Annotated in this window: 68 protein-coding genes and 1 tRNA gene (1 of these 69 running past the window's edge); 56 read left to right on the top strand and 13 right to left on the bottom strand. The window is 49.9% G+C overall.

Annotated features, from left to right (window positions below; all coding sequences use genetic code 11):
- Nucleotides 1-243: 243 nt before the first annotated feature.
- A tRNA-Asp gene (locus GJJ30_RS10450) sits at nt 244-320 on the bottom strand.
- A gap of 98 nt (nt 321-418) precedes the next feature.
- Between GJJ30_RS10450 and GJJ30_RS10455 the strand changes: the two genes are divergently transcribed.
- The 4 genes from GJJ30_RS10455 to GJJ30_RS10470 all read left to right on the top strand — a co-directional run bounded on the left by GJJ30_RS10455 (nt 419) and on the right by GJJ30_RS10470 (nt 4,397).
- Nucleotides 419-940, top strand: a complete 522-nt coding sequence (locus tag GJJ30_RS10455) for a DinB family protein (RefSeq protein WP_154175099.1) — start codon at nt 419-421, stop codon at nt 938-940.
- Complete coding sequence (locus GJJ30_RS10460; protein WP_154175100.1) at nt 937-2,034, top strand: Nif3-like dinuclear metal center hexameric protein; 1,098 nt, start codon at nt 937-939, stop codon at nt 2,032-2,034. Before GJJ30_RS10455 ends, GJJ30_RS10460 begins: the two co-directional genes overlap by 4 nt.
- Before the next feature lie 18 nt (nt 2,035-2,052).
- Nucleotides 2,053-2,802, top strand: a complete 750-nt coding sequence (locus tag GJJ30_RS10465) for a zinc ribbon domain-containing protein (RefSeq protein ID WP_154175101.1) — start codon at nt 2,053-2,055, stop codon at nt 2,800-2,802.
- A gap of 110 nt (nt 2,803-2,912) precedes the next feature.
- Nucleotides 2,913-4,397, top strand: a complete 1,485-nt coding sequence (locus GJJ30_RS10470; RefSeq protein ID WP_154175102.1) for a tetratricopeptide repeat protein — start codon at nt 2,913-2,915, stop codon at nt 4,395-4,397.
- On the opposite strand, the gene GJJ30_RS10475 is transcribed toward GJJ30_RS10470, so the two are convergent.
- The 3 genes from GJJ30_RS10475 to GJJ30_RS10485 form a co-directional block, all read right to left on the bottom strand.
- Nucleotides 4,375-5,106 carry a LytR/AlgR family response regulator transcription factor gene (locus GJJ30_RS10475; protein ID WP_154175103.1) on the bottom strand — a complete coding sequence of 244 codons (732 nt, stop codon included), beginning with the start codon at nt 5,104-5,106 and terminating at the stop codon, nt 4,375-4,377. The two genes, GJJ30_RS10470 and GJJ30_RS10475, sit on opposite strands and share 23 nt — an antisense overlap.
- Nucleotides 5,107-5,200: 94 nt before the next feature.
- Complete coding sequence (locus GJJ30_RS10480; protein WP_154175104.1) at nt 5,201-6,268, bottom strand: sensor histidine kinase; 1,068 nt, start codon at nt 6,266-6,268, stop codon at nt 5,201-5,203.
- A 171-nt stretch (nt 6,269-6,439) separates the two neighbouring features.
- Nucleotides 6,440-7,078 carry a histidine phosphatase family protein gene (locus tag GJJ30_RS10485; protein ID WP_154175105.1) on the bottom strand — a complete coding sequence of 213 codons (639 nt, stop codon included), beginning with the start codon at nt 7,076-7,078 and terminating at the stop codon, nt 6,440-6,442.
- Nucleotides 7,079-7,232: 154 nt separating this feature from the next.
- On the opposite strand from GJJ30_RS10485, the gene GJJ30_RS10490 reads away from it, so the two are divergent.
- Together GJJ30_RS10490 and GJJ30_RS10495 are read left to right on the top strand one after the other, a co-directional pair.
- Nucleotides 7,233-7,652 (top strand): hotdog fold thioesterase, encoded by a 420-nt coding sequence (locus GJJ30_RS10490; RefSeq protein WP_154175106.1) that lies wholly within the window; start codon nt 7,233-7,235, stop codon nt 7,650-7,652.
- 115 nt (nt 7,653-7,767) lie between these two features.
- Complete coding sequence (locus GJJ30_RS10495; protein ID WP_170299164.1) at nt 7,768-8,217, top strand: response regulator; 450 nt, start codon at nt 7,768-7,770, stop codon at nt 8,215-8,217.
- Between the two features lie 11 nt (nt 8,218-8,228).
- On the opposite strand, the gene GJJ30_RS10500 is transcribed toward GJJ30_RS10495, so the two are convergent.
- Nucleotides 8,229-9,272: a sensor histidine kinase gene (locus GJJ30_RS10500; protein ID WP_154175108.1), complete on the bottom strand. Its 1,044-nt coding sequence runs from the start codon at nt 9,270-9,272 to the stop codon at nt 8,229-8,231.
- A 1-nt stretch (nt 9,273) separates the two neighbouring features.
- Nucleotides 9,274-10,041, bottom strand: a complete 768-nt coding sequence (locus GJJ30_RS10505) for a LytR/AlgR family response regulator transcription factor (RefSeq protein ID WP_154175109.1) — start codon at nt 10,039-10,041, stop codon at nt 9,274-9,276.
- 252 nt (nt 10,042-10,293) lie between these two features.
- Here GJJ30_RS10505 and GJJ30_RS10510 point away from each other — a divergent pair, with 252 nt between their 5' ends.
- Nucleotides 10,294-11,511 carry a chorismate-binding protein gene (locus GJJ30_RS10510; protein ID WP_229313078.1) on the top strand — a complete coding sequence of 406 codons (1,218 nt, stop codon included), beginning with the start codon at nt 10,294-10,296 and terminating at the stop codon, nt 11,509-11,511.
- 81 nt (nt 11,512-11,592) lie between these two features.
- On the opposite strand, the gene GJJ30_RS32035 is transcribed toward GJJ30_RS10510, so the two are convergent.
- A complete protein-coding gene (locus tag GJJ30_RS32035) occupies nt 11,593-11,739 on the bottom strand; it encodes a hypothetical protein (protein WP_170299165.1) in 147 nt (48 codons plus the stop codon).
- A 56-nt stretch (nt 11,740-11,795) separates the two neighbouring features.
- Complete coding sequence (locus tag GJJ30_RS10515; protein ID WP_154175111.1) at nt 11,796-12,014, bottom strand: hypothetical protein; 219 nt, start codon at nt 12,012-12,014, stop codon at nt 11,796-11,798.
- A gap of 152 nt (nt 12,015-12,166) precedes the next feature.
- Between GJJ30_RS10515 and GJJ30_RS10520 the strand changes: the two genes are divergently transcribed.
- From GJJ30_RS10520 to GJJ30_RS10555, 8 genes are all read left to right on the top strand, one after another.
- Complete coding sequence (locus GJJ30_RS10520; RefSeq protein WP_154175112.1) at nt 12,167-14,413, top strand: ATP-binding protein; 2,247 nt, start codon at nt 12,167-12,169, stop codon at nt 14,411-14,413.
- 10 nt (nt 14,414-14,423) lie between these two features.
- Complete coding sequence (locus tag GJJ30_RS10525) at nt 14,424-15,053, top strand: response regulator transcription factor (protein WP_154175113.1); 630 nt, start codon at nt 14,424-14,426, stop codon at nt 15,051-15,053.
- A gap of 40 nt (nt 15,054-15,093) precedes the next feature.
- Nucleotides 15,094-16,053 carry an amidohydrolase family protein gene (locus GJJ30_RS10530; RefSeq protein ID WP_154175114.1) on the top strand — a complete coding sequence of 320 codons (960 nt, stop codon included), beginning with the start codon at nt 15,094-15,096 and terminating at the stop codon, nt 16,051-16,053.
- A 51-nt stretch (nt 16,054-16,104) separates the two neighbouring features.
- Nucleotides 16,105-18,258, top strand: coding sequence for a PVC-type heme-binding CxxCH protein (locus tag GJJ30_RS10535; protein ID WP_154175115.1), 2,154 nt, complete (start codon nt 16,105-16,107; stop codon nt 18,256-18,258).
- A gap of 301 nt (nt 18,259-18,559) precedes the next feature.
- Nucleotides 18,560-18,928: a high-potential iron-sulfur protein gene (locus GJJ30_RS10540; RefSeq protein ID WP_154175116.1), complete on the top strand. Its 369-nt coding sequence runs from the start codon at nt 18,560-18,562 to the stop codon at nt 18,926-18,928.
- A 348-nt stretch (nt 18,929-19,276) separates the two neighbouring features.
- Nucleotides 19,277-19,825 (top strand): Riean_0653 family protein, encoded by a 549-nt coding sequence (locus GJJ30_RS10545; RefSeq protein ID WP_154175117.1) that lies wholly within the window; start codon nt 19,277-19,279, stop codon nt 19,823-19,825.
- 60 nt (nt 19,826-19,885) lie between these two features.
- Entirely contained in the window at nt 19,886-20,410 is a 525-nt protein-coding gene (locus tag GJJ30_RS10550) for a hypothetical protein (protein WP_170299166.1), read from the top strand.
- A gap of 78 nt (nt 20,411-20,488) precedes the next feature.
- The gene (locus GJJ30_RS10555) at nt 20,489-21,361 is read left to right on the top strand and encodes a DUF2279 domain-containing protein (protein ID WP_170299167.1); all 873 of its coding nucleotides are present in this window, start codon (nt 20,489-20,491) and stop codon (nt 21,359-21,361) included.
- A 10-nt stretch (nt 21,362-21,371) separates the two neighbouring features.
- Here GJJ30_RS10555 and GJJ30_RS10560 read toward each other — a convergent pair whose 3' ends face one another.
- Nucleotides 21,372-22,757, bottom strand: coding sequence for an efflux transporter outer membrane subunit (locus tag GJJ30_RS10560; RefSeq protein ID WP_154175120.1), 1,386 nt, complete (start codon nt 22,755-22,757; stop codon nt 21,372-21,374).
- A 389-nt stretch (nt 22,758-23,146) separates the two neighbouring features.
- Nucleotides 23,147-27,796, bottom strand: coding sequence for a translocation/assembly module TamB domain-containing protein (locus tag GJJ30_RS10565; RefSeq protein WP_154175121.1), 4,650 nt, complete (start codon nt 27,794-27,796; stop codon nt 23,147-23,149).
- A 148-nt stretch (nt 27,797-27,944) separates the two neighbouring features.
- Between GJJ30_RS10565 and tsaD the strand changes: the two genes are divergently transcribed.
- Genes tsaD through GJJ30_RS10580 form a run of 3 tightly spaced genes read left to right on the top strand, consistent with a single transcriptional unit; the run spans nt 27,945 to nt 30,718 of the window.
- Nucleotides 27,945-28,949, top strand: a complete 1,005-nt coding sequence (gene tsaD, locus GJJ30_RS10570; RefSeq protein ID WP_154175122.1) for a tRNA (adenosine(37)-N6)-threonylcarbamoyltransferase complex transferase subunit TsaD — start codon at nt 27,945-27,947, stop codon at nt 28,947-28,949.
- Between the two features lie 34 nt (nt 28,950-28,983).
- Entirely contained in the window at nt 28,984-29,820 is an 837-nt protein-coding gene (locus GJJ30_RS10575) for an MOSC domain-containing protein (protein ID WP_154175123.1), read from the top strand.
- A 43-nt stretch (nt 29,821-29,863) separates the two neighbouring features.
- Nucleotides 29,864-30,718, top strand: a complete 855-nt coding sequence (locus GJJ30_RS10580; protein WP_229313080.1) for a hypothetical protein — start codon at nt 29,864-29,866, stop codon at nt 30,716-30,718.
- Between the two features lie 109 nt (nt 30,719-30,827).
- Here the strand turns inward: GJJ30_RS10580 and GJJ30_RS10585 are convergent, their stop codons facing one another.
- Complete coding sequence (locus GJJ30_RS10585) at nt 30,828-31,391, bottom strand: hypothetical protein (RefSeq protein WP_154175124.1); 564 nt, start codon at nt 31,389-31,391, stop codon at nt 30,828-30,830.
- A 135-nt stretch (nt 31,392-31,526) separates the two neighbouring features.
- Here GJJ30_RS10585 and GJJ30_RS10590 point away from each other — a divergent pair, with 135 nt between their 5' ends.
- The 6 genes from GJJ30_RS10590 to GJJ30_RS10615 all read left to right on the top strand — a co-directional run bounded on the left by GJJ30_RS10590 (nt 31,527) and on the right by GJJ30_RS10615 (nt 35,439).
- On the top strand, nt 31,527-31,862 hold the full coding sequence (locus GJJ30_RS10590; protein ID WP_154175125.1) for a hypothetical protein: 336 nt from the start codon (nt 31,527-31,529) through the stop codon (nt 31,860-31,862).
- A 40-nt stretch (nt 31,863-31,902) separates the two neighbouring features.
- Nucleotides 31,903-32,514, top strand: a complete 612-nt coding sequence (locus GJJ30_RS10595; protein ID WP_154175126.1) for a PDDEXK family nuclease — start codon at nt 31,903-31,905, stop codon at nt 32,512-32,514.
- Between the two features lie 434 nt (nt 32,515-32,948).
- A complete protein-coding gene (locus GJJ30_RS10600) occupies nt 32,949-33,854 on the top strand; it encodes a phage replication initiator YdaU family protein (RefSeq protein WP_154175127.1) in 906 nt (301 codons plus the stop codon).
- Nucleotides 33,766-34,626 carry a P-loop NTPase family protein gene (locus tag GJJ30_RS10605; RefSeq protein ID WP_154175128.1) on the top strand — a complete coding sequence of 287 codons (861 nt, stop codon included), beginning with the start codon at nt 33,766-33,768 and terminating at the stop codon, nt 34,624-34,626. The genes GJJ30_RS10600 and GJJ30_RS10605 overlap by 89 nt, the downstream gene beginning before the upstream one ends.
- The gene (locus tag GJJ30_RS10610) at nt 34,623-35,159 is read left to right on the top strand and encodes a hypothetical protein (RefSeq protein ID WP_154175129.1); all 537 of its coding nucleotides are present in this window, start codon (nt 34,623-34,625) and stop codon (nt 35,157-35,159) included. Before GJJ30_RS10605 ends, GJJ30_RS10610 begins: the two co-directional genes overlap by 4 nt.
- Nucleotides 35,143-35,439 carry a hypothetical protein gene (locus tag GJJ30_RS10615; RefSeq protein WP_154175130.1) on the top strand — a complete coding sequence of 99 codons (297 nt, stop codon included), beginning with the start codon at nt 35,143-35,145 and terminating at the stop codon, nt 35,437-35,439. Before GJJ30_RS10610 ends, GJJ30_RS10615 begins: the two co-directional genes overlap by 17 nt.
- Nucleotides 35,440-36,114: 675 nt before the next feature.
- Here GJJ30_RS10615 and GJJ30_RS10620 read toward each other — a convergent pair.
- Entirely contained in the window at nt 36,115-36,774 is a 660-nt protein-coding gene (locus GJJ30_RS10620) for a PIN domain-containing protein (RefSeq protein ID WP_154175131.1), read from the bottom strand.
- Nucleotides 36,767-37,519, bottom strand: a complete 753-nt coding sequence (locus GJJ30_RS10625; RefSeq protein ID WP_154175132.1) for a hypothetical protein — start codon at nt 37,517-37,519, stop codon at nt 36,767-36,769. Before GJJ30_RS10625 ends, GJJ30_RS10620 begins: the two co-directional genes overlap by 8 nt.
- A 655-nt stretch (nt 37,520-38,174) precedes the next feature.
- On the opposite strand from GJJ30_RS10625, the gene GJJ30_RS10630 reads away from it, so the two are divergent.
- The 32 genes from GJJ30_RS10630 to GJJ30_RS10785 all read left to right on the top strand — a co-directional run.
- Entirely contained in the window at nt 38,175-38,408 is a 234-nt protein-coding gene (locus GJJ30_RS10630) for a hypothetical protein (RefSeq protein WP_154175133.1), read from the top strand.
- 87 nt (nt 38,409-38,495) lie between these two features.
- Nucleotides 38,496-38,654, top strand: a complete 159-nt coding sequence (locus GJJ30_RS10635; RefSeq protein ID WP_154175134.1) for a hypothetical protein — start codon at nt 38,496-38,498, stop codon at nt 38,652-38,654.
- A 19-nt stretch (nt 38,655-38,673) separates the two neighbouring features.
- A complete protein-coding gene (locus GJJ30_RS10640; RefSeq protein ID WP_154175135.1) occupies nt 38,674-38,823 on the top strand; it encodes a hypothetical protein in 150 nt (49 codons plus the stop codon).
- A 595-nt stretch (nt 38,824-39,418) separates the two neighbouring features.
- A complete protein-coding gene (locus GJJ30_RS10645) occupies nt 39,419-39,724 on the top strand; it encodes a hypothetical protein (RefSeq protein WP_154175136.1) in 306 nt (101 codons plus the stop codon).
- The gene (locus tag GJJ30_RS10650) at nt 39,721-40,062 is read left to right on the top strand and encodes a hypothetical protein (RefSeq protein WP_154175137.1); all 342 of its coding nucleotides are present in this window, start codon (nt 39,721-39,723) and stop codon (nt 40,060-40,062) included. Before GJJ30_RS10645 ends, GJJ30_RS10650 begins: the two co-directional genes overlap by 4 nt.
- Nucleotides 40,059-40,580 (top strand): Rad52/Rad22 family DNA repair protein, encoded by a 522-nt coding sequence (locus GJJ30_RS10655; RefSeq protein WP_154175138.1) that lies wholly within the window; start codon nt 40,059-40,061, stop codon nt 40,578-40,580. The genes GJJ30_RS10650 and GJJ30_RS10655 overlap by 4 nt, the downstream gene beginning before the upstream one ends.
- 54 nt (nt 40,581-40,634) lie before the next feature.
- Nucleotides 40,635-41,063 carry a hypothetical protein gene (locus GJJ30_RS10660; RefSeq protein WP_154175139.1) on the top strand — a complete coding sequence of 143 codons (429 nt, stop codon included), beginning with the start codon at nt 40,635-40,637 and terminating at the stop codon, nt 41,061-41,063.
- A gap of 184 nt (nt 41,064-41,247) precedes the next feature.
- Complete coding sequence (locus GJJ30_RS10665; RefSeq protein WP_154175140.1) at nt 41,248-41,388, top strand: hypothetical protein; 141 nt, start codon at nt 41,248-41,250, stop codon at nt 41,386-41,388.
- Nucleotides 41,385-41,753, top strand: a complete 369-nt coding sequence (locus GJJ30_RS10670; protein WP_154175141.1) for a hypothetical protein — start codon at nt 41,385-41,387, stop codon at nt 41,751-41,753. Before GJJ30_RS10665 ends, GJJ30_RS10670 begins: the two co-directional genes overlap by 4 nt.
- Nucleotides 41,750-41,896 (top strand): hypothetical protein, encoded by a 147-nt coding sequence (locus GJJ30_RS10675; RefSeq protein ID WP_154175142.1) that lies wholly within the window; start codon nt 41,750-41,752, stop codon nt 41,894-41,896. Before GJJ30_RS10670 ends, GJJ30_RS10675 begins: the two co-directional genes overlap by 4 nt.
- Entirely contained in the window at nt 41,893-42,471 is a 579-nt protein-coding gene (locus GJJ30_RS10680; RefSeq protein ID WP_154175143.1) for an HNH endonuclease, read from the top strand. The genes GJJ30_RS10675 and GJJ30_RS10680 overlap by 4 nt, the downstream gene beginning before the upstream one ends.
- Nucleotides 42,455-42,895, top strand: a complete 441-nt coding sequence (locus GJJ30_RS10685) for a hypothetical protein (protein ID WP_154175144.1) — start codon at nt 42,455-42,457, stop codon at nt 42,893-42,895. The genes GJJ30_RS10680 and GJJ30_RS10685 overlap by 17 nt, the downstream gene beginning before the upstream one ends.
- Nucleotides 42,892-43,188: a hypothetical protein gene (locus tag GJJ30_RS10690; RefSeq protein ID WP_154175145.1), complete on the top strand. Its 297-nt coding sequence runs from the start codon at nt 42,892-42,894 to the stop codon at nt 43,186-43,188. The genes GJJ30_RS10685 and GJJ30_RS10690 overlap by 4 nt, the downstream gene beginning before the upstream one ends.
- 55 nt (nt 43,189-43,243) lie before the next feature.
- Nucleotides 43,244-44,299, top strand: a complete 1,056-nt coding sequence (locus GJJ30_RS10695; RefSeq protein WP_154175146.1) for a hypothetical protein — start codon at nt 43,244-43,246, stop codon at nt 44,297-44,299.
- Nucleotides 44,300-44,550: 251 nt separating this feature from the next.
- Nucleotides 44,551-44,904 (top strand): RusA family crossover junction endodeoxyribonuclease, encoded by a 354-nt coding sequence (locus GJJ30_RS10700; RefSeq protein WP_154175147.1) that lies wholly within the window; start codon nt 44,551-44,553, stop codon nt 44,902-44,904.
- A 2-nt stretch (nt 44,905-44,906) separates the two neighbouring features.
- Nucleotides 44,907-45,293, top strand: coding sequence for an HNH endonuclease (locus tag GJJ30_RS10705; RefSeq protein ID WP_154175148.1), 387 nt, complete (start codon nt 44,907-44,909; stop codon nt 45,291-45,293).
- Between the two features lie 33 nt (nt 45,294-45,326).
- Nucleotides 45,327-45,593 (top strand): hypothetical protein, encoded by a 267-nt coding sequence (locus GJJ30_RS10710; RefSeq protein WP_154175149.1) that lies wholly within the window; start codon nt 45,327-45,329, stop codon nt 45,591-45,593.
- Between the two features lie 2 nt (nt 45,594-45,595).
- A complete protein-coding gene (locus tag GJJ30_RS10715) occupies nt 45,596-46,036 on the top strand; it encodes a hypothetical protein (RefSeq protein ID WP_154175150.1) in 441 nt (146 codons plus the stop codon).
- Nucleotides 46,037-46,040: 4 nt separating this feature from the next.
- Nucleotides 46,041-46,334 (top strand): hypothetical protein, encoded by a 294-nt coding sequence (locus GJJ30_RS10720; protein WP_154175151.1) that lies wholly within the window; start codon nt 46,041-46,043, stop codon nt 46,332-46,334.
- Between the two features lie 2 nt (nt 46,335-46,336).
- The gene (locus GJJ30_RS10725) at nt 46,337-46,681 is read left to right on the top strand and encodes a hypothetical protein (protein WP_154175152.1); all 345 of its coding nucleotides are present in this window, start codon (nt 46,337-46,339) and stop codon (nt 46,679-46,681) included.
- Nucleotides 46,682-46,773: 92 nt separating this feature from the next.
- The gene (locus GJJ30_RS10730; RefSeq protein ID WP_154175153.1) at nt 46,774-47,019 is read left to right on the top strand and encodes a hypothetical protein; all 246 of its coding nucleotides are present in this window, start codon (nt 46,774-46,776) and stop codon (nt 47,017-47,019) included.
- Nucleotides 47,016-47,357, top strand: coding sequence for a hypothetical protein (locus GJJ30_RS10735; RefSeq protein ID WP_154175154.1), 342 nt, complete (start codon nt 47,016-47,018; stop codon nt 47,355-47,357). Before GJJ30_RS10730 ends, GJJ30_RS10735 begins: the two co-directional genes overlap by 4 nt.
- Before the next feature lies 1 nt (nt 47,358).
- Nucleotides 47,359-47,781, top strand: coding sequence for a hypothetical protein (locus GJJ30_RS10740; RefSeq protein WP_154175155.1), 423 nt, complete (start codon nt 47,359-47,361; stop codon nt 47,779-47,781).
- Between the two features lie 50 nt (nt 47,782-47,831).
- A complete protein-coding gene (locus tag GJJ30_RS10745; protein WP_154175156.1) occupies nt 47,832-48,044 on the top strand; it encodes a hypothetical protein in 213 nt (70 codons plus the stop codon).
- Between the two features lie 25 nt (nt 48,045-48,069).
- Nucleotides 48,070-48,273 carry a hypothetical protein gene (locus tag GJJ30_RS10750; RefSeq protein WP_154175157.1) on the top strand — a complete coding sequence of 68 codons (204 nt, stop codon included), beginning with the start codon at nt 48,070-48,072 and terminating at the stop codon, nt 48,271-48,273.
- Between the two features lie 135 nt (nt 48,274-48,408).
- Nucleotides 48,409-48,969 (top strand): terminase small subunit, encoded by a 561-nt coding sequence (locus GJJ30_RS10755; protein ID WP_154175158.1) that lies wholly within the window; start codon nt 48,409-48,411, stop codon nt 48,967-48,969.
- Nucleotides 48,959-50,476 carry a terminase large subunit domain-containing protein gene (locus GJJ30_RS10760; RefSeq protein ID WP_205880554.1) on the top strand — a complete coding sequence of 506 codons (1,518 nt, stop codon included), beginning with the start codon at nt 48,959-48,961 and terminating at the stop codon, nt 50,474-50,476. The genes GJJ30_RS10755 and GJJ30_RS10760 overlap by 11 nt, the downstream gene beginning before the upstream one ends.
- The gene (locus GJJ30_RS10765; RefSeq protein WP_154175159.1) at nt 50,473-51,879 is read left to right on the top strand and encodes a phage portal protein; all 1,407 of its coding nucleotides are present in this window, start codon (nt 50,473-50,475) and stop codon (nt 51,877-51,879) included. The genes GJJ30_RS10760 and GJJ30_RS10765 overlap by 4 nt, the downstream gene beginning before the upstream one ends.
- Nucleotides 51,880-51,932: 53 nt before the next feature.
- Entirely contained in the window at nt 51,933-52,367 is a 435-nt protein-coding gene (locus tag GJJ30_RS10770) for a hypothetical protein (RefSeq protein ID WP_154175160.1), read from the top strand.
- Nucleotides 52,360-52,545 carry a hypothetical protein gene (locus GJJ30_RS10775; protein WP_154175161.1) on the top strand — a complete coding sequence of 62 codons (186 nt, stop codon included), beginning with the start codon at nt 52,360-52,362 and terminating at the stop codon, nt 52,543-52,545. Before GJJ30_RS10770 ends, GJJ30_RS10775 begins: the two co-directional genes overlap by 8 nt.
- A 1-nt stretch (nt 52,546) precedes the next feature.
- Nucleotides 52,547-52,981 carry a hypothetical protein gene (locus tag GJJ30_RS10780; protein WP_154175162.1) on the top strand — a complete coding sequence of 145 codons (435 nt, stop codon included), beginning with the start codon at nt 52,547-52,549 and terminating at the stop codon, nt 52,979-52,981.
- On the top strand, nt 52,968-53,456 hold the 5' portion of the coding sequence (locus GJJ30_RS10785) for a phage minor head protein (RefSeq protein WP_154175163.1). 390 nt of this gene lie beyond the right edge of the window; 489 of the gene's 879 nt are visible here — the first part of the coding sequence; its start codon is at nt 52,968-52,970; its stop codon lies off the right edge, out of view. The genes GJJ30_RS10780 and GJJ30_RS10785 overlap by 14 nt, the downstream gene beginning before the upstream one ends.

Genomic DNA, 53,456 nt, shown 5'->3' on the forward strand with positions numbered 1-53,456 from the left:
TTTCCAGAATGAACTCAGGCAGCAGGAACTGAATGATAGGTAAGAAACTCTCCAAAACAAATCGGTTTGATGAAAGCACAAACCTAGAAAAATCCTACGCACTCCACAACTTTTGGATTTGATCCCTTTTGGATTTGATCCAACTTTTGCAGGTGACCCTTTTCAGGTTCGCGCCACGAATCCGTTTTAGTCTATAAATAAAAAACGCTAACCTGTTGAGAGTTAGCGTTTTGTCTTTTTAGTTGGCGGACCGGACGGGACTCGAACCCGCGACCTCCGCCGTGACAGGGCGGCATTCTAACCAACTGAACTACCGATCCATTTACTTGCCTTCGGTTATTTCCCGAAAACGTGGTGCAAAGGTAGCCGCTTTTCGACACAACGCAATACCTTTGCTGGAAAAAACCGCAAAAAAAGTATGAAAAAACCTTCTTCAACGGAATATCCCATCGAAAGCTTCTTCGCCAGATACATCGATCTGGTTGATTCCGAGAACGTTATTGATGCTTTGCACCAGCAGTTCGCAATGGTAGAAAGTTTGTATAAAAATTTGACGGCCGCCCAGCAGGACTACCGATACGCCGAAGGAAAGTGGTCGCCGAAGGAAATGCTGCGGCATATGATCGACACCGAGCGGATTTTTACGTACCGGGCGCTGTGTATTGCGCGGGGAGAGCAACAATCGCTGCCCGGTTTTGATGAGAATTCGTACGCCAACAGCGCCAATTCCACGCTGCAATCGCGGCAGCAGTTGCTCAATGAGTACGGTTTTGTGCGGCAATCGACCCTTGCGCTGGCCGAAAGCCTGCCCGAAGAGGCTCAGCAGCGCATCGGAACGGCCAATGGTACGCTGGTTTCGTCCCGCGCTTTTTTCTCGATTCTGGCGGGTCACGAACGCCATCACTTGAACATTCTGGCGGAACGGTACGGCATAAAATGAAAATACACGCGATTACATCTTGCCTGGAAGCCTGGGCTCCGCTGGCTTATCAGGAAAGTTACGATAATGCCGGACTGATCGTGGGCGATGCCGCAGCCGAGGTAACGGGCGTTCTGGTGACGCTGGACGTGACAGAAGCCGTCGTCGATGAAGCAATCCGGAAAAATTGCAACCTGATTGTGGCCCACCACCCGATCGTGTTTCGGGGATTGAAGAAGCTAAATGGCCGGAATTACGTGGAACGGGTGGTGATTAAGGCAATCAAAAACGACGTTGCGATCTATGCCGCCCACACCAATCTTGACAATATTGCCGGTGGGGTGAGCTTTAAGATTGCCGAAAAGCTGGGCCTGACCAACGTTCGCGTGCTGACTCCGAAAGCGCAGCTGCTAAGCAAATTAGCGATATTTGTGCCTGATAATGAGACTCAAAAGGTATTAGACGCTTTGTACGAAGCTGGTGCCGGACAGATTGGTGCGTACGAACATTGTTCCTTTCGGGTGGGCGGAACCGGCACGTTCAAACCGCTGGAAGGCGCAAGCCCAACCGTCGGTGAGGTTGGTCGGGATGAGGAAGTGAAGGAGCAGCGAATTGAAGTCGTTTTTCCTACGTATCTGGAAAAACCGATGGTTTCGGCTTTGAAAAAAGCACATTCCTACGAGGTTCCGGCGTATGATTTATACGCGCTGACGAATGAAAACCAGGAAGTTGGTTCCGGAGCTGTTGGCGAGCTGCCGGATGCGTTGAGTGAAGCCGATTTTTTAGCCTATTTGAAAAACCGCATGAATCTTTCCGTGATTCGGCATACGGTTTTGCGAGGGCAGCCGGTTCGGCGGGTGGCAGTATGCGGAGGGGCGGGCGGTTTTCTGCTGAATGACTCCATTCGGGCCGGTGCCGATGTGTTTATAACGGCGGATTATAAGTACCACGAATTTTTTGACGCCGATAATCGAGTCATAATAACTGACATTGGACATTACGAAAGCGAAGTATTTACTAAAGAGCTGATTCAACAGTATTTGTTGAAAAAATTTGATACCTTTGCGGTGATTTTGTCCGAAATAGACACCAACCCGGTGCTATACTACTTATAGGCAGATAAAACCGCACGAATGGAACTGACGATTGCGCAAAAACTCGAAGCACTTCTTAAACTTCAATCAATTGATTCTCAGCTTGATGAACTAAAAAAGATCCGCGGTGACCTGCCGGAAGAGGTACGCGATCTGGAAGATGATATTGCCGGATTTGAAACCCGTATTGGAAAGTTTAACACCGATATTCAGGGACTCGAAGAAGAAATTGACCGGAATAAAGCCATTAAAAAGGATTCCGAGAAGCTGATTACCCGCTACAAGGACCAGCAGATGAACGTCCGCAACAACCGCGAATTTGACGCCATCTCCAAAGAAGTTGAGCTGCAAACGCTGGAAATTGAACTGGCTGACAAAAAAATCAATGAAGCCTCGTTCAAAATCCGCAACAAGCAGGAAGAAATTAAAGCAACGCAGTCGGCGCTGGACGAGCGGAAAGAAGATCTGAAAGCCAAAATGCAGGAGCTGAACCAGATCACATCCGAAAGCCGGGATGAAGAAAAAGCGCTGTTGAAAGACCGCGACGATCAGGCGACTCATATCGAAGAGCGGTTGTTGAAGTCATACAATAAAATCCGGGAAAACGCTTTGAATGGCTTGGCGGTTGTTGTCGTCAAGCGCGGTGCGTGTGGTGGTTGCTTCAACGTGGTGCCGCCCCAGCGTCAGGCCGACATTCGGGATAAAAAGAAAATCATCGTTTGCGAACACTGCGGACGTATTTTTGCCGACGTAGAAGGAATGCCGGAACCGGTTTCATCACGTCGCTGATATCAAGGAATTCTTTTCCAGGGAGAGGTCGCCGGAAGGTGGCCTTTTTTTGTATCTATGGATTGGTAACGGGTTTAAAACCGCTCCCGGCAAATTTCAATTTTCGCACCATGCGGATTCTGCTATTCTTATTGGTTTGTTTTCAGGTTTCCAAAGCCGCCGACTTCGAGTTCACTCCCAATCTGCAACGCGGCTATGCCGACATACTGAAATTAAAAGTACAGGGTGGGAGACAGGCGATCGCGGGTGATCTGGCGCAAGGCAATGGCGTGGCGGTTTACGTCGATGACTTTGCCGATATGGTTACGCTGCTGGTGTCCGACAATCCTAAACTTTACGGGCAATGGTCGGACCGGGAGGACCAGCGCCTGGATCGGCTCCGGGACCTGGATGAGAACTCCCCCTGGCAGCGGTTTGCGCAAGCCGAGGTGCGCTTGCACTGGGCGTTTGTCAAACTCAAATTCGGGAAAGAAGTCAGCGCCTGCTGGGACGTCATTCGGGCTTATAAGCTACTGGAGGAAAACCGCAAAAAATTCCCCGGTTTTCTGCCCACCTATAAATCACTCGGGCTGCTGCACGTCATGATTGGGGCGGTGCCGGACAATTATACCTGGGTAACCAACCTGCTGGGAATGCGCGGAAACGTGAAGCAGGGCCTGCAGGAAATCCGGACGGTTGCGCAGAAAGACGCCATTTTTCAGACGGAAGCGGAGCTGATCGATCTGTTGATTCGGGCGTATGTGCTGAAATTTACCGCTGCGGATTTCGCTAACCTCAAAAAAATGGTTCAGGAAAACCGGGATAATCTGCTGCTGCATTTTTTCGCCACCTCGGTTTTGATGAAAGATGCGCAAAGCGAAGAGGCATTTGGGTTTCTGAACAACCGACCCGCCGGGCCGGACTACCTGCCGTTCCCGATTCTGGAAGACTTAAAGGCCGATATTTTACTCCAGAAAGCCGATTATCCGCAGGCCGCAGCGGTTTATCGCCAGTTTCTGACGCAATACAAGGGCGTTAACTTTCTGAAAGACACCTATTACAAACTTTTTCTCTGCTACTGGCTGGCTGGAGAAGATGCCAAAGCGGAGCCGTTTCTCAGGCAGGTTTCGCAGGTAGGAGCCGCCGTGGTGGAGTCGGACAAGGTGGCTCAGAAATTTGCGGATCAGTATGCCAAGAAAGGAATTTCGCTAAAGGTCAAAATCCTGATGAAAGCGCGGCTGGCCACCGACGGCGGTTTTTACGAAACCGCCTTGCAAACGCTGCGGCCGTATTCGGAGGCTTCGTTTTCACTACTGGCCGAAAAAGCCGAGTTCAACTACCGCAAAGGCCGGATTGCCCAGCGTCAGGGCGATGTGGATGAGGCTCTTCCGTATTTCGAAAGAGCCATTGTATTGAGCGAAACCGATCAGCTTTCGTTCGGTGCTACCTCGGCCTTGCAACTCGGGTACATTTACCAGCAAAAACGCAATCCGGCCAAAGCCCGGCAGTATTTTCAGAAGGCGCTGAGTTACAAAAAACACGAATACAAAAACAGCATCGACAACAAAGCCCGGGCAGCCTTGAACGAGCTTTCTACAAACTCATCAACTCCTTGAAGCGAATGGCCTGCCGACGGCTGATTTCGATTTTGTCGCCCCCTTTCAGCGTCACCAGCAAACCCCCGCTGAACCACGGTTCGATTTTCTCGATCCAGGGCAGGTTGATAATGTGTTTGCGGTTGGCGCGGAAAAACGTATTGGGGTCCAGCCTGTCTTCCAGACTGTTGAGCGACTTCAACACGAGCGGTTTTTGATCGTCAAAATGCAGCCGGACGTAATTGCCCATCGACTCGAACAGGCGGACTTTGCCCAGCTTTACAAACCAGCACTTCTCGCCGTCTTTGACAAACACCTGATCATTTTCGCCCAGAACCTTGTTCGTATCCCGGCGGGGCGCTTCGGTTTCGGGGTGATGGTTGTTTTCCTCGATGCGGTTGATCGCTTCTGAAAGCCGGTTGAGTTCGATCGGTTTCAATAGGTAATCCAGCGCATTGTATTCAAAAGCCGTGATGGCGTATTCGTCGTAAGCCGTCGTAAAAATGACTTCCGGCGATTTGCCGTCGATGGCTGATAACAACTCAAAACCGTTCTTGCCCGGCATCTGAATATCCAGAAACAGCAGTTCGGGCTGGAGGTCATCGATCAATTTGAGGGCTTCGTCGGCATTGGCCGCTTCGCCGATTACTTCAATCTTCGGGAAATTATCCAACAACCGGCGGAGTTCGTTCCGGGCCAGCCGCTCGTCGTCAACAATCAGTGTTTTCATTCGATCAAGTTTATGGTTTGTAGTTCAGGGTTTATATTTTTTAGTTTAAAGTGACCGAATGCATCCGCCAACCATAAACCGTAGACGATAAACCTTAAACTTTCTTCAATTCTTCCGCCCGCTTGAACACGCCCGCCGATTGCAGCGGAATCACGACGTCGGCGCAAACAACATCGGCCGATTCCTGCAGAATCCGGAAGCTGGCTTCCGGGCCATAGAGCAATTCGAGCCGTTGGGAAGTGTTTTTCAGACCGAAACCGGACGAGGCTTCCGTGTTGCCCAGCACGCCGGTATTGCGAATGCGGATGTACAGCAACCGATCCTCCAGCCAGGTGGTCAGTTCGACAAAACCGCCCGAAATGGCTTTCTGAACGCCGTGTTTGATGGCATTTTCGACCAGCGTTTGCAGCATCATGGGCGGAACCTGCAGATATTGCGTTTTGGGATCAATTTCCAGGCGGCAATTCAGGCGGTCCTCATAGCGAACCTTTTCGAGGGCCAGGTAATCCTCAACAGTTTTGATTTCTTCCCGGAGTTCGACGGTTTTGCGACGGTCGGCCAGCAGCGAGTTGCGGAGAATATTGGAAAGCTGGGTGATGCTTTGCTGGGCTTTCGTGGGGTTTTCGAGCACCAGCGCCCGAATGCTGTTCAGGGCGTTGAACACAAAATGGGGATTCAGCTGGGACCGCAGAACCTTGGCTTCAGATTCGCGAATGGAGGTTTTGAGGAGAATTTTTTCAATTTCGGCATCCCCGGAGCGCTCCACATAATGATAAGCCGTATAGCTCAGAACCCAGGCCAGCATGCTTTTCCCCCAGTTCAGCAGATAGCCCAAAACAATGGATGGTTCATCGGACAGGTATTGCGGCAGCACCTGTTTGTCGATCGGCAGGTTGATGATGGTCATGATCACAGCCAGTACGAAAACCGAAAAAATAACCCGCGGAACTAGCTGAAAGAAAGGTAGTTGAACCCATCGCCATCGCTTAATCATCAACCGGTACAGGTGCGTTAGCAGAATGCAGAGGATGATGGTGGCAATGGCTTCGTAAAAATAATCCGCCCGGTAGCCTTCTTCAAAGGTAAAAATGGCGAACTCCGCCATGATGAGCATCGTCCACCCGACAATCTGACAAAACCAATATATTCTATTCTTAGACATGCGCTCACTTCAGGAATTTACGCCAAAGACATGGTACGTATAGCGAATATACTCTTTTAGTGGACGAAGTGAGGTTTTTATTACAGGAGTGGCAATATAGAAATGTCAGTTGTCGGTTTTCATTATGTGACCGAATTTGCTAAATCAATAACATTATGTAGTTGTCCGAAATTATTGGTGCATCACCAAAGCCAGCAGGTGGGTACTGTCGTTGGAAACTTCGATCGTAAATTCCTGGGTTTCGTAGGAATAATTCAGCTTATACAGGCAGAGGTTGCTGTGCTCGTACATGTCCATGTTTGCCAGCGATTCTTTCATCAGCCAGGGCAGCAAAATCCGGATGGCCCGGCCGTGCATGCAAATCAGGATAGGATTTTCGTCCGTTCGGGAGAGAATCAGATCGATAACCGGTTTTTGGCGAATCACCACCTGATCGGGACTTTCACCGTTTTCGGTGGGGAAATCGGTGTGTCCGGATGCCCAGTTTTCGATCAGGGTGCGGTAATATTCGTTGTCGAAACTATTGGGCATTTTGCCTTCCCGCGCGCCCCAGCTAATCTCGTTGAGACCTTCGAAGCTTTCGTGGGGAATACCGGCATCGATGAAATGCTGCACCGACTGCATGGTCCGGCGGAGTTTCGAGGTATACACTTTGGCGAAGGGGATGTGTTGATACGCCTGGTAGAACGCCAGCGCCTGTGCCTGACCCATCGCATTCAGATTTGAATCAACCCCACTGCCCTGAACAATGCCCTGCCGGTTGAAATCCGTTTCGCCGTGGCGAATGAGATAAATTGTCTTATGTTTCAAACTTAAAATAGGAAATAAAAAATACTAAATAGTCTATAACGAAGACGCCTACAGATAATTAAATACCGTTCAAAATTACGTTACTAACTATTCACTATTTTGATCTTAACTTACCCGCAAAAATGTCAGCAAAATTACGAAAAATCTTCATACTATGAAGCCAGATTGGACGATAGAATCATTACAACAATTTCATTCGAACTCGATTGTTAGTCATTTGGGTATTGAGGTTACGGAACTGGGTGACGGTTTTATGACGGCCCGAATGCCGGTCGATCACCGCACGCACCAGCCATTCGGAATTCTGCACGGGGGCGCATCGGTTGTGCTGGCCGAAACCCTGGGAAGCATCGCGTCATTTACGCAGCTCGACGATCCCAGCCGCCAGCGCGCCGTCGGATTGGAGATTAACGCCAACCACATTCGCTCGGTCAAGGAAGGCTGGGTGTACGGAAAAGTAACGCCGATTCACATCGGTCGGACAACGCACATCTGGGATATTCGGATTACCGACGAAGCGGGAAAACTGGTATGTGTCAGCCGCCTAACAGTGGCAGTACTGGATAATAAGTAAGTAATAAAGTAAAATTACCACAAAATAATTAAGTATTTATTCCGAAAAGATTTGCACAATTATTGTTGTCTGATAATTCATCTAGAAACGTGTTTAAATGAATTACGGAAACGCTATGAAAAACCCCGAAACGGATGAATTGGCATTTGATTTCCCCGGCCAGATTCCGGTAAAAGAACGTCCAACACTTTGCTTTATTGAAGATAACGATGACAATCTCACTCTCTATGAGTGGATCAACTCCCGCCACATGCCGGAGTATGCGTTTCAGCTCTACACCGATGAGCGTTTCCTCAAACAGCGTTTCGATGATTCCCTGCCCCGCCCCGATCTTATTTTTCTGGATTTAAAAATGCCTCAAATATCGGGAGTTCAGCTATTGACTAAAATGAAAGAGCACCCCAGCTGGAAACACGTTCCGGTAGTGATTTTTACGCATTCAACTTCGCCAAAGGACATGGAACAGTGCATGGATGCCGGTGCCGACGGTTTTTTTAATAAGGATATTTCAGTGCACGGCATTCGGTCACAGTTGACCGAAATTTGCGATATCTGGCTGAAATAAGCGGTTTTTCCTCATCCAATTACAACTTCCGTCGTCGGCGTCAGCAGGGGCACGCCGACGAGGAATTTTTCTTCGTCAAAGTAAATTGTAACCGGCGAGTCGGCGAGGAGTTTGTACTTGATCATGATGTTCTGCAATCCAATCTGGTTGGAGGGAACGGCCATTTTCTTTTTCTGCAAATTGTTTTCGACGTACAAATTCCCTTCCAGCGTATAAAGCCGGATCGTGAGCGGGCGACTGACCGCGATCACGTTGTGCTTGATGGCATTTTCCAGCAGAATCTGAAGCGTTAAGGGCGGAATCAGGTACGATAAATATTTGGAATCCAGGTCAAGGTCCATGAAAATACCGTCGCCGTACCGGGTTTTGAGCAGGTGGAAATAGGCTTTGATGAACTGGATTTCGTCGGTCAGCGGGCATAAATCGCGGTTATTTTGCTGGAGTAAATACCGGTAAACCGACGACAATTCGTCCACAAATAGCTCGGCCTGTTCCGCATCACTGGTGATGAGCGACGACAGCGAATTGAGGTTATTGAACAGGAAATGCGGATTGATCTGCGTTTTAAGCGAGTCAAGTTGGCTTTGCAGGTTTACTTTTTTCAGTTCCTGCGCTTCCGTGTAAGCCACTTTCCAGCGCTGGTACAGGTAAACGCCTTCGTAATAGGCGGCAATCTGGACGGTTCCGGCGAACGAAACGAGGGTATTGAAGAAGTACGGTTTGAAGAGGAAGTAATCTTCGGATTGCCAAAGGCCAATGAAATCGTAAAAAAACGTTTGGGTGATTCGGATGATGCTGGCAAAAAAGGCAAACCAGACGAGTTGGTAGAGCACCCGCTGGCGGGTTTGCGACAGGTCGGGCAATTTCCGGCGGGATAAAATGATGCCCCAGCGGTTGGTTTCCCAGACGATGACACTACCCAGGATAAAGAAGAACGGAATTCGCCAGTCGTCCGGATACGGAACGTTCGTGTAGCCGTACATGGCCCACTGACCCGTAAACGCCAGCAAAGGGACGCCCAGAATGCGCATCCACTTGTCATTCAGTTTCTGCATCTTACCTTCCGATCCAATCCTTAAAATCCCGCGTTCGGTCGCTGCTGACAACGATGTTCTGGGCAATACCGCCGGAATCCAGATCCACTTTAAGTTGCCCGTTAAGGTAGGAATGAATTTGCAAAACTGCTCTTACTTCAACAATAAACTGGTCGTTAATGCGGAAAAAACGGCGGGGTTCCAGAAATTCCTCCAGGGCGTCGAGGGGATAGTCCACCACGTACCGGTTTCGATTCCGGCCGTATAGATAGGTGATGCCGTCTTTCGCGTAAAAATAACTCACATCACCCGCGTCGATCGACAGCAATTGCTGCTGGTATTTGGCCAGAAACTGGCTCCGGAATTCCGGCTGACGGGTTTGTTTGCGGAGGTCGTCAACTAAAAAACCGATGTCGGTCGACGTCACTTTAGGCGATTTGATTCGGGAATATTTTGCCAGCATATGCCCGAGATCGTCTCTCTTGATCGGTTTTAACAAATAATCGAAGCGGTTTGCCTGAAAGGACTTTACCGCAAACTCGTCGTAAGATGTCGTGAAAACAACCGGACATTCGATGGAAACCAGGTTGAAGATTTCAAAACTCTGGCCGTCGGAAAGCTCTATATCCATCAGAATCAGGTCGGGCAGCGGGTGAGCCCTCAGCCAGCTGACCGTTGACTCAATACCGTCCGTTACGCCCCTGATCTCGATCGTCGGATCGGCCTGGTTCAGGAGTTTCACGAGTTTCTGAACGGCGAGCGGTTCGTCTTCAACGATTAGAATGTCCATAAATCTGCCAAAGGAAAAGAAGTAGAAGTACGAACTATTATTATCCAATAAAAACTAAATAATGGATAAACCGGAAAGATTTCAACCCGAATTGTTGTTTTTCTTGTTTGAATTGGGGAAGATTACAGTCAATCAACCGGAAAAATTTACGGGCAATAGCGATTTTTGCGCACAAAAAATAAGAACAAACTGTTATTCAAATAGAGCTTGATTTGCGTCACCGCTATTTAGATAATGCAATTTTCAACACACTTGTCATCAACTGTACAAACGCAGCAAACCAGTCATTCCGTCTGGCAGGCTGCCGTTCAGGCGGGTTATCCTGCTGCTATCTGGCGTTTGCCAAACCGCACGGATCGGGAAGTAATTATTGATGCATCCGGGCACGTTTCAACCGTCGTGATGGATTTGGAAGAGTTGCCGATGGGGTTTGCCGTTAGCCCATTTATTAATCCGGAAGCGGAAAATACCTTCTTTTTAAAGGCCGATTTCTACTGGCGTTTCGACGAAAACGGGACGGTTCTGGCCGCCCAGAATAAATTATCGGATGGACATCCGGCTTTTGAAGCCCTGTTCAGAAGCGAACCGTCAGGTAGTAAAAATGAGACCGTTTCAACGGTTAAAGTTATCGAACCTTCTGACAATCAGCAAAATAATTTTGAAAAGAACGTAGCTCGCGCCATTCGTCAGATCGAGCGGGGCACGTTCCGGAAGGTGGTGCTGGCCCGGACCAAAACCGTCCGGTTTGAGGAGCAGCCCGACATTCCGACGCTGTTCAACCGGCTTTGCAGTGCTTACCCAAATGCTTTTGTATCAGCGGTTTATCTGCCCGATCTCAACCAGATTTGGATTGGAGCTACCCCCGAACGACTGGTGAGCGTCGATGCCCGGGGAATTTTCAAAACCGTTGCGCTGGCCGGAACGCAACCTGCCTATGATACGGAAGGACGGCCCAAACGGACAATGGACGCGCCCTGGACGCAGAAAGAAATTGAAGAACAGGCGCTGGTCGGCCGGTATATTATCGGTTGTTTCAAGAAAATCCGGGTGCGAGAATACCTCGAAGAAGGCCCCAGAACCGTAGTCGCGGGCAATTTAATGCACCTTCGTTCCGATTATTCGGTTGATACACAGGTGCTTAATTTCCCACAACTCGGCACCGTCATGCTGCGGTTGTTACACCCGACCTCGGCGGTTTGCGGCATGCCCCGCGAAGCCGCTCAGGAGTTTATTCTGGACAACGAACTGCATCCGCGCGAATTCTACAGCGGTTTTCTCGGACCGGTTAATGTCTACCAGGCCGAAGGGCCGGAAACCCATCTGTTCGTCAATTTGCGCTGCATGAAATTGGAAGGGCAGGAGGGAACGCTCTACGCCGGAGCCGGCTTAACGGAAGACTCCGTTCCCGCCAAAGAATGGCGGGAAACCGAGCTGAAATGCGATACACTTTTGTCGTTGTTAACGAAATAAACGAATGAACAATTAACAATTAATAATGAACAGGCTGACGCCCACGATTCATTGTGCATTGTTAATTGTTCATTAATTAATTTACCGCTCTCCTTCCGCCGGTTCGTTTGGGGCGTGATGTTCTTCGGTTGTGCGGTTTCCCTGGGCACTGCTGGCCGATGACTGCGTATCGCTGTCGGGAGCGGTTTCTTCCGATTCCAGTTCGGGGTGTTCTTCTTCGGATTCCATTCAATTATGTGTTTATCGTGAAGGCTGAGTCAGGATAAGCGGCTCAACGTCACTGGTTAAACATCGTCTTCGTCGTCATCCTCTTCGAGATCATTGTCGTCATCATCGTCCGTGATGGTGAGCTCTTCTTCGTCATATTCCTCGTCGTCATCTTCATCGGGGCCGGAAGACAAGGCTGCGGAGCCGCCGTAGCCGCTGTTTGTCAGGTTTTCTGGATATTGAGCATCCGCAGAACGGTCGGCGCCGGGCGCAATTGGGCTGTTTGGAAGTGCCATTTCAATATAGGTTTAAGTGGAAATATCACTAAAACCCGACGCACGAAAGAAGGTTTGAAAGATTTTTAACCATTGACATAATGGTAACGATACTTTTAAAATAGTAACTATTCTTTTCTTTATATTTACCTGGATGCGAATTGATTACCGGCATGCTTCGACTAGTCTTATTGGTTCTTTCAGTTTTCTTCTTTGCCTTCAAAACCGCCTTAAGCCAAACCAATGCGGACCCGGAAAACCGTGCGGAATGGGAGCGGCTGAAAAAACAACCGATTACGGAAACCTCGTTTCGGACTGCCTGTGATCTGATGCAGGCCACCGGCCGAACCAACATCAACCGCAGTTACGAAATGCTGGCCGAGTACGTGCCGATGGTTCGGAAAACCAGCAACCGGGCGTGGGTGCACATTTTGTTGATGGGATGGGCAAGGGCCAAGTCTTCGATGATCTTTTCGGAAGAAGCCGAATCGCTCTACAGGCAGGCGCGCGAAAATGCCGGAAAGCACACCCGGTTTTACCGCGAAGCCCTTGTCGGCACGGTTTTGATGTACGGCGAGTGGGGCAAAATAGACCTGATGGACAACTACCTGAACCTGGGCGAAAAGGAATGTCAACAGGCGAATGACAGGGAAAATCTGTCGTTTCTCTACACGTTCAAGGCGATGGCTCATGCGTCCGATACCGCCATCTTGCATAGTTATCTCGAAAAAGCCATTGAGCTGGCGAAGAATCTACCGAACAAGAATGCCTTGTTTACAGCGCGTTACAACCTGGCCAATCAGTATTACCAATTCAACCCCCAAAAACAGGTCACTGAATTTGAAGCCTTGCTGGAACTGGCGAAAGATTCCAGCCTGAACAAGTATCCCCGAAAACTCTACGAACGAACCGCCTTTACGTTTCGAAATGCCGGACCGAGTGTTTATTACCAGCTGATGCAGATTAACCTGCTGCTAACCGACTACGAAAACGCCTGGAAATTTGCGGAGTTGTTCTATAATTCGACGGTCAAACCCAATCCGATGGGCGTGCAGGCAGCTTATTTCAATTCGGAAATTGCCATTGTTAAAACGTATCAAAACGATCTGGCGGCTGCCCGCAAGTACCTGACGATGAGTAAAGAGTTGTTTAAAGTGCCGGAAGCTCAAATTCCGTATTACGGTTATTTTCTGGCCGCCGGTTTTCTGGCGGAGAAGTCCGGGAACTACGGAAAAGCCTTGCAGTATTACGAAACTGTTCGAAAAATGGGCGGAGTGGGAGTAGGTTTAAACTTATTTCCTTCGGATATTTATTACGCTCATGCCCTGGTTTTGAATCAACAACTGGCAAAAGCCGGTCAGGTTTTTGATGAATTCCGGCCGCAGTTAAAAAATAGAGAATACACGGCGACCGGTTTTTATTTCTATAAATATTACGCCGATTATCTAAAGAAAAAAGGTGATTTTCAGGGATATAGTAAAGCGCAGGAGCAATTTGATACCGTCAAGGATTCGCTTATTAATCTGAATAAATACCGTGCTATTCAGGAGATTTTAGCGAAGGTTCGAATCCGCGATAAAGAACAGCAGATTGCGCGGTTAAATGAGGAAAGTCTCGCCCGCGATCGCGAAATCCGGCGCGAACGAATCTTTTATTCGGTTGCCATTGGACTGGCGGTTTTGACCATTGTACTCCTGATTTTATACCTGCGAAACCGCCAGATTCGCAGTCGGCAGAAGGAAGAATTGCAGCAACGAATGTTGGAGCAAATTGAAAAACAGCGCCACATAGAACTGATGGAGGGAATCATGCAGGCCGAAGAAAACGAGCGTCATAAGATCGCGGATCAGCTTCACGATGAGGTGAATACGATGCTGGCGCTGGCGTCGCTCAATATTTCATCGACGCTCGAAAACGGCATTCGCGATAACCGCTCGGAACAGAAACTTTATAAAACGCAGGAAGTGTTGACGTCGGTTTCGTCAACCATCCGCGGAATAAGTCACCGGTTGACACCTTTAACCATCGAGCGATCCGGTTTTCGGAAAGCGATTGAAGAACTGGCCGAAACGGTTAATCTGGCCGGAAAAATCGAGCTGGAAACCATCGTTGTCGGTTTCGAGGACAACTCAAAATATGCGGTTTCTTTTCTGAATGATCTGTTTCGAATTGTGCAGGAACTGGTGCATAACATTCTGAAACACGCGCAGGCCACCGACGCCCTGGTGGAAGTCATTGAACACGAAAAAACGCTTTCAATTGTGGTGGAAGACAACGGCGTCGGAATTCCGGACGATGCGATGAACAACGGGAAAGGATTGAGTGGAATGAAAGCGAAGGTTGCGTATCTTAACGGGCAAATCGAAATAAAACGAAAATCGGACAACGGAACGCTGGTTGTGATCGAAATTCCTACTTAATCATACGATTATGGCTTTACGCCTGTTGATTGCGGACGACCATCCGTTGCTGGTCGACGGTTTGGTTTCGGTACTGGAAGAAATAGAAGACGTACTGGTACTTGAACCGGTCAGCAACGGTCGGCAGTTGATCGACCGCCTGCGAAAGCTGGTCGTCGATGTGATTCTGCTGGACCTGAATATGCCGCATCTGGACGGGATTGCCTCCCTGAAAATTATCAAAACCGAGTTTTTGCATGCCAAAGTTATCGTTTTTACCAGCTACGATCAGCCGAAATTGATTCGGGAAATAAAGGCATTGGGCGCAGAGGGATATTTGCTGAAAACGAGTAATTCCACGACGCTTAAAAAAGCTATTTTGACAGTGGCGGCCGGGAAAACCTGGTTTCCGGAAACCGCTATTGAATCACCTGAACCGGAAGTACCGGCGGACGATTTTGTTAAAAAGTACCAGATTACGAAGCGGGAAGTGGAAATTATTCGAATGATTGCCGAAGGGCTGACGACCAAGCAAATCGGTGACCGCCTGTTTGTCAGTGAATTTACCATCAATTCGCACCGCCGGAATATCTGCCGCAAACTCAACATTTACACGCCCGTCGGCCTGCTCAATTTTGCCAAGGAACAGGGGCTGGTGTGAACCCGGAATAAAAACCGTCCTAACCCGTATTTGATTCAGTATGAAAGAATTTGCATCGGTTTCACGTCGTGGATTTATAACCCGCTCCGGTATTTTAGTGGCCGGAACGGTAATGAACCTGAAACTACCCGGTTTGAGCGAACCGCTGGCCGAGCCCATCATCGACATTCACCAGCACACCGACTACATGGGGCGAACCCACGACCAGTTGATGGCGCACCAGCGGACAATGGGCGTGACCACCACGATTTTGCTCCCTGCGGGCACCCCGGCGTTCGGACTTTCGACGCACAAAGGGCAATCGAACGGGCTCCAGGCGAAATGCAGCGGCAACGAAACCTGCTACAACCTGGTGAAGCAATATCCGAAAGAGTTACTTTTCGCATCCAACGAAGTGCCTGATTTACCGGATGCCACGCAGGAAATTGAAAAGTATCTGAAGCTGGGTGCGCTCCTGATCGGGGAGTCTAAATTCGGAGTTAAATGCGACTCGCCGGAAATGCAACGCATCTACGAACTGGCTCAGTCTTACCGGGTTCCGGTTTTGATGCACTGGCAGTTCGGGATGTATAACTATGATTTTGACCGGTTTCATACGATGCTGGAAAAATACCCAAAAGTCAATTTTATCGGACATGCGCAGACGTTCTGGGCCAACATCGACAAAGCGCATCTCGACCAGGCGGTTTTGTATCCAAAAACCAAAGTGACGCCCGGCGGCATCACGGATCGCTTGCTGAGCGACTACCCGAATATGTACGCGGACATGTCGGCGGGTTCGGGCCTGAATGCGCTGCTGCGGGATGAAGAACACACCCGGGGCTTTCTGGAACGTCACCAGAACAAAATTCTGTACGGGAGCGATTGCCTGGACGCGGCCGGGCACGGTCCCGAATGCCAGGGTTCGCAAACCATCGCGGCCATTCGCCGACTGGCTCCTTCCAAAAGTATTGAGCGCAAAATTCTCTATGAAAATGCGAAAAAATTATTCAGATTGTAGCCCGATCAGTGCCCTTTCCTAAAAAACCGGTTTTTCGATACCCCGTTAAAAATGAACGAATGCTCCCCGAATCGGCTGTTGTCGATTGCCTGTCTGCTGAGTTTTGCCCTCTGTTTTTCCTGTTCAACCGAGCGGTATTCCGATCCGCTGACGCCCGAAGAATCGCTGAAGAAGTTTCAGATTCGGGAGGGTTTCAAAATCGAGATTTTTGCGGCTGAACCCATCATTGCGGACCCGGTCGATCTGGCTTTCGACGAACAGGGCCGGGCGTTCGTGGTTGAAATGGGCGATTATCCCGGCAAGCCGGAAGCCGGAAAAGGCAAGGGTAGGATTCGGATGCTGGAAGATACCAACAGCGATGGCCGGATGGATCGTTCGGTGGTTTTTGCCGATTCCATTGCCGATGCCACCAGCGTGTTGCCCTGGGAAGGCGGATTGATTGTGGCCGCAGCCCCCGACATTCTGTTTTTGAAAGACACCACTGGCGATAACCGTGCCGACGTTCGGGAAGTGCTCTTCTCCGGTTTTTTTGCGAACAATTCCGAAGCGCAGATCACGAGCCTGCGGTACGGCATTGACAACTGGATTTACGCCAACAACAACGGCCAGGAAGGCCAGATCCGGTTTAACCGGAAACCCAATGCGCCCGCTTTGACCGTCAATGGTGGTGATTTCCGGTTTCGGCTGGATCGCGGGTTGTTCGAAGTGGAGTCGGGCTCCGGCCAGTTTGGGCTTGCAATCGACGACTGGGGACATCGTTTCTTTACTCAGAACACGCTCCACATTCAGCAGGCGCCGATTGCCGGTCGGTATCTGCGTCGGAATCCGCATTTTTCGGCTCCCAAATCGTCCGTCAATATTTCGGATCATGATCTGGAAATGTTTCAGGAAACCCCGCCCCCATACTGGCGCAAGGAGCGGACGGATCGTCGGCAGAAGCAATACGCAGAGGCCAAACTGGACCGAAAAGAATATGCGGAAGATCATTTTACCGGTTCTTCCGGCGGCCATTTTTACGACGGAGATGCCTTTCCTTCAGCCTATTACGGATCGGTTTTTACGGGCGATGTGGCCGGGAATCTCGTTCACCGCGACGTGCTGACTCCTTCGGCCGACAGCCCGATTTTTGTGGCTAAACGGGCGGAAGGCGAGACCGATCGCGAGTTTCTGGCGTCGACTGACCCCTGGTTCCGGCCCGACAATGTGACTACCGGACCCGACGGTGCGCTGTATGTGGTTGATTTCTACCGTCAGCACATTGAAACCCCGGTTTCGATTCCCGACGATCTAAAGGCCGACATGGATTTTTTGAATGGAAATGATAAAGGGCGGATTTACCGCATTCTCCCGACCGATTCGAAAAACCGCCCGGCTGCATCGCCTAATCTGCGCACTCGGAATTCGGCGGAACTGGTGGAATTACTGGGGCATCCAAACCGGTGGTGGCGGTTGCAGTCCCAGCGCTTGCTGCTCGAACGGCAGGATCGATCGGTGATTCCACAGCTTTCAAAAATGGTGAGTGAGCACAGGGACCCGCGCATCCGGCTGCACGCGTTATATACGCTGGAAGGGCTGAATGCCCTCAACATCGGTTTGGTCAGGCTGGCGTTGCAGGATGCCCAGCCCGGCGTTCGCGAACACGGATTGATCCTGGCCGAGCGGTTTCCCGATTTGCTGCCCCAGCTATTGAAAATGACCAATGATTCGTCCAGCCAGGTCGCCTTGCAGGCTTGTTTGAGCCTGGGCCAATTCACCAGCCCGGCCGTGGTTTCGACCCTGGCGGAAGTCGTCCGGAAACACGGTGAAAACAACTGGTTCAGGACCGCCGTGCTGAGTTCGTCGGCGGGTTCGTCGCCGGAATTACTGAACTTGCTCGTCAACCAGAAAACGATTTTTAGTGACACAACGTCCGGGAAAAAGGCGTTTTTAGCGGATTTCTCGAAGGTCATTGGCCGCCGGAACCGACCCGCCGAAATAAGCCATTTACTGAATTTATTGACGAGTCCGGCCCAGCGGAAAGAGAGCTGGCAGGTGGCCGGTTTAACCGGGCTGGCCGAAGGATTTGCCAAAGCCGAACCCCAAAAGGGCGCTAATCCGGAGGTAAGCAGGGCGATTCAAAACCTGGAAAAAACCGTGCAGTCGGAAGAGGTGAAAAAAGCCATTCAGGCCGTGCGGGACGCGCTGGCAAAACCGGTTTCCAGTTGAGGGCTAGCAGTTACAGGTTTAGAAAGGTTATGGTTTTATTCTAGCTTAACATGAATTTATGAATTAGCCAATTAAGTGCCAGCGGCACGAAATGTTTGTAGTAAAATAAATCATCCGGTTTCTCCTGTGTGCCATTGGGTACGCAATTAGTTTTGTAAGTTGCGTACCCAAAGGCACGCAGGGGTGTTCGTACATACTTTCTTACGACTACAAATATCAGTCCGCTACGCGGCCAAAAATCAACTAGTTCGCGCTGACTATAACTGAAAACAAAATAGCTACTGAAAATCCTTTCGATTTAATGAAGTCATTAAAATCCCGCCGGTTTTTCCTGAAACGTTTTTCTTCCGCTGGTCTTTTTCTGGGAAGCGGGAGCCTGATTTTTACGAACTGTGATTCAAAACCGGCGAAAACCGCCCAAACCGGTGAGCCCAAAAAACCAGTCGCGAATCCCTGCGAGGATTATTCCGAAGTCAGTGAGGGCGATTTGAAAAAACGAAAGGAGTTAGGCTACGTTACCAAATCGCCCGTTCCGGAAAAAACGTGTAACTCCTGCAATCTGTGGCTGCCGCCCGCACCGGGCAAAGAATGTGGCGGCTGCATGTTGTTCAAAGGCCCGGTTTATGCCAATGCCCACTGCACATACTGGGCTCCGCAGGTCAAAAGCTGAGGAAATACTTCACAATACGTACCGGTTTTTCCGTCGCGAAAACCGGTTCAATTCGTTGCCGAAAACCGTTCTGCTTCGGCGAAAAACCGCCTTTCCGTTCCGTAATATAGTTAGAAGTAGGTATTTGAGACCGGCTGAATCGAATGGTAATTTGGGAAACGATTTTCGTCTCCTGAACGACCATGAAACGCCTACGCTATGCTTTTTTACTGCTCTCTGGATGAGTGACTTATGAGTTCAGAAAGCCGTGAATTATCAACTGATACGAAAAAAAATAGCACGGACTCACTGACAACTCAAGGGTGGTTTTTATAAAGAGGTAAATCAATCATTTAACCTCTCCATCAAATGAAAACCTCGGCTTTCTTCTCAAAAAACGGATTCGTATTTCTGCTGGTACTCACGCTGGCCGGATTGCAAGGTTGTAAAAATCAGGATGTTGAGCCTGAATTTTATCTGTCGGCAACCATCGGCGGAAAAGCCTGGCGGGCCAACGTCAACAACAGCCAGAATATTACGGTTGGAGCTGCCAAAGTGAACAATTACGTCGTGGTTATCGGTCAGCAGAAAACGGATAAAACCGCTACACTGGTGGTAATTTTTCCAAAAAATGTCGCGCTGAATCAGTCCGTCAAATTCACCGAATCGCAGCCCAGTACGCTGGCTTACTCGCCGGATGATTTGGAAGCCTACTCGATGGAGCCTTCGAGGGGCGGTTCCGGAACTTACACGGTTACGCGATTTGACGAAGAGAATCAGATGGTTGAAGGGACATTTTCCGGTGACGCCATCAACATCAAGACCGGCGCCAAGCTGAAAATCACCGACGGTCGGTTCCGGTCCCAATTATTCGACGTACCGCCCACGACCACGCCAGCGCCCAACACCAAACGATAATCCACCCCTTTGCGCCTGACTTTTCACAAGCATAAATAACGCAAAGCAATTATGAAAAAGATGAAAAAAGCACTTCTGTTCGTTCTCATGGGCGTGATGGGCATTCTGTCCGCAACGGCGCAATCAAGCAAATTTCCGGGAGACTGGAAGGCGGACGTAGGGCTCCTGGTGGCCAAACCGGTCTGGGCGTTCGGCACCACTCATTCATTCGGGTTTGGCATCGATGCCAGCCTGACCCGGCCGCTTCCGCAGGTAAAAAACCTTTATGTTGGGGGACGGGTGTATTTTGCTCACTACCTGGCTAAAAAAGAGACGGCTTTTATATTCGCAACCGGCGATCCGGCCAACCTGATCGGGATTCTGGGCGATGCCCACTACGTTTATCAGGACAAGTTTGTGGTTGGCGGAAATCTGGGTTTGGGTCTCCGGTTTCCGGCCTATTTTGGTACGGCGGGATTGGCCCGGGCGGGATACGTGGGTTACCAGTTACCGGTGAATAACCGGCCACTAACCCTGGCAGTTTGTCTGAGCCGAACCACGCTGGCCACGCACGTCTTTGCCCTTCGAGCTAGTATCCGCCTGTAAATGAGACGGTTTATCTTATTCCGTTTCGTAGCTTTCTGGCTGTTACTGTCCTCCAGGTTATATGGACAGCAATTCTATATGACGGATTCGATTCCCAGGTTGAAGAAGTCCGCAACCTTCTACGGCGTTCTGATTTTTCACGGTGCGGCAACCACCGGTTCGTTTCTATCCTTAAACCGCTCCTGGTACGCCGATTACCCCCGGCAGTCATTTCATTTTACCAACGACTGGAACGATTGGAATAAAATGGACAAACTCGGGCACATGTGGACGGCTTATTCGCTGGCCCGGCTGTCGTCGGCATCCTGGAGATGGAGTGGGCTAAGCCCGACTGAAGCTGATCTGGCCGGAACCGTTTCGGCGCTGGGATACCAGAGCCTGATCGAAGTCGCGGACGGTTTTTCGTCGCACTGGGGATTTAGCTGGACCGATTTTGCGGCTAATCTGGCAGGAATCAACCTGTATCTTTCCCAGCAATTGATGTGGAAAAACCAGCGCGTCCAGATGAAAGTGATGGCCTATAAACCGTATACCTACCGAGGTGAGCTTTCCGCGCGGGCCGAACAGCTTTTTGGAAACGGGAACATAAACCGCCTTTTAAACGATTACAACGTTCAAACATATTGGCTCAGCGCCAATCTAAATACCTTACTTTCTGAAAACCGCCTGCCTCCCTGGCTGGGTATTTCCGTCGGCTACGGCTCCCGGCTGCTGCTGGGCCGGAACACGAACCAGTGGATGAGTCGAACGGGCTATGAAATTGATCGGTCGGATATTCCGCGCTACCACCGGTTTTTCATCGCGCCGGACATCGACCTGACCCGAATTAAAACGAAAAACCGCCTTTTACGGTCGGTTTTTCTGGTTCTGAATAGCTTCAAAATGCCCGCTCCGACCCTGGAGATTTCATCCAATGGCAACATTCAGTGGCATTTTTTGCTCCTGAACTGAGGGGTACGAACTAGAAACTGCCACCCAAGGCCTTCAGCAACGCGACGGTGTACGAGGCCCGCTGTCCCTGAAGCAATACCAACTGGCGTTCCGAATCCAGAACAGTCCGCTGCGAATCCAGCACTTCCAGAAAAGTTGTCAGGCCCTTGGTGTAGAGTTCCCGGTTGAGTTTTTCAGTATACCGGGCTGATTCCAGCGCCAGGTTCTGCGCGTCAATTTGCTGCCGCATGCTCTGCAGATTATCGAGGGCGGTTTCGGCTTCTCGCTGGGCGTTCAGCATCCGTTGCTGGTACGACGCGTCGGCAGTTCGGACCTGTTGCTGGGCCAGAACAATGTTCTGCTGATTCCGTTTTCCTTCAAAAATCGGAACACTGGCGTTGAGGCCGAGCAGATACGTCATACTGGCCGGAAAAAACAGATTCCCAATTCGGCCGGTGAGCGTTCCACCCGCACCGACGAGGTTGATGCGGGGATACAGGGCCGCTCGATTGACCTGAACCTGAACATGGGCAACCTGGGTTTGCTGCTCGGCCTGTAACAGATCCGGCCGACGGCGGAGCTGGTCGGCGGAAATAGCCGAAAAGGGTAACTCAGGAAAACCGGTACCCAAACGTCCCGCAGGAACCGTGAAATTGGCCGGATTCTGACCGCAAAGGCCCGCCAGCCCGTTGACCAGTTCGGTGCGGCTGCGTTCCAGGCCCAGCAGTTGCACGCGAACATTGGCAATGTCGGTTTCGGCCCGTTTGGCGTCGATTTCGTTTGTCAACCCCGCCTGAAACCGGGCGCGAATGATTGAAATGGTGGAATCGCGCAGGCCGATGTTTCGGCGAATCACGGCCTGTTCACTGTCATTCGCGCGAATGAGGTAGAATAAGCGGGCCACTTCCGACGCCACGATCAATTGCGTAATCTGCACATCCGACTCGGTAACCTGACGTTGCAAATCCGTCACCCGAACGGTGTTTCGGATGCGTTTGAACAGATCGACTTCGTAGCTGGCGTCGATGGGCAATACCTGCAGCGAATTGAGTTGAATGCGGGGTAACCGTTCACTGGTAACCGGCACGGCAACGGGGCGGTATTCCGATAAGCTTTGGGTGTTGAAATTCAGGCTGCTACGAATGGAAGGTGCCAGAAATGACTCGGCCACCCGAACCCGAATCCGGGCTTCTTCCACCCGGCTGACGGCAACCCGAACGTCGGGATTGTTGGTTAAACCCAGGTCGATCAGCGAATCCAGCGTTGGGTCGTGGAAAACCGCCCAGCCGCTGCGAACGGAATTGGTTTGGAATGACGCAACCGACGCGCTACTTTCCGAAGAGGCCACCGATTGAGCCTGGGAAACCGTACTGCACAGAACTGCAATGGATAAGCTGTAAAAAAAAGTTTTTCTCATACTTTTTATATTGTTTCCGAACGCTGCCCGCCATCCGGAATCGAATCATCCGGACAATGGCCGCCACCTGCAACGACCGACCCCACCGGGATATGGGTTCGTGGAAAAACTCCGCTCGTCTTCAAAAGAAGTAATTCCACTACCGCAACGGAAAACTTTTTCTCGAATAGTAAACGGACAATCTACATGGCAAAAATAACTGGAAATTCAGGAATCCTAACTGTCCAGAATTGAACTTATCGAAGGAGAGATGGTGAAAACAGAATCGATTTAACAACAGCCGGTAACTTTAAAAAGGTTTCGGTAACCTTAGAGATTTATGTTAATTCTTATAAAAGCCAAATAATCTATTGCATTAACGTGCTAATGGGCGAAATTCCAAGGGTACACTAAAGCTGAAAATCGTCTTTTTCCTGAAGAGCGGACGTTTCCGAAACCGGGGCCGGAATTGTATTGGCGGGTCGTTCGATCGGCGTTGGCTGCGGTTGAATTCCGGGTCGGGGAGGCACGGCAGCAGGACCGAACAGTCGGTTGAACGAGCGCGTATACTGGATACTCATACCGCCACCGGTAGTCAGCGTTCCATACGTAGTGGCGTTGATCGTTCCGAGCTGGTTCTGGTTCCGGTTATACATTTTCAACCGCAGTTGGCCGTCGGGCGAGAGCCAGTATTCGAGCGTCCATTCGCCCAGCAGACTGGCAACGCTGGTCTGATTCTGACCGTACGTAAAACCGCCGTCGCGGCTGATCCGGAAGCGGTCGTTGAAGCGGTAGGAAAGCCGGACCTGGAGGTTGTTGACCAGATTCTGGTCCAGCCCGTTCAGTGAAACGCCTACATCCAGGTTTTTGTCCAGCGTGGAAGCCAGGCGACTGATCTGGTTGGAGAGCAATTCACTCAGGCTGTTGGTCAATCCCGATCCCACCATATTATTGCCCGCCGACGATGCCGGATCGATCAGTCCCAATCCTTCGCCGGGGGCCAACTGATTGAATAACAGAATGCTGCTGACCTGTCGCCCGAGTTCCTGATCATTACTTTTCAACCGCGATTCAAACGCGGCCACCGCCTGCCGGAAATCCGGTTGTTGCGGGTATTCTTTTACTTTCAGATCGTATGAAATATCGGGGGCCAGCAGCCGACCGTTCAGATTGATCAGCAAATCGACCGGATACCGGCGTGTACGGTCGGGATTATTGGTGGAGCTGGACGAATAATATTGCAGAATCGGCGCAAGCGAAGCATACTGCGTATAGGCGGTTTTGACATCGACCATCGCTTCATACGGATCACCGGTCCAGGTAATCCGACTGTTGGGCAGCATCTGAAACCGCTTATTGATCACATTTTCAAACGTGAATGTGTACTCGCCCTGCTGAATTTCGTAGGCACCGGTCATCGTAAAATCACCCTTGGTGTCGATTTTCATGGCGAGCTGACCCGTACCGTACGCCTTGATAATGTCGCCCGTCTGGCGGTCTAACTGGATCTCGCAATACGCATCGGGTGTAATCGACAGGTTGAAATCCATCCGGATGCCCGACAAATCGACCACCGGTTCGTTGGTCTGCGCCACGCTGTCGCGGTGGGCCGGGCTGACGTTGATAAACCGGATCACTTCTTCCTTGGAAACCGTAGTGGCCTGATCGAGCGGAATATAAATTTTGGTGCCCCGGTTGCTGGTAACATTGGCGCGGATGTTCAGATTGTCAAAAGGTCCGTCAATGCTGGCCCGGCCGCTGGCGACGGCGGTCCCGTAAAACTGATCGTTGTCCTTGAGCGTCGTGTTCAGAATCTTGAAGTTCTTCATGTCCACGATGTTCAGATCCACCGTGAAGTACTTGAATCCGTCGTGGAAAACACCCCCCCGCAAAGTGGCACGTCCGCCGTTCAAATCGGTAAGAACCATGTTTTTGGCGACAATTTCGCTGGCACCAAAGTAGACTTTGTCCGAAAAACCGATGTCCGCTTTCAGGTAGTCGAGCGTCAGTCGGCCGTTGGTAATATCGACCGTTCCACCCAGGACCGGGCTGGACACTTTCCCTTTGATGGTCACCACTCCCGTGGCGGTTCCGCCAAGATTCGTGGCAATGTCTTTCACGAAAGGCTCCAGAATCCGCAGATCGGTTCCTTCCAAAACCGCTTTCAAATCCAGCGGATTCGATGCCGATGCCCCCGGCGTGTACACACCGGTAATAGCCAGAAGCTCCCGGTCAAGCCGTCGGATGCGGGTGTCCAGATTGATTCGGTTGGACTGATCGAGCGTACTGCGGTTGACAACATTCCCAATCAGAAAATCATTGTATTTCAGGGAATCAATCGTCATATTTCCGTCCAGCAACGGCAAACCGTAAAGGCCCCGAATGGCTACTTTTCCGTTGGCAACTCCGGAAATTTTCGTTTCCAGAACCGGGTTCAGCGTTGCCAGTAAAAAGTTTCTGGCCTCAACATCAAGGGTTTGCAATGAATCCTGCGACGCCCGACCGCTGATTGAGATAAATTGATTCTGATTGGAAACCGCCAGGTTGCGAACGGTGATTTCCGGCCCGACAATCCGGATCAGGTTTTCGGGCGAAATCGTCCAGATGCTGTCGAGTAACCGGAATTTCGATTGCTCGAGTTCGATGTCGATGGCATCCCCTTTAAACGTCAATGAACCGTTCAAATCGGCCCGGTTGCTGCTTTTTTGCTGCTGTAAGCTAGTCGTAAAATCAATGTGATTGACATCCCACGAAGCTTCAGCCTGGAGGTTTTCGGTGGCCGCCAGCGAGCCAAACTGCTGTTGTTTCGAACCAATGATCAGCGAAGCCAGCACGTCTGGCGAGTTGACAAACTTGGAGGTATTAAGATCGACCGTGCTTTTGTAGAAGTTGTACGTGTCGAATTTTAGCGTGTCAATTGTGCCGGTCAGCGTCAGTAACGAGGACTGATCGACGCCAAAACGGCCTTCCAGCTTCGTATTCGGTGACGCATACAGCGAAGGGTAAATCAGCGTGAGCAGCGGCTGCGCATTTTTCAGCAAAAAGGAATAGTCGATGTTGTACGGAACCACCGGAACCGGTTTCCGAAGCTTTTCCTGGTAGTATGCGGCCATTCCGGCGGCATTCCCGGCAAAATTCAGGCGGTATTCCTTCGCAATGCGGTTCAGGTCGTCGGCGACGTGCGTCAACTGGAAATTGCCTTTCAGGTTCGCGTCCAGGTAGTCGGAATTGACCGAAATTGTCCGTTCATTGCCCGTAACCGACGACGCGAAAAAGAGTGTATCCAGGATCAGATTGCGTTTTCCATACGTCAGGTAGGTGTTCAACAGCCGCGCATTTCCGACCAGTTCGTTGACGGTATTGCCCACCAGTTGCACATCCAGATCGCTCCGAACGACCAGGCTGTCGTCCAGGAGATTTGTGGCCAGGAGGTTGGCCTGTTGAACCGTCCCCCGAACATCGAAGAGGTTTTTAGCACCCCGCAGGTCAAATTCACCGTTCAGGCTGAACGTCAGGTTGGTATCTTTCGCGCTGACCTGACCCCGGAAAAAGGATTGCTGCAAATTTCCATGAACCGCGATGTTGCGGTATTTGTAATTGCGAAAACCCACGCGGGTGAACTGCGCATTGAGATCGAGCGAGCCATCTTTGATGGTCAATCCCCGTCCTTCAAACTTGCCCTGACCATCGATGCGCTGCAGGTCGGACTGGTCGATGAGCGAACCGGCATCCACATCCGTCAGCTTCAGATTCCCGCTGTACGTCGTACCCTGATCGCCGTTCAGGTGAAGCGCCAGATCACCCGAAACCGAACCGATTTTGGTTTTAAAAGTGCCAACGGTTTTAAAATCGATGAATCGGCCGGCGTAGGTGGCCGCAAAATCGAGGGTGCCCAGTTTGGCCATGATTCGGTCGAAATCCGGGTCGGAATAATAGGGGCGAAGGTCCGCCAGGTTCACCTGCGAGGGCTTGAACCGGAAATCGACAATCGTATTTTCGTCACTGTCCGGCAGGCCTTTAAAGGCCAGATCGCCCACCAGCCGACTCCGGTGATTGGGTCCGAACCGGATGTCGGCATTGGTGACTTTGAAGTTTTTAATCCGCCCCACGTAGTCACCCGAAGCGCGGGCAACGTCGAAATTATCGTTAAAATAGGAGGTAAACGGCGCCAGATCCTGCGCCCGAACGACTGAGTTGCGCAGGTTGGCCCGCATGACCACTTCGTCGTTAAACTCGTTGAAAGCCGAAAAATTGTCGTACGAAAAAACCAGTTTATTCCGAACCGTCGAGCCATTGATGCGGGCGAACAGGCTATCCAGCCGCATTTCCTTGGCGCAATACAGGAACTTCGTATCGAGCCGGTGAATCCGCAGATTTCCCTGTTTTTCGAAGCCCTTCATCCGCCCGATGTTCACCGCAATGGTGTCACCCAGTAACAGGAAGCTATTTAGGTTGGCGCTTATACCACTGACCTTGAAGTGATTGTAATCGAAAAGCCGCCCGCCCATAGTCGATTTGCGCATGTCGTTGTACGTAAACGTGCCATCGATGAGGGTAGCTTTTCCGATGGTGAACGGGATATTCTGGTTGGCAACGGACGGTTTGGTCGTGTCGCGGGTCATTTCGTTGATCCGTTCCACAAAATCGTCGATATTCAGATTACCGGTTTTGGCGTCTTTCACCAGGGCAACGCGCGGTTGGTACAGCAGCACCTCGTCCAGGTGAATATCGGTCGCCGAATTGTTGATTAATTTCTCGAGGGCCAGACCGACTTCCAGGCGCCCGACGCTGATCATCGGTTTCAGATCGCGGTTGCGAATCGTCACTTCTTCAAGTGTCAGGGAATTCACCCAGACATTGGGAAAGGAAAATTTGATGTCAATCCGTTGAATATCGACCGGAAACAGCAGCTTTTCAGACACCCGTTTGGCCGCGTAACGCACCAATTCGGTCTGTACGGCCGGTATTTGCAGACTAACCACCACGATTCCGGCCACCAGCAATACGACCAACACGGTGTAAAGCAGGGTTTTAAGAAGTATGGCGAAGAATGAACGCATCTAGTCTTCAATGAACAATGAATAATGTAAAATGAACAATGCGTGTCCGTTCCGACGGCTGATTTTAGGACAAATCAATCGAACCGGAAGGATATTCATTATTCATTGGTCATTATTCATTACTTTCGATATTGATTACTTTTGAAAAATGACAATTCTGGCAATTGAATCTTCCTGCGACGAGACGTCGGCTGCTGTTTCTGTTAACGGAAAAATACAATCTAATGTTGTGGCAACCCAGCTAATCCATGAACAGTACGGGGGTGTTGTTCCCGAACTGGCCTCGCGGGTGCATCAGCAACGGATTGTTCCCGTCGTCGAACGAGCCCTGTCTCAAGCAAACATACAAAAAAACGCATTAAATGCCGTAGCTTTTACGCGCGGCCCCGGATTATTAGGCTCGTTGCTGGTTGGTACTTCCTTTGCCAAAGCATTTGCCCTGGCACTGGACATTCCGCTCATCGAAGTACACCACATGCAGGCACATGTGCTGGCGCACTTCATCGATGAACACCATTTTCCGAAGTTTCCGTTCCTGTGCCTGACGGTCAGTGGGGGGCACACCCAGATTATGCTGGTGCGGGATTACCTGGACATGGAAATTATCGGGCAAACCCAGGACGACGCCGTGGGGGAAGCCTTCGATAAAACCGCTAAACTGCTCAATTTGCCCTATCCGGGTGGGCCGCTCATTGATCGGTATGCCCAGCAGGGCAATCCGCTGGCGTTCCCGTTTCCCGAAGTGGAAATGCCGGGGCTGGATTTTTCCTTCAGTGGCATCAAAACCGCTTTTCTGTACTTCCTGCAAAAGCAGACCCGGGCCAATCCGGACTTTATCGCCCAAAATCTGCCGGATATCTGTGCCAGCATCCAGCGTACGCTAATTAAAATTCTGCTGACCAAACTGCGGAAAGCCGCCCGCCAGACCGGTATTCGCGAAATTGCGCTGGCCGGGGGCGTTTCGGCCAACTCCGGTTTGCGGGCCAGATTGACCGAAATGGGGCAGGAGGAAGGCTGGAACGTATACATTCCCAAGTTTGAATACTGCACCGATAATGCCGCAATGATTGCGATGGCGGCCCATTTCAAGTATTTAAAAGGCGAATTCACCTCCCAGGAGGTCAGTCCGATGCCCCGCTGGTCAATCGGTTGATAAACCGTCGGGAACGATTGCTTACATTTGCCCCATGAATGCACCTGTTTTAAAGGAAATACGGATTTACCCCATCAAATCGCTGGGCGGGATTTCGCTGTCTGAAGCCGAAGTTGAATTAAAAGGTTTTCGCTACGACCGGCGCTGGATGCTGGTAAAACCCGACGGCGTTTTTTTGACGCAACGGGAAAATACCGTTATGGCGCTGGTGGAGGTGGAATTGACCGATCGGCATTTGCGGGTCTACCACCGGCACCGCCCGGACGATTTTCTGGAAATACCGCTCGATCAGGCAACGGACGAGCAACTGACGGCCTATGTCTGGGATGATCAGGCCGTCGATTCGCGGGTGGTCAGTCAGGAAGCCGACGACTGGTTCAGCCGACTGCTCGGGTTGGAGTGCCGACTGGTTTATATGCCCGAAAACTCCCGGCGCTCGGTTGATCCGAAATATGCCCAACCCAACGATGTCGTTAGTTTTGCCGATGGCTATCCGTACCTGGTGATCAGTACGGATTCGCTGGACGAGTTGAACCGGCGGGTGGAAAAACCGCTCGAAATGATCCGGTTTCGGCCCAATCTGGTGGTGGAAGGCGTTCTGCCGCACGATGAGGATACCTGGTACCGGTTTCAGATTGGCGAGTTGCGGTTTTTGGGAGTAAAGCCCTGCGCCCGCTGCGTGCTGACCACCATTGACCCGGAAACCAGTCTGAAAGGCAAGGAACCGCTCAAGACCCTGGCGACCTATCGGCGGCTAGACAACAAGATCCTCTTTGGTCAGAATGTGCTGGCCGAAACGCCGGGAATCCTGCGGGTTGGCGATCCGGTGCAGGTGCTGGAACGACGCCCCGCCCGACTCCCATTTTCTTAAATTTATTTTGCGCTGCCAACGGTTGCAGGGCGGAAATTGATGTATGAAGTTCATTGACACGATTCAACGACTGCTGCGGAAGGCCCATTACCTCAGTCTCGATGTGGTGGTTGGAGCAGTGATTTCCCATATTATGGTGGCTCGCTTGCCCGATGGCCACCGGCCGGTTGGCTGGGCAACCACACTATTACTGGCCATTTGTGTATTTGTGATTTACGCTGTCGATCGGCTTTACGATGTCCACAAGAGCCTGACAACCAATTCTGAAATGACCATTCGCCACCGGTTTCACGCCGAAAACCGGCTGGTGTTGCGGCAGGTTTTGCTGGGGCTGGTGGCGGTTTGTGCCATTCTTCTTTTCTGGTTGCCTAAAAGCGTTATTCTGTTCGGCACCGGGCTGGCCCTGTTTTCGGGGGCTTACGTCTGGGGTGTCTCGCGGCTCGGCGTTTCCAACTCAAAGCTGGCCTGGAAGGAACCCGCCGTCACGCTGGCCTACACCGTTGGCGTCTGGGGCAGTTCATGGGCGCAGAAACCGACCATCGGCTGGTCCGAAATTGGACTGGGAGTTTTGTTCCTTTTCATCGTTTTCCAGAATTTACTGCTGTTCTCCGTAATGGAATCCTACGAATTTCCAGACACCGCCTACAACCTGGCGACGATTCTGGGGTTCGACCGTAGCGATGTCGTGTTGCGGACAATCACGGTGGTGGTAACGGTTCTTGCGCTGGTAATCTTCTTCATGGCCGACGACCGGTTTGCCCAGCGGGCGGCCGTCATTGAAGGCATGATGAGTGCGGTTTTGTACCTGATCCAGCGCTATCCGAACCGGTTTTTGACGGACGAACGCTACCGCTGGATCGGCGACGGTATTTTTTGGCTGCCGGTTTTGATTCTTTGACCGTTTTATCCGACATTTTACGGTTTTGAAACCTTTTACCAAAAGGTTTCAAAACCGGCTTATTCCACTCACAGAGCCGATTTTGGCCCCGAGGTAACTGATTAGGTAATTAAGCGATAGCTGGAGACGTTACATCGGCCATCATGTGCGCTACTTCCTTCTCGCTGTATTTTTGTTCGCGGAAGTAAAGACGCGGCTGATCGATGTACACCAATTCGTTCGCCTGGTTACCCGTGGTATAATCAGCTACCCAATTAAAACCCGCTTTCGCTAAAACTTTGTCGACTAAAGCCTGATACTTTTCCTGAATTGCGTCAGCTCTTTTTTCAATAGGTTCAACGGCTTCCTTTATCAACCGCTGTATTTCTGCTTCCTGATATTGCAATTCCGCAGAACCGTTTCCTGCTCCACCAATTTTTGAATCCGGTTTATCCGCTTCGTCAATTCGGCCAGATGCCAAGGCGTTTAAGTTTACCTCGCCTGGCCACGTCCGATGTAGTGCTGCGAAAACTGCCCAAGTAGGTTTCTTTTTGGGATACTCATCGAATAAAGTGATCTCACGCAAAACCTGATAGTTTAAGCCAGTCAGTTTCGATACCTCACTCGCCCCTCCCTTCTTGTTAATCAACTCCGCAGTCCAATCGCGAAGTGGATCCTTCACATTTTCATCCATAATTTTTAAGTATTTATATAATTTTGTTTGTGATTAACTAAGTATTTACTTATTATTGTACATCAATTGTCAGCAAATACAACTTTAATGCAAAACTAATTTTCAGTTAATGCTGAACAAACGTAAGTAAAACATATGAAAACAGCAAGCAAAAACTACACAAACGCTCAATTAGACTTACTGTACGGTCAAATAAAGGATACGAAGTACTCCCTTGAAGTACATGAGGTCTTAAAAGAATGGGTTAAAACGGGGAAGATTGCAAAGAAATTCAAGCACATTGACCAGAATAAAATCCGGCTAGTCGTTTTTACCGTTGCGAAAAAATTCTCTACGAAGGAGTTAAAAGTGACCACCACCAATAGCGACTACTACATTGAAGAGGTTTGGGACGCAGTTGTCGAGGTTATTAAACGTCGAAAAGCAAAATCTTTTGAGAAGGCGGCCCAGATTGAAGAGGCTCTAGCTTAAGCAAGTACTTAATTAACTTAACTCTTCTCTTTAGGTATTCATGGAGCTTTCGGAAAAAGATCTTGAGGATTCAATATACAATGCTGCTATCGATAGTTATGGTCGCCTATTTTTAGAAGAACGGGGCTTAACTCTCAATGGAAAAATATTCAGACAGGTAAATCTTGGGGACTATGGAATAGCCGACTTAATCACAATCCATTATATCGGAAAGAAGAAGAACATCCACAATCCAGATGGAAAGCCAATTAAGACAATCCTCATTACAGTTTATGAATTGAAGAAGGGCCTAGTTGGACTTGCTACATATGGTCAGCTTCACCGTTATATGCGTGGAGTACAGGAACTAGCAAAAACAACAAGGGCAAATAAGTCGGGTGGTGTAGACATACAGGTTTGGATAAATGGAACTCTGATCGGCGATGGAATTGAATCAATTGACGCCTGGGATTTAATTACCTCTTCGCCAGGGATGAGTGCCTACATTTACAAGTTTGGCTTTGATGGACTTTCATTCATACAAATCGAACGTGACCATATGCCGACACGGGCCATAAACGAGGACATTATTAAGTCGGTTGATTTTAAAGCAAGAGAGTTTATTTCCACCCGCTCCATTGGGGAGTATATAGATTTCCTCAAAAAGAAATGAACGCCGGAAAAATCACCCGCAGGCGCTCAGATGCCAATTTTCTGCCAGTTGAGCACAAAGATCATGACAAACGAAACTACGGATTATAAAATCCTGAGCCGGTACTTTATTGGTGAAAATTGCCACCTGATGCCTGGCCGGAAGGTGACCGGGGTATATGTTATTAATAGCGTATACGTAGGAGCGTCACACGATATAAGGGCGCGAATTCTTCGCCATATCACACAGGCAGTTCGGGGCCAACATTCAAATAAGGCTCTGGAAGCGCACATTTTGAAGTGTATTCAGGACGGCGATCCACTGCGGATTACTTTAGCCAGTCAGCACACTCCCGACGAAGCAAAGGTCTATTTCGAACTTCAGTCAAAAGGGTTTCTGCTTCTCAATTCACCGCAGGGTAGACTTCGGAATCAGTCAAAATTTAGCAAGCCAGCATGAGCGAGGTAACCGGATATCAGCTAACCAAAGCCTTCTATCGACTTGTAGGCGATAGTGAGGAAATTCAAAAGGCAGTCATGCCCCACCACCAGAGCCTATACACCTGGATATGCGAACTCCGTAATCGTATTCAGATATACGATCCTAAAGCCGAAATATTGGACTTGCCACGCGAGTACACCATGAAAATGACGTTCATCGGTTCGCCTGTGAAGCTAAAGTCCTGCATTGAAGATTTGATTAAATGGGGCGTGATTGAATTGGTTACTAAGGGTAAAAACGATTATACGGGCTCCACCAAAGTAAAACTTAGCTGTTCATTTATGAACAAGTACTGTACAGCTAATGAACAGCTACCGAACAGCAACAGTACAGCTACCGAACAGCCATCGAACACAATAAAAACAGATAAAACAGAAGAAACAGAATTAACAGTAAAAACAGAAGAAAACGGGAAAGGCGCTGACGCGCCCGAACAGCAAGTTGAAACTGTTTTTGTTAAACCTACTGACCTGACGGCGCAAAGCGCCCCCACCACCCCCCCGGTTCCGGCCGCCCCCCCACCACCCCCAAAGCCTGCCCGAACAAGTCCGCCGGAAACCTCGCTGCCGTTCGGCGAGAATTTCAGAGTCGCCTGGGAACGCTGGCTGGCTTACCGAAGGGAACGGCATTTACCCGCCTACAAACCCATTGGTTTATCCAGTGCGCTATCTGAACTGGAAACGCTGGCCGATCAAAACGAAGTAACCGCCATTGCAATCATCAACCAAAGTATCAACAAAAACTGGCAAGGACTCTTTGCTCTCAAATCCAATGACAACGGAAACAAAATCCCCCGCACCCCTCCACCAGTTACTGCCCGAATTGAACCCGTCGCTGGCCGTCGGTTCGGAAAGTGGTAGCCAATCTGATTTGCCGGAACTGGATGAAGATGAATACCGGGCCGCCGTGGAAGCTGCAATCTTGGCCGCCCGGAAGGTGAAGCACCAGAACCAGTTAAAACAGGCGTACTACGAACGGCTCCAGCAAATCGACCCGGTTCCCGACACGCCGGATAAACTCAGCAAACAAATCCTGTACCGAGGCCAGCAAATCGCCATTGATGAAGGTTGGGAAACGCCGTTCGTGATCGATGAGAACAACCGGGAGATTTTCAATCAGCTCTGTTTTTTCTTCACCAATCACCCAAAAATGGCCAGTTACGGCCTGTCGCCCAACAAAGGGATTTTGCTGTTTGGCGACGTGGGATGTGGCAAGACAGTAGCCTTGAAAATCTTCGAGCGCAACGTTGTCCAGAGCTACAAAACGATCAGTTGCCGCCGGTTATCGCAGCTCTACAGCCAGATTGGCGATGATGCCATTGTCGAATACAGCCAGATGTTTCACAACGAATACCGCAGCAAGTACTATGATCAGGGTTGGCTGGGCTGCTTCTTTGACGACTTGGGCACCGAGCGAGACGGCAAGCACTTCGGTAAAAACGTGAACCTGATGGAAGAGGTGTTACAGGGCCGCTACGATAACCAGGCTTGCCGTGGACCTAAAACCCACATGACTACCAACATTACGCTGGAAGAGGTTCAGGATCGCTACGGAAAGCGGGTACTGGACCGCATGAAGCAAATGTTTAACGTGATCGAGTTTCCGATCAATTCAGCCAGTAGACGGAAATGAAAAAGCAGATAAAGCCACAAGATTTAATTATTGGCGCATACCTCTACGATGACTGTGGAGGAATTAGTCAGGTAGTCGGAATCGGAGATTCTTTTGTAGTGATTGACCAATTCGAGTCAATGAGAAATAGAACACCAATAACCGTCGGTTATGATAAGGTTGAGCCTATTGTATTTGATCAACAATGGGCCAACATGTTCGAGCTAAAAGTAAGTTTTGATGATCAGCCCTATAATATTGGCGATGTTTGGTATGAAGCCAAAAAGTACTACAAGTTGCCGGGATTTGGCAAAAACAAAGTAGAAGCAGTGGCTTATGATATTTATGAGCGAACAAAGGGATTTAAAATCGGCAAGCCATATATCTACAATTACGATGCTGCCCCCGATATTCACATGAAACGGGGCGAATACAGGATACATGGCGTTCATCATCTGCAACGGTTTGTTTATTTCCACACTGGAAAGCTATTAACGCTTTATCCATCCAAGATACCTAAGCGTCAAAAATCGAACTTTGATGAAGCCGATTGACTGGCCGCGCATCCTGGCTGATCCTGACGACTTCGCCCAGCACCTGCCCCGGCTGGATGAGCGGCTTAATTGGGATGCGCTGTGCGAACTCTGCGAGGTTGATCCGTATAAACTGGCCGGGTTTGACCGGCAGTTGATGGTGCTGATTCGGGACTTCTATCAGATGGTCAAGCGGAGGGAATGGGAAATGGCCAGTGCGATGTATGATGAGATTGTGGCAACCCGCGAACGGTTGCTAAAGAATATTGGGGCAACAGAACTTAAACCACAACTTGTATGAATGCCTTTATGATAATCATTGGAGTTCTTGACGCCATACTTGGGCTGATTATGCTTAACGGATCTTTTTATGAATCCTTTAACAGTTCTGGCAGACTTGGAGCCAGGGTAATGTCTACCCTGTTTTTGCTCAGCTCTATTCTTTTAATTTCATCCGTATTGATTCGATTCTAACTTAAACCGCAGCCGGTGGACTGAAAGCTATGACAGAAGTAATCATAACTGATGAAGCGGGAAATGTAATTCCCCCTGAAATTCATAATGTGACATTTGAGAATCAGGCAATAAAGAGCCCAAAAATCGGGTTGCGACCAGGGAGATACAACCTAAAAATCAGAGAAAGTCCAATACCTGAAATCTCTATTCAAATCAAAATTTCTTCAAAATACCGTCTTGTCAGATGGTTCAATGACCTAATCGAAAAGCTATGGCAACTCTAAAAATAATCTGCCCGCACTGCCAAAAGGAGGGCCTGAAGTCGCGAGTATATGAAGGGGCGTCCATGTCAACGCTCATCCATTATTCGCCGGGACATTATGATGAGCGAGGGAATTATCACTCCCATTCCAATCCGAACACGGTAACGACGGACTATTCGTGTTCAAACGGGCATCAGTTTGTGGTAAAAAAGAAGCATGGAAAGCAGTGGATTTCTTGAAAAAGGCAACCAGTTGAATCACATAAGATTTTCAAATAGCCCGCCCTTCAACTCTGGTTTTTTTGTAGCAGGCTTTACAAACATGGGGATGTGAGTTTTAAAGCCATATATTTTATCGCCACCTCTATTTAAGTTGAAATTTTCAAAATAAGTGCCTATACAAGGCAAAGCTATTTCCTTGGCAACAGGTATAAATGTCTTTTTATCGCCTGTAAATGTAATATCAGCATTTATGTACTTTGCTGTGGCGGCTATCATAAAATCTTTCGATAACCATTCTCTGCACGAAGCCCAATTATTGCCTAAAGCATTATTTCTAGCTAGAAAGTCATTAATTGATTTTTTGTCTGAGAGGTGCGAGAACAGGCTTCTTTGCATCAACGCTACCGGTTCTGAATAAGATACCACTTCAATATCTTTCCCTTGAAGAGACTCCAATATTTCCTCAATTATACCACTTTCGATTGCGTCTATTCTTTCGAATTTTACTACATCCACGATTTCGGCAATCGTGATAGCGGATATGTAAAACTTCGATTTCTTTACTTTACATAAAATTTCCAGAAGTGCTTTTACGCATTTTACTCTTTCTTCTTTGCTGTGCGGATGAAGCAAATCCAGGATAACTGTAGTATCTAAAAATACCTTTTTGCAATCCTCAAAAGTAAGACTAGCCATATAAGTCGTTCTGTTGCCTTGATTTTAATAATAAATCCAACGGGTCATTTTTTGTAAATAGATCCGGGTGTTTGGCGTTGAAATCATTGACCAGCTCAAGCAAAGTTTTACTACTCTTTACTTTAAATGCGACCAGTTCAATAGGAATTCTTTTTTTAGTGTATTTATCAATTTTAAAACGAACTTCAAATTGCAAAGTCCCGTTTTTATAATAATCCCTTAGTTCTTGATCCTGCTGATCAGAGATAGGTACTGTAAAAGGTATTTCTTCTTCGTGTTGACTAATTACGATGGAAGAAGGGTAATTAAATTGACGATTTCCAATCCTGGTAATCTCCCCTGTGACTGAGTCAGTAATATAGTAGTTTCCACGAACAGGCTTTCGATCTTTTGTTACAACCGCAACTCTATCGTTGTCGGTATCATAGGCTTCGATGAAATAACCCTTTCGGACATAAAACAATAGGTTATTTAATAGTTTTTTTTGGTACGCAGGTACCTTTTCCCTTTTTTCTGCCCTTCCCATCAACTCAATAAATTCATCGTGATGAACTCTGTTTGAGGTGGAAACATCAACCTGGTAACAGTTTCCCTGAATAGCTGAAAGGGTACAGTTTGAATCCCTTTGTAAACGTAATGCTGCGTTTAAATTTCTTAATAATTGAGATAGCCGGTAAATGGAAATGCCATTTTCTTCTGAAAGTGTACCGACAGGGTCGTCTATTTTCAATGAGAATTTATACATGGCTTTGATTTTTAGGCTTTTATGATATATCTATTTTCACAAAAGTAAAGGAACCATCGTCGCCTATTACCAACGCATCCGTAATTAATTTCATCGCACCGCGCGTTCACTTTCAATTTTTCCGCCAACCTACGCAATCCCCGCAGCTTTCGCAAGTGGTAAGTTATTGATAATTCGCTGTTATGTAGAGACTTATAAAATTTATAAGTATTTACTTAAAAATAATTCAGTATTTACTTTGAATTAATTAAGTATCCACTTACATTTGTCTATACCAATTCACAACGCCCCGCCAAAAGGCCGCATCGGCGGTCCGACCCACGTACCGAAGTAGCGGAGCAAAACGAATCAAGACAGATGAAAAAGCCATTGACTTACAGAGTGTGCCGATGGAATTCAAAATCTTACTCTTGGGAGCCAATGCATGAGAATGACATGATCCTATGTGAAGCCAAAAAGTTGATTGCGGCTTTGTATTTGTCAGCTCCGGGTTTCAGGTATCACTATGTAAGAAGTTCAGCCTTTAATCAGCAAGTGCCATGAAAGAACTGCTCGCCACCGCCTTCCAGCAACTGCTGGAGCCTGTCAGCCGCTTCGAGTTCCGCCGTCGGCTTCGGCTGTACCTGGAGATCGTCGCCTTTAGCCGCCTACACCCATGAATGCCAAAATAGACCCGCCAAAAGTTGGCAACATCCACTGGTCGTGGGATGGCGCCCAGTGGATTCCCTGTACAATTCACAGACTTACCAAGTCGGGCAAGTCATTCCACTGCTACAACGCCGAATTGGGCTACGGAAGCTATCTGGCGATTCCCAATAAGAAATACCGGTCCAAGCCAGAGCACAAGAAGGACGCAGATTCTAAGCCAGCACTTTTCCATGCAAGCTAGTGACTGGCAACTAATCGCTACGGTCCTGCTGGTGGCCGGGGCTGCCTACGGAATTTGGACACTGATTCGCAACCGAAGAAAGAAACCATGAAGAACTTTTACATCGGCTCACTGCTCACCCTGGCCTCTGTCTTTTTGATCGCCCGGCTGACTGAACCCCGCCCGCTGTGGCAGAAAGTAGGGCTGGTGCTGCTGCTGATTGCGCTGGCGGCCGGGGCGTGGTGGGTAATTACTGAAACTGCTTAACAATTAAACAGATACGACAATGCTTACTATTTTCTGCAAAGACAAATCAATCCGAATCCTGCGAAACTTCCACCCCTCTTTTCAGGGCAACAGCTATGATATTGAGGAACTGGCGCGGGAACTCGAAGGAAAGAACTACCTGCGGCATGAGTGGGTAAAGGTTCGATAGACACCACCGGGGCGGTCGGCAACGTCGCCAGACCAACAGCCAATGGTCCAATGCCGCCCCAAGTCATTAGCGCCCTGCGCCGGGATATTCCGGTAACAAAGCTGTAGGATAGGTTGGAGCGACCGGGGCGGTTGATAGCCGTTCCGGCGTAGGGCGCAAAAGAGAAAGGTTAGGGTTTAGAAAAAGGATGCACTGTGCCGGCCGGATTGGGTCGGCAGCAGTCTCAGACCGAGGCCCCAGAAGATACACCAAAGGCCGCGTGAGGCCATAGCCCGAAGAAGCCGCAAGGTCAGGAATCGGCATCAAGTACCGGGTGAGTCAAGAGGTTTCCAGTGGTGGACGGTACCCTGAACTGGACTGAAAGTTGGAATAGAGGCCAACCGCGCCGGGCAACGTTCCCGGCAAACATTAGCCCCGGTAAAATTACCGTAGGCGGACCTTCGGGACACGGTACAAGTGTGAGGGTGACACATTAACACCAACTACCGCACCGGGGCTATTCTTTCAAACAAAACCGCCCGCTCACGTGCCGGGAAGCTGTTGAGCGGGCGGGTAACAACTAAAAATCATGACGAATCTACAACAATCACTGCAAATGAACAACATCCCCGTCTGCATCATTAGGGATCAGGCCGAACGGGTCACGGTCTACGACCCGCTGCCGGTCCACAACAAAGCCGAACTGGCGTACCTGCTGGAAGATCGGTTCGGCATTCCGGCGGATATGCTGGAAGTGGAGGTTCACGATCTGGGCGCATTGGGCTATCTGGTTTTCTACAGCTGCGAGATGCGGAGACTGCGGCCGCTGGAACTGGCGGAAACAGCTATCACTAAGGGCGGCAAGAAGGATGATAACGGGTATTGGAGCAACAGCATCTGGTTAGACGAACTGACGGCATGACACCGACTGAACACCTCATCAAAGACTTCTGCCGCCGTCACCCGCGCATCTGGCACATGGAAATGGCGGAGAGCCTCGAACGCTTCTGTTGGCGGGGCAAGTACCTGCACCAGCGGGAAAAGGAGTCGGCGGTTCAAATGGCTTACTGCTACGCCAGCGCCTTCATCAACGAATGCCTGCCCGATACCGGCACCAATCGCCGTCCGTGGCTGCAAATGAACCTGGTGGCCCTTCTGCTGAAAGCCAACGGGCAATATGGGCGGTGCAAGGAACTGCACTTTGATGCCGGTCTGGCCCTGCTCCAATCCCAACCTCTGAACGAATACGAACCGATATGAACACCGAAGTGGATAACGATATAAAAGTGCTGACCGCACCCATTCAGCCCGACGAAATTGAATGGCGGGTATCGCAGACGATGGAAGCTAAAAACGGTAAGCCCGCCAAGATGATGGTCGTTCCGTATATCAATAACCGGTGCGTTATGGAACGCTTCGACGGGCAGTTTGGCTGGCGGAACTGGTCGAACAAGATTGAGGAAGTAGAGGGCGGTTTTCTGTGTACCATCTCCGCAATCCTGCCCACCGGGGAAGTGGTCAGCAAAACTGATGGGGCGAGCCGAACGAACGTCGAGCCAATCAAGGGCGGTATATCCGATGCCATGAAGCGGGCGGCTGTGCAGTTTGGACTTGGCCGGGGACTCTACAACTACCCGAAAGTTTTTATCGAAGTGGACGGCAAATTTATTCCGGACTGGGGATTTCGGCTATTGAACGCGCTGGTTGTCTCCATCAACTCCGGTAAAGCCCAACGGGAGATCATCGTACTCAAGGAAGCACAGGCAAAGAATTTATAACCCCCTCACCGCCGGGGCCTGACGCACTCCGGCTAACCACTTACACGCACTTTCATGAAACTGGCAAACCTGACAAAAGCGATCAAGCTAAACGAGCGGCTGGCAACTCTCAATAAAGAGATTCACCAGATTGAACTGTTGGCAAAGAAACTCGTAGAGGGCCGAAATAAGACAGTACTAGTGATCAATTCGGTCGATTTGGATAAGAAGGCTGAAAAGTTATCAGAAGTCAAATTTGATGCAGATGGATCACTAGTCTACCCCAACGAGGATAGTGATGATTGCTCTTATTCGAGCCTATTTTCTCCTTTTGGGATGGTTCAAATCCGCACATCCCCAAAGGAAAAGGCCTTGACCAGCATTCGCGGGGATTTTGAAGTAAACGACATGACTGCACTAGAGGTGTTGGGTGTGCTCATTCTATGCAAACAACACGAAAAGGCTGAAATCCTCAAGAAGTTAGCCCGATTAGGAATCCAATGACGCCCCACTGGAAGCACACCGCGCCCCGCGAGGGCCGGGCGGTGGGGTGGCTGCTGGTGCTGCTGATACTGTTTAAACTCCTTGCTTATGAAACTTCGAAGCGACGACACGAGTCCCGTCCTGGTCTGGGTCAGTATACTCGGAACGCTGATTTTCATTCTCACCTGTCTTTTAAACTGATGCCATGAAAACCCTCTACCGCCTTGAATTTGCCTTCTGCGCAATGGGATTCGTTGCCCTGCTGCTGCTCAGCCGCCTGTGGCCGCACCGCGAGAAGGAAACGAAAACGACCGGGTACACCGGGGAAAACGAAATGTGGGTATGAAAATGATCCTATCCAAGGTTGCCGACTGGTTCTGGACGCTGCTCAATCACCGTCGCCTGATCAAGTTTTACAAGGCGGAATTGATGAAGCCCTATGAGGTTCGCATTCAGGAACTTCAGCTTCGACACGACGAAATGATCATCAAGCACGACAGTCCAATTCTTCGAATCATGGCTGGCGGATTTATCAAGGCGATGAAGAACCTTCCTGCCGAGAACTACATGGTGCTGACTTTTGACGATGGTGTTGGATTTTACGATGTCACCGTTCAGCGAAAAATGGGCGAAACACCACTGGATCAGCTTACGGCGGCAAAGAAGCGAATTGCAGAATTGGAACGCCAGCTAAAAGCCACTGAGCCATGAACGCCCTGCCGATCTGCGCCCTGCTGGCGGGGCTGGCCCTGCTGATCGCCTACCCGCAGGCATACGCGGTGGTGATGAGCGTGTCGGGGCTGGTGATGCTGTGGATTGTAGGGTGGGATAACTGTAAAGCAATGAAACGATGAAAAAAGGACGCAAGAAAACACCGGGGGCGCCCTATATCAAAACAGAGAAGGGATTTCCGTACTACTACGTCACCTACGCGCCGGGCAAACGAAAAACGCTTCACCGGATGGTTTGGGAGCAGGCCAACGGCCCGGTGCCGGAAAATCACGTAATCCGTTTTCGGGATCAAGATACGCTGAACTGTGCGCTTGAAAACCTCGAACTGATTCACCGGCGGGAAATCACCGGTCGAATCCGGAATTCAGAGCGCCAGTCAGAAGGAATGCGCCGAATGTACCAAACCCCGGAAGGGAAAGCCCTCAGCGCCCGCAAGGCAGAAAGATTACGGCAGCACTTCCAGGATGGCACTTTTCCACTCGAACAGCGATCCGCTAAAATCAGCGAAATGATCCGTACGGGCAAGATGCGGAACCCATTCGTTGAACTGGATGACAATGTAGTTGCCTATCAGCTATTTCCCCATAAACCCGAAATGGCCGCTTTTGTCCTTGCGAATCACCCTGAATTAATTGCCGTTAAGCGCCAGCAAACACTTTTAAAACGAGCCCTAAAACAACATGAAAACGCTGATTGACACCACCCGCGATAAGCTTCGCAAACTGGCCGGACAAGATTATATCTTCCCTGATAACCGGGAAGGGCGGTTTATATCCTTTGACATTTCACCCAACGAAGATGTGACCTTTACCACCAGTGTGGGTACTTACACCAAGCAGGTTAGCGAAGTTCCGTTTTTTATCGAACGCTTTCGAACCCCCAGCGGACTGCCCGCATTACCCGCAATCCAAGCGCTTGATCAAGCTAAACAGCAGGTTGACAATATGGTCCCGCTGGGGGAGCTGGCTGACATACTAATGGACAGTATCCGAAAGGTAAAAGGCAATAAAGAATACATTGAGCAGGCACGCGCCATTAATGATCAGGCCAAAACGCTGGTTGATATTGCCAAGGTGAGAGTTGAAGCCCTGAAAGTGGTCAGTCAGTTTCAAAGTCAATGACCAAGCGATCCCAACCGGCCCTGCCCGCCCCGCTCTGGTCCGACGAGCGACTGGAAGCCGCCAGCGCCTACCTGCAAAGCCAGTGGCGGTTCACTACCTGGCAAAGCTTCCTGGAAGCCCTGGCAGCGGCCCGCACCGAGAGCGACCTTCGGCGGATTCTGGTGGAGGTCAACCGCGACAAGCTGCCGGATGATGTGCATCCCGACCGGGCGCGGTGCTACGTGATTGACCGGGCGAAGGAATTGGGCATTCGGCTGAGTAAGAGGGGCGGGTTTCGGTGGGTGGATGATTAAAAAGTATTAGGTTAAGTATTTGAAAATGTGTATCTTATAGTAAAAAATAGTAACAATGAAACGGTTTGATGAGCGGCAGCACATGCTCTTAAAGTTGCTAAGCAAGTGTATTCTTGATGATCTGGTCATTTATGAGTCCGATCATCAAATGGATGATGAAACACCAGAAGCGTTCGAAGCTCGACTGATCCAACTTAGGGAATCAAAAGACCGGCAGGGGTTAGATGCTGAGTTAAAAAAAATCAAAGAACGGGAATCTTACCTGAACGAAATGCTTCGAGATGATCGGATTTTCTTCAAAAATTCTATATCAGACTGGATTGACGCAGTATCAGACGAAAACCCCGAATTTGAAAAAGGGTTTGACCGGATATTTACTACGTTTCGGCCAGTAGCATATTACCTGCCGGAGGCTACCATCAGCGTGATTAATGCCAATCCCAACCTGTACATTCGAAAGCTACACAGTTTGTTAAAGGACTTGCCAAATGAAACAGGCTTGCTGATCGTTCGACTGCCCGATAAAGAAGACTTTGATCTAATGTTTATCTACGATTTGACGCCCTATGGAATTTGTGGGTTGATACTCGGGAATAGCGCCAAATCAGGCAAAAAGGTTTACGTCTTAGACTCTTTTGCTGTCCCGATGAGTGCTATCAAAAATCCGGAGAAAGTCTGGCTGCCTTCAAAAAAGCCAAATCTGGCTGCGAAATCAGACGCAGCTATTCGAGCAGGTCACGGTGTGCTCACCCTAACTATATTACTGTTCATCCATTTCTTCGAAGTGGAAAGAGTGATTGTTGTTCAACCCAATGGCAACGATTCCCGATACAAAACGGTAGAGCTTAATGAACAGCGATATAGCTCAAATCTAACCTATCCTGTCAATATAATTGACGCCCATTGGTTTACGACTATCATTCGGGATGATCCGTTTTTGGTATCGGGTCACTGGCGTCGCCAACCTTACGGCCCGGGTCGTAGCGACTTTAAAATGAAATACATCGGCACATACCAGAAAAACGGCTACCATCGAAGGGCAAAACACGAATCTGAAACGGACGAAAAAATTTCAGATACACAAACTGACCCGGAGGTCGAAAAAGAATAACCTAACCACCCCGCCCGCTGCCCCACGTGAGAGCCGGGGCTGGGCCTAACCAGAAGAGAGATGAAACAGCAATTCACGATCACGATTCCCGCGCTGAACCTAGCCAGATTGTTCACATTGGCGGGAAAGTACGAGCCAGTCGCAACACCGGTCGGCGGGACTAATATGGGGACCGTACAGGTAGCACTAAACTGCACCCCGCAGGAGTTATTCGATTTAGGTGGAAACATGATGAAACCATCGCCGTATCAATGACCACCGAACTAACCATACTAGGCCACGTGCCGGGGATGAACACGCTTCTTCGCCTTCACTGGTCAGACCGGGCGGATATTCTCCGGAAATATCAGTGGGAACTGATGGCGCAGAAGCCGCCCCAACACCGCGGGAAAATCAAGGTTGATCTGTGGCGTCATAGCTGCGGTAGGGGGCCCGATCAGGACAACCTGGTATCGACCGCCAAAACATTGCTTGATGCGCTGAAAAAGAACAAAACCATCGTTGATGACAACCCGAGTATTCTGGTTGAACTCAACTGTCAGCACGTCAAGGTCAGCCGCAAGGTGCAGCCGTATTCTGTTCTCCGCATAACAGACATTGAATAGCCATGCCAACGAAGAAAGAACGCGAGATCATTTTTAACAAGTTCAACGGCAGGTGTGCATACTGCGGCTGTGAGCTGACAAAGGGCTGGCATGTCGATGAACTAGAGCCCTGTATTCGGAATCATCGATGGGATCGCCAGAAACGAAAGTTTGTTCATGACGGTACGTATCAGCACCCAGAACGACTCAACATTGATAACCAGATGCCAGCGTGTGCCAGTTGCAATATCAACAAGCACAGCGAGTCACTAGAAGGGTTTCGGCAGTTGATCGCTGGTTTCCTGAAATCGCTGAACCGTGATTCCACGCAGTACAAGATCGCCAAACGCTACGGCTTTATTCAGGAGGTCGAAAAGCCGGTGGTGTTCTATTTCGAAACATTTAACTAACCGCCCGGAGCCGGGCCTAACGAAAGAGTGATTATGACCTCAAGAGATTTTTGTTTTTGGCTACAAGGCTTCTTTGAAATCAGCAATGTTGCTTACCTTGATGCAAGCCAAACTTCGGTAATTAAGAAGCATCTGGATTTGGTGTTCTACCACGAAATTGATCCTTCTTATTCCGACGATCCAAGGGTACAACAACAGATGAATCAGATTCACAACGAACCGAAACCGCCAAAGCCGGTGCCATTTCATCCTTTTGCTGAGGGGGAACCATTTCCAGATAAACCAATCATGCGTTGCTAACCATGACCACCACCCCGCCCAAACTCCCGCCCGCCAAACGGGACACTTACGGACTGATCCTGCAAGGGCTGAAATTCGTCGCCATTGAACACTATGACCAGATGGGCGGATCAGGTAGCTTCCGTCAGGAGCAGAAGTTTCACCTGAATAAACTGATCGCACTCTTTGAAAAGGATCAGGCCAGCCTGTACCGGCTGATTCAGCAGCACGGCGACGGCATGGAATTGAACGCGCCGTTTTACGATGCCATTGACCTGGTTCGGGAGATGATCGAAACGGCGGCATCACTCAGCCAGCAGCAGAACCCGGAAGGCGGCACCGTCGGCATCCCGCTCATGCGACAGATATTGGCCGAGATCCGGGCGGGCAACTTCGCTACGGTGGAGGAACTACCCGAAGGTGTGCAATCAGTCAAACAACTAAACACCCCGGCGGGGGAATGATACGATGGAAAATACTGAGGCTATTATTGAATCCCCTGAGCCAATCCACAATTGGTTCGAGCTGACCTACGCGCAGTACCTGACAATCCCCCGTTCTGTACTGCAATCCATGCCGGCCGAATGGCAGCACCGGTTTGTCGAGTGTCTTGAGCAGTTGGACGAGACGATTGACTGGTACCCAAAACAGGGCCGGTATTGGGTATCCCTGAAAGACGACAAGGGGTGCTATGTGTCAGATCCGTTGATGGATTACGATCGTGGCAGAAGACGCATTGACTACCGTTCAGAGCAACAATAGCCATGACCGACACCACCCAACCCACCCCCGCGCTGATCGCGCAGAAGGCAAAGAAGCCCGATCTCTTCATTGACATCGAACGCCCCAAGTTCGGGACTGAGAAGTATTCTGCATCCATCAGCATAGGTAACCTGCAAGGGAAAGGCGATACTCCAACGCTGGCTTTGAAAGACCTGAAAGCGAAGGCGAAGCAACTGATCAAGAAGCTGGAAAACATCGAACAGATGGAAATGTATCACCGTCAGGATGTGTTCGAGAGTAAGATGGTTCCGGGCTTTTACGGTACTAGCCATGCGATGTCTATCCAGACCAAGCGCAAGAAGTACGAACGTAAGCGACCGTTTTGAGTTATGCGGAAGCACATTTACTGCCCCGGCGAAGTTCCGGAAGCGTTTGTTCAACTGGTAAACGAATAGAATCAAAATAAGCATCTACGAAAATGGCAGACAGAACATCAGCAAGGTTATTCGGCAAGATCTTCGGCTTACTTGCGAAAAACCCATCCGAGGAACACAAGGCGATTGCTAAAGAAGTGTTCGCAGAAACGGACAATTATGACTTTAGCAGCTACCAAATGGATGCCGATGATTCACTAATGGCTTTAGGCTTGGCAAGGCTTGGGGTTGATCCCGAATATCCAGAGGAAGGTGAAACGGTGTTGTACGGCGAACATAACGAACCATGACTAATATCACCACCGACACCGAGCTGCGGGCGGCCGAGGACAGGCTGCGGGAGTTGACAAGCCTAATCGCCAAAAGGCCATCGCCGGATATTTGGCCGGAAGGGGAATTCGTTCGCATGGTTGAAGAAAACAATGCGCTATTCAACGCGACGCAAGAGTATCGCAATCCGGTTCTGCACAAGCTGAGGGTTGCCAGTGTATTCGAAGTTTATATTGGTCAGGACAACAAGGCCGTGTTCGTGGAGATGTGCGATGAAAATTTCGCTGCAACCCTCACCGGCGACGAACTGCTGGCGCTGGCCGGGGAGCTGACAAATATTGCAGAACAAATGAAATGACATGGAAAAAATAAAAGACGCTAATTTAATTTTTTTCACCTCAGGCGTGGTGGCCCTAATTGTCACATTGATTATCTGGATTTTCTACCTGCCCGAAAAGATTCAACAGTACGAAGAGGCAGAGAGCCGGGCAATATTAGCCATTGAGTATCGGCAGATGCAACTAGACCCGCCGGTAAAGGTCCGGGGTCGACTTAACTTCGTCGCCAATAAGGTTCGACTAGGTAGATCATCAGTTGAGTTGCAGGATACCGTCAACGGCAAAATGGCACTTTACAACATGGACTCGGTGAAGGTTCAGATTAACCGTCACGATATTACGCTTTTCGATATGAAAAACCAGCGGATCATTTGGTCCGGCCTTCGGGATGGATTGCGCAACGTTCGCGTGGTTAATGGTGTTGACCTCGATTCGCTGCGATGAACCCGGTTGGCGGGCGGGATGAAAACGGAATGAATGAAACCAACAAAGACATGAAACTATACTGTTACCGCCCAGGCGGACACGGCCAGTGGTCGTTTTTTGTAGTTGCCAGTAGCGAAGAAGAAGCCTTTGCGAAAGTGCAGGCGGAAGTGGACTGCCTTCGTTCCGAAATGCACAATTATGAGTGTCAAGGCTGGGACACTGATTATTATTCACTGGAAATCCTGGAGCCAGGAGAAGTCGCCACAAACGAAAACGATTAATCAAACCATTTAAACCAAAACGACCATGTATCTCTCCATTCACAAGAACGGCAACAGCCAGGGTATCAACAACGTCAAAACCATTCAGCACGAAAACAGCGTGCTCACCATCGTCATGCAGCCGGGTAACAGCATTCCCGACCTGTCCGCGTTCGGCACTGTGCTCTACAGCAACGGGGAAGGCGTGCAGATCAGCGCGGGGGAGGTGAGTGTACGGGTGGATGTGTGAAAATTCCAGTGCTGATCTGGTTAACATAAAATGCGTTCCGTCTATATGATTTGCAGTTTTGATAGAGGTTATCTATATTAGCACTGGTAATTAACTGATTCAGTGGAGGACACAACGCCCACTACACCCGATCCAATGGCTAAACTGGCCGCCAAACAAAAGCGGTTTGTGGAGGCTTATTGTATCCACCTTAATGCGGCAAGGGCCGCTCGTGAAGCCGGATATGCGACAGCCTATTCTAATCGGGAAGGGCATCGATTGCTGACAAATGTAGACATTTCAGCGGCTGTTAAATTTATCCTTGATACACAAGGAATGTCTTCAGAGGAAGGTGTTCGGAGGCTAACTGATTGGGGAAGAGCGAGTTTGGAACCGTTCGTTGCATTTGTTCCATCTTTTTCGCTCAAGCGCCACTTGGATGACGACGATGAGGAAGAAGAAGAATTTGATGATGAGTCAGACCAACAGCCTGAAGAAGAACCCAGAATGGTTGCGATCATTGATTTGGCGTCTGATGCGGCTAAAGAAAACTTACACCTCCTCAAGAAGATTAAACAAGGCAAGTACGGGCTTGAAATCGAGCTCCACGACCCTAAAGATGCCGTATCCAAGCTGCTTGAGGTTCACGGCAAAATCAAGCCAGTCGACAATTCTACGCTCATAACAATCTTCCAGCTTCCCGACAATGGCCGGTAATCCACCCAAAGGCACTCCGAGGGCGATCCGCCCGCAATCTGGCTATCAGATGCGGGCTTTGTCGTCTCCGGCCGACATTGTCATCGGGGGTGCGTCGGCCGGTGTGGGTAAAACCTTTTCTCTGCTACTTGAGCCATTACGTCACATCAATAACCCTGATTTCGGGGCCGTTTGTTTTCGGCGAACCTCACCCCAGATACGTGCTGAGGGTGGTTTGTGGGATACGTCAATGGGCTTGTACCCTTCAGCGGGTGGTGCGCCGAAAGAAACGACACTGGAATGGAAATGGCGTTCGGGGGCTAAGGTGAGCTTTCGACACCTGCAATACGAAAAAGATATTCTCGAATGGCAGGGCTCGCAAATCCCCCTGATCCTGTGGGACGAGTTGACGCACTTTACCGAGAAGATGTTTTTCTACATGCTTTCACGGAACCGGTCAACGTGTGGCGTGAAGCCTTACATCCGGGCCACCTGCAACCCGGACCCGGAGTCATGGGTCGCTAAGCTCATCGAGTGGTGGATTGACCAGGAAACCGGCTTTCCTATTCCTGAACGCGACGGTGTAGTTCGTTACTTCACCAAATACGGCGATAACTATATCTGGGGTGATTCATTTGCCGAGGTGACCGAAAAAGCCTGGTTCTTTCTTAAAACGCTGGTTACCAGGTCCGGGCAGAAGCCCGAAGACTTTATCAAGTCGATCACGTTTATTTCCGGCTCCATTTACGACAACCAGGAGCTACTCAGTAAAGACCCTTCTTACCTGGCCAACCTGGTAGCACAGGACGAGCAGACGCGCCTGCAACTATTGGATGGCAACTGGAAAGTAGTATTAAGTGACCTGGATATTTACGATTACCCGGCATTTGCGGGCATGTTTAATAACACTTATTCAGTCAATAATGAGGGCCGGTATTTAACGGCCGATATTGCTCTGAAAGGGTCAAATAAACTGGTTCTGGGTGTCTGGTACGGGTTTGAGCTGGTGGATATTGCTATAGTTGATTCAAGCGACGGAAAGCGCGTGGTTGAGGAGGCCCTTCGACTGCTCGATATTCATAAAATTCAGAACCACCATTTTACTTACGATGCCGACGGTGTTGGCGGGTACATTGATGGATTTATCCGGGGTGCGATTCCCTTTCACAACGGCGCGTCTCCCATTGAAGTGAAAGGGACCGACGGGAAACCTTTGAAAGAGAACTACGCCAACCTGAAAACGCAGTGTTTTTATCGCAGTGGCGACCGGGTGCGGGAGGGGGGTTATAAAGTATCGGAAGAGGTGGCCAATCGCATGTATGACAATAAAATGACTGTTCGGCAACGGTTTATGCACGAACGCAAAGCCATAAAACGGGATAAGACGGATTCAGATGGAAAACTGCGGATTATCCCTAAAGAGCAGATGAAAGTCAAGCTAAACGGCGAATCTCCTGACTTAATGGATATGTTCGCCCAGCGCGAACGCTTCGAACTCAAGCCTAAAAAACAAGGCATACTGATATGAATTTTCTACAGAAAGCGGTTGCGGCCACCTTCGGGATCAAGGCGTCGTCTTTTAACCTTCCGGCACCCACCGACGCTCAGGCGGCCGCCAACCGGCTGTTTGCCAGCGCCCGGTTCCAGATTGTCAACGGACAGGTGCGGCTGATCAACACCGACACCGGCAGCCTGATCGGCGAGTCCTACCTGCGGAACTCCGACCTCTACAGTGTGGTGCGCTACCTGGTCCGAAAAGGAATGCGGGCCAACTTCTTTCTCTACGAAGTCAAGGACAAAAAAGCCCTGTCGGACTACCGGCTGTTAAAGGGTGAAGACGCCACGGCCGCCAGCATCACCAAAGCGGTAACGATGCGCCGGAAGGCTCTTGTCGACACCAGCCAGCCCGCCATTGAGAAGCTTCTGCGAAATCCGAATCCGTACCAGGACTGGAAGACCTTTGTGGAGAACGCACTGGCCTACCGCCTGCTCACCGGCGAGCGGTTCATTCAGCGCATTTCGGGTCTGCAACCCGTCTCGGAGCTGTACGTGCTGCCCTCCGCCTTAATGGAAGTTACGGCAGGATCGAATTACCTGGAAATCGGCAGTTACCTGTACACGCCCACCCAGACCAAACTGGACCCCGCCGAGGTGATTTTCAGCAAGGACTTTCGCCCGGCTATTACCGGCTACGGGGAGGAACTGCGGGGATTATCACCGCTTAAGGTGCTGGCACTGACTACCCAGAAGTCCAACGAGGGGCGCATCAGCAGCATCAAACAGTATCAGAACGGCGGGCCTCCGGGTGTGCTGTCGCTGGAAGATCCCGACACCGAGCCGCTGACCCAAGAGCAGATGCAGACCTACGAATGGAAGCTTAACAGCCAGTACGGGGGCAGCCTCAACCGAAACCGGGTGCATATCACGAACATGAAAGCCGAGTGGACCGCGCTGGGTCTATCACCGGTCGATCTGGAAATCTCCAACTCCCTGCAATTTGACCTCAGAGACTTTTGCCGGGCCTACGGTGTGGACAGCAAGGCGCTCAGCGACCCCAGTTCCTCCACCTACAACAACGTTTCCGAGGCCAAGAAAGCCGCTGTCGTTGACGCCGTGATTCCGGCCGTGTCCGCGCTGGCCGACGATCTGAACGCCTGCATTGAGCCGTTTAATGTGGGCGGTAAGCAGTATTTCATCGATGCTGATGTGACCCACTTCCCTGAACTGGCTGAGGATATGAACAAGTTGGTGGAGCGCTTGCAGAAGTCGTGGGAGATTACCCCGAACCAGCGACTGGAAGCCCAGCAGTACGAACGCTCTCCCGACCCAATGATGGATATGGTATGGGTGCCGATGGGCCTAACGCCGATTTCGGAGTTCGGCAAACAAGACCCCGGCGCTGATCCGCAAAATGATGGGTCGTATGCTTGATTATCTCGCGGATTATATGTAATTTATAGGTATATAAAACAAATAGTAATACTATGAAACGCAGAGCCTTCCTTGCTAAATCACTGGCCGCTGTTGGGGCTGTAAGTGTTTTGGGTGCCACCATTAAGCCTGAGAGATACGTGCTGTATGGCGATGGTGTTCACGATGATACGAAAGCATTGCAAGCCTATTTTGATGGGAAGGAGGTGTTTTGGGCTCATATTATAGACTACCAGTCCCCTTCGGGTGTGGCTCGAAACATCACTGGAAAAACACTGCTGTTGTCTGACACCATTTACCTCCGCAATAAAATTCCTACTCATGTCCAAAGAATAAAGGATTGCCATGTTTTAGCCGCAAGTGGATTTAAAGGTGATAGCGTGTTTCATGCCACGGCAGATTGTCCGAATCGGGTTCTTATTGATAGCTGTTACATAGACGGAAGAAATTTGGTCAGGGCGGGATTAGTCTTTAAAAACTATGCCTGACCCAATCCCACCACCGCAGCCGATCATCGTTCACAAGATAGCGTTCGATGTTGAGTATGTGCCGGGTGGCAGCAAGGCAACGGTTTACCCGAATGACACGGCGGCCGAGCTGACCAAGACGCAACTCTGGCTGTTGATTGCTGGTTTGACGGATATTCACGAAAAGATGGTGTATTGAGATGGCATGGAGTAAAATAATTGACAAGTCACCCAAGCCGCTTAAATGGTGGCTTTTTAAGGTTCTCAGCGAACTAGGCTGGGCCTTTGGTGCGGATCGAATGTATTTGTTTTTTCTAGGAAAGATGATTTCAGAAACGGACTTCAACCTCTACGGGCAAAGACATCGACCTGAAAAAGACAAGATCCGATTGAAGGCAGGGCAAGACCACGAAGCTTACCCCCGCCCGGTAATGTCCGGTGCTTGCACGTTGCGTATTGAGAATGGAACGCCTTTTTTATTCCTACCAGATGGCCAGAAGATTCCTAAGATGCTGGGATTAAAAATTGAAGATCCGTTTGAAAGGGATACAGTGAAACGGTTGGCAAAAGTGACGATAACCGTTTTTGCTAATCTGGCTAATACTGAAGTAAAATCATTCGATGACCCTCAATGAACGCCAACGATACGCCATCAACGCCGGACGCTTTCAACGCCGAATGGAACGACGCGCTGTTAAAATTGCTCGAGCCTTCCTGCAAGCGAAAGCGAATAGCGCAATTGCTCGGCTTGAAGATGGTGGTATCGATGCTTTTAGAGAAAGAATTGAGGAGTTCGCCACGACCTTCGAAGTGCGGACGCTCCTGCAAGAGTTGTACAACGTCGTCGGACCCGCCTACGCTGAACGAGAGTTCGACCTAGTGGCATCCCGTACGCGGATGGCGTTGAAGCGGGAAGGCGGCTTGTTTAACATCGGCTTCTTTTCCCGCAAGTGGATGCAGGTGATGCGGTCGCTGATGGCATCGGAAGAAACCGCCCGGCGCATTACCAACATCACCGAGACGACCCGGCGACTGATTCGGGAAGCCCTGGAACGGGCGCAACTGGAGCGGCTGGATATTCGGGCTACGGCACGGGTAATTAGTGAGGTA

Source organism: Larkinella terrae (assembly GCF_009668025.1).
Classification (GTDB): domain Bacteria; phylum Bacteroidota; class Bacteroidia; order Cytophagales; family Spirosomataceae; genus Larkinella; species Larkinella terrae.

What these genes read in the sequence shown, in the direction of transcription:
- GJJ30_RS10455 (WP_154175099.1), top strand. Translation starts at nt 419, where the DNA reads ATGAAAAAACCTTCTTCAACGGAATATCCCATCGAAAGCTTCTTCGCC.
- GJJ30_RS10460 (WP_154175100.1), top strand. Translation starts at nt 937, where the DNA reads ATGAAAATACACGCGATTACATCTTGCCTGGAAGCCTGGGCTCCGCTG.
- GJJ30_RS10465 (WP_154175101.1), top strand. Translation starts at nt 2,053, where the DNA reads ATGGAACTGACGATTGCGCAAAAACTCGAAGCACTTCTTAAACTTCAA.
- GJJ30_RS10470 (WP_154175102.1), top strand. Translation starts at nt 2,913, where the DNA reads ATGCGGATTCTGCTATTCTTATTGGTTTGTTTTCAGGTTTCCAAAGCC.
- GJJ30_RS10475 (WP_154175103.1), bottom strand. Translation starts at nt 5,106, where the DNA reads ATGAAAACACTGATTGTTGACGACGAGCGGCTGGCCCGGAACGAACTC.
- GJJ30_RS10480 (WP_154175104.1), bottom strand. Translation starts at nt 6,268, where the DNA reads ATGTCTAAGAATAGAATATATTGGTTTTGTCAGATTGTCGGGTGGACG.
- GJJ30_RS10490 (WP_154175106.1), top strand. Translation starts at nt 7,233, where the DNA reads ATGAAGCCAGATTGGACGATAGAATCATTACAACAATTTCATTCGAAC.
- GJJ30_RS10495 (WP_170299164.1), top strand. Translation starts at nt 7,768, where the DNA reads ATGAAAAACCCCGAAACGGATGAATTGGCATTTGATTTCCCCGGCCAG.
- GJJ30_RS10500 (WP_154175108.1), bottom strand. Translation starts at nt 9,272, where the DNA reads ATGCAGAAACTGAATGACAAGTGGATGCGCATTCTGGGCGTCCCTTTG.
- GJJ30_RS10505 (WP_154175109.1), bottom strand. Translation starts at nt 10,041, where the DNA reads ATGGACATTCTAATCGTTGAAGACGAACCGCTCGCCGTTCAGAAACTC.
- GJJ30_RS32035 (WP_170299165.1), bottom strand. Translation starts at nt 11,739, where the DNA reads ATGGAATCCGAAGAAGAACACCCCGAACTGGAATCGGAAGAAACCGCT.
- GJJ30_RS10515 (WP_154175111.1), bottom strand. Translation starts at nt 12,014, where the DNA reads ATGGCACTTCCAAACAGCCCAATTGCGCCCGGCGCCGACCGTTCTGCG.
- GJJ30_RS10520 (WP_154175112.1), top strand. Translation starts at nt 12,167, where the DNA reads ATGCTTCGACTAGTCTTATTGGTTCTTTCAGTTTTCTTCTTTGCCTTC.
- GJJ30_RS10525 (WP_154175113.1), top strand. Translation starts at nt 14,424, where the DNA reads ATGGCTTTACGCCTGTTGATTGCGGACGACCATCCGTTGCTGGTCGAC.
- GJJ30_RS10530 (WP_154175114.1), top strand. Translation starts at nt 15,094, where the DNA reads ATGAAAGAATTTGCATCGGTTTCACGTCGTGGATTTATAACCCGCTCC.
- GJJ30_RS10535 (WP_154175115.1), top strand. Translation starts at nt 16,105, where the DNA reads ATGAACGAATGCTCCCCGAATCGGCTGTTGTCGATTGCCTGTCTGCTG.
- GJJ30_RS10540 (WP_154175116.1), top strand. Translation starts at nt 18,560, where the DNA reads ATGAAGTCATTAAAATCCCGCCGGTTTTTCCTGAAACGTTTTTCTTCC.
- GJJ30_RS10545 (WP_154175117.1), top strand. Translation starts at nt 19,277, where the DNA reads ATGAAAACCTCGGCTTTCTTCTCAAAAAACGGATTCGTATTTCTGCTG.
- GJJ30_RS10550 (WP_170299166.1), top strand. Translation starts at nt 19,886, where the DNA reads ATGAAAAAAGCACTTCTGTTCGTTCTCATGGGCGTGATGGGCATTCTG.
- GJJ30_RS10555 (WP_170299167.1), top strand. Translation starts at nt 20,489, where the DNA reads ATGACGGATTCGATTCCCAGGTTGAAGAAGTCCGCAACCTTCTACGGC.
- GJJ30_RS10560 (WP_154175120.1), bottom strand. Translation starts at nt 22,757, where the DNA reads ATGAGAAAAACTTTTTTTTACAGCTTATCCATTGCAGTTCTGTGCAGT.
- GJJ30_RS10565 (WP_154175121.1), bottom strand. Translation starts at nt 27,796, where the DNA reads ATGCGTTCATTCTTCGCCATACTTCTTAAAACCCTGCTTTACACCGTG.
- tsaD (WP_154175122.1), top strand. Translation starts at nt 27,945, where the DNA reads ATGACAATTCTGGCAATTGAATCTTCCTGCGACGAGACGTCGGCTGCT.
- GJJ30_RS10575 (WP_154175123.1), top strand. Translation starts at nt 28,984, where the DNA reads ATGAATGCACCTGTTTTAAAGGAAATACGGATTTACCCCATCAAATCG.
- GJJ30_RS10580 (WP_229313080.1), top strand. Translation starts at nt 29,864, where the DNA reads ATGAAGTTCATTGACACGATTCAACGACTGCTGCGGAAGGCCCATTAC.
- GJJ30_RS10585 (WP_154175124.1), bottom strand. Translation starts at nt 31,391, where the DNA reads ATGGATGAAAATGTGAAGGATCCACTTCGCGATTGGACTGCGGAGTTG.
- GJJ30_RS10590 (WP_154175125.1), top strand. Translation starts at nt 31,527, where the DNA reads ATGAAAACAGCAAGCAAAAACTACACAAACGCTCAATTAGACTTACTG.
- GJJ30_RS10595 (WP_154175126.1), top strand. Translation starts at nt 31,903, where the DNA reads ATGGAGCTTTCGGAAAAAGATCTTGAGGATTCAATATACAATGCTGCT.
- GJJ30_RS10600 (WP_154175127.1), top strand. Translation starts at nt 32,949, where the DNA reads ATGAGCGAGGTAACCGGATATCAGCTAACCAAAGCCTTCTATCGACTT.
- GJJ30_RS10605 (WP_154175128.1), top strand. Translation starts at nt 33,766, where the DNA reads ATGACAACGGAAACAAAATCCCCCGCACCCCTCCACCAGTTACTGCCC.
- GJJ30_RS10610 (WP_154175129.1), top strand. Translation starts at nt 34,623, where the DNA reads ATGAAAAAGCAGATAAAGCCACAAGATTTAATTATTGGCGCATACCTC.
- GJJ30_RS10620 (WP_154175131.1), bottom strand. Translation starts at nt 36,774, where the DNA reads ATGGCTAGTCTTACTTTTGAGGATTGCAAAAAGGTATTTTTAGATACT.
- GJJ30_RS10625 (WP_154175132.1), bottom strand. Translation starts at nt 37,519, where the DNA reads ATGTATAAATTCTCATTGAAAATAGACGACCCTGTCGGTACACTTTCA.
- GJJ30_RS10630 (WP_154175133.1), top strand. Translation starts at nt 38,175, where the DNA reads ATGAATGCCAAAATAGACCCGCCAAAAGTTGGCAACATCCACTGGTCG.
- GJJ30_RS10635 (WP_154175134.1), top strand. Translation starts at nt 38,496, where the DNA reads ATGAAGAACTTTTACATCGGCTCACTGCTCACCCTGGCCTCTGTCTTT.
- GJJ30_RS10640 (WP_154175135.1), top strand. Translation starts at nt 38,674, where the DNA reads ATGCTTACTATTTTCTGCAAAGACAAATCAATCCGAATCCTGCGAAAC.
- GJJ30_RS10645 (WP_154175136.1), top strand. Translation starts at nt 39,419, where the DNA reads ATGAACAACATCCCCGTCTGCATCATTAGGGATCAGGCCGAACGGGTC.
- GJJ30_RS10650 (WP_154175137.1), top strand. Translation starts at nt 39,721, where the DNA reads ATGACACCGACTGAACACCTCATCAAAGACTTCTGCCGCCGTCACCCG.
- GJJ30_RS10655 (WP_154175138.1), top strand. Translation starts at nt 40,059, where the DNA reads ATGAACACCGAAGTGGATAACGATATAAAAGTGCTGACCGCACCCATT.
- GJJ30_RS10660 (WP_154175139.1), top strand. Translation starts at nt 40,635, where the DNA reads ATGAAACTGGCAAACCTGACAAAAGCGATCAAGCTAAACGAGCGGCTG.
- GJJ30_RS10665 (WP_154175140.1), top strand. Translation starts at nt 41,248, where the DNA reads ATGAAAACCCTCTACCGCCTTGAATTTGCCTTCTGCGCAATGGGATTC.
- GJJ30_RS10670 (WP_154175141.1), top strand. Translation starts at nt 41,385, where the DNA reads ATGAAAATGATCCTATCCAAGGTTGCCGACTGGTTCTGGACGCTGCTC.
- GJJ30_RS10675 (WP_154175142.1), top strand. Translation starts at nt 41,750, where the DNA reads ATGAACGCCCTGCCGATCTGCGCCCTGCTGGCGGGGCTGGCCCTGCTG.
- GJJ30_RS10680 (WP_154175143.1), top strand. Translation starts at nt 41,893, where the DNA reads ATGAAAAAAGGACGCAAGAAAACACCGGGGGCGCCCTATATCAAAACA.
- GJJ30_RS10685 (WP_154175144.1), top strand. Translation starts at nt 42,455, where the DNA reads ATGAAAACGCTGATTGACACCACCCGCGATAAGCTTCGCAAACTGGCC.
- GJJ30_RS10690 (WP_154175145.1), top strand. Translation starts at nt 42,892, where the DNA reads ATGACCAAGCGATCCCAACCGGCCCTGCCCGCCCCGCTCTGGTCCGAC.
- GJJ30_RS10695 (WP_154175146.1), top strand. Translation starts at nt 43,244, where the DNA reads ATGAAACGGTTTGATGAGCGGCAGCACATGCTCTTAAAGTTGCTAAGC.
- GJJ30_RS10700 (WP_154175147.1), top strand. Translation starts at nt 44,551, where the DNA reads ATGACCACCGAACTAACCATACTAGGCCACGTGCCGGGGATGAACACG.
- GJJ30_RS10705 (WP_154175148.1), top strand. Translation starts at nt 44,907, where the DNA reads ATGCCAACGAAGAAAGAACGCGAGATCATTTTTAACAAGTTCAACGGC.
- GJJ30_RS10710 (WP_154175149.1), top strand. Translation starts at nt 45,327, where the DNA reads ATGACCTCAAGAGATTTTTGTTTTTGGCTACAAGGCTTCTTTGAAATC.
- GJJ30_RS10715 (WP_154175150.1), top strand. Translation starts at nt 45,596, where the DNA reads ATGACCACCACCCCGCCCAAACTCCCGCCCGCCAAACGGGACACTTAC.
- GJJ30_RS10720 (WP_154175151.1), top strand. Translation starts at nt 46,041, where the DNA reads ATGGAAAATACTGAGGCTATTATTGAATCCCCTGAGCCAATCCACAAT.
- GJJ30_RS10725 (WP_154175152.1), top strand. Translation starts at nt 46,337, where the DNA reads ATGACCGACACCACCCAACCCACCCCCGCGCTGATCGCGCAGAAGGCA.
- GJJ30_RS10730 (WP_154175153.1), top strand. Translation starts at nt 46,774, where the DNA reads ATGGCAGACAGAACATCAGCAAGGTTATTCGGCAAGATCTTCGGCTTA.
- GJJ30_RS10735 (WP_154175154.1), top strand. Translation starts at nt 47,016, where the DNA reads ATGACTAATATCACCACCGACACCGAGCTGCGGGCGGCCGAGGACAGG.
- GJJ30_RS10740 (WP_154175155.1), top strand. Translation starts at nt 47,359, where the DNA reads ATGGAAAAAATAAAAGACGCTAATTTAATTTTTTTCACCTCAGGCGTG.
- GJJ30_RS10745 (WP_154175156.1), top strand. Translation starts at nt 47,832, where the DNA reads ATGAAACTATACTGTTACCGCCCAGGCGGACACGGCCAGTGGTCGTTT.
- GJJ30_RS10750 (WP_154175157.1), top strand. Translation starts at nt 48,070, where the DNA reads ATGTATCTCTCCATTCACAAGAACGGCAACAGCCAGGGTATCAACAAC.
- GJJ30_RS10755 (WP_154175158.1), top strand. Translation starts at nt 48,409, where the DNA reads ATGGCTAAACTGGCCGCCAAACAAAAGCGGTTTGTGGAGGCTTATTGT.
- GJJ30_RS10760 (WP_205880554.1), top strand. Translation starts at nt 48,959, where the DNA reads ATGGCCGGTAATCCACCCAAAGGCACTCCGAGGGCGATCCGCCCGCAA.
- GJJ30_RS10765 (WP_154175159.1), top strand. Translation starts at nt 50,473, where the DNA reads ATGAATTTTCTACAGAAAGCGGTTGCGGCCACCTTCGGGATCAAGGCG.
- GJJ30_RS10770 (WP_154175160.1), top strand. Translation starts at nt 51,933, where the DNA reads ATGAAACGCAGAGCCTTCCTTGCTAAATCACTGGCCGCTGTTGGGGCT.
- GJJ30_RS10775 (WP_154175161.1), top strand. Translation starts at nt 52,360, where the DNA reads ATGCCTGACCCAATCCCACCACCGCAGCCGATCATCGTTCACAAGATA.
- GJJ30_RS10780 (WP_154175162.1), top strand. Translation starts at nt 52,547, where the DNA reads ATGGCATGGAGTAAAATAATTGACAAGTCACCCAAGCCGCTTAAATGG.